This window comes from Rossellomorea sp. NS-SX7, assembly GCF_052828565.1.
Window position 1 is genome coordinate 285,687 of sequence record NZ_CM128249.1, and the last position, 57,671, is coordinate 343,357.

53 protein-coding genes, 1 riboswitch and 2 other annotated features (2 of these 56 cut by a window edge) are annotated in these 57,671 nt (G+C 45.8%); of the genes, 32 read left to right on the plus strand and 21 right to left on the minus strand.

The features are described from left to right. The 7 genes from ACUXV2_RS01340 to ACUXV2_RS01370 form a co-directional block, all read right to left on the minus strand. Nucleotides 1-418, minus strand: partial view of a copper amine oxidase gene (locus tag ACUXV2_RS01340; protein WP_446245276.1) — the beginning only. Its footprint begins 923 nt before the window's first position; the window shows 418 of its 1,341 coding nt (coding positions 1-418); its start codon is at nt 416-418; the stop codon falls past the left edge of the window. A gap of 297 nt (nt 419-715) precedes the next feature. Next, nucleotides 716-1,327: a cupin domain-containing protein gene (locus ACUXV2_RS01345; protein ID WP_446245277.1), complete on the minus strand. Its 612-nt coding sequence runs from the start codon at nt 1,325-1,327 to the stop codon at nt 716-718. 115 nt (nt 1,328-1,442) lie between these two features. Continuing rightward, on the minus strand, nt 1,443-2,153 hold the full coding sequence (locus ACUXV2_RS01350; RefSeq protein WP_446245278.1) for an anti-sigma factor: 711 nt from the start codon (nt 2,151-2,153) through the stop codon (nt 1,443-1,445). Beyond that, nucleotides 2,150-2,716, minus strand: a complete 567-nt coding sequence (locus ACUXV2_RS01355; protein WP_446245279.1) for an RNA polymerase sigma factor — start codon at nt 2,714-2,716, stop codon at nt 2,150-2,152. The genes ACUXV2_RS01350 and ACUXV2_RS01355 overlap by 4 nt, the downstream gene beginning before the upstream one ends. Before the next feature lie 726 nt (nt 2,717-3,442). After that, nucleotides 3,443-4,447 carry a rod-share determining protein MreBH gene (gene mreBH / locus ACUXV2_RS01360; RefSeq protein ID WP_446245280.1) on the minus strand — a complete coding sequence of 335 codons (1,005 nt, stop codon included), beginning with the start codon at nt 4,445-4,447 and terminating at the stop codon, nt 3,443-3,445. Nucleotides 4,448-4,840: 393 nt separating this feature from the next. Then, the gene (locus tag ACUXV2_RS01365; protein ID WP_446245281.1) at nt 4,841-6,499 is read right to left on the minus strand and encodes a methyl-accepting chemotaxis protein; all 1,659 of its coding nucleotides are present in this window, start codon (nt 6,497-6,499) and stop codon (nt 4,841-4,843) included. A gap of 24 nt (nt 6,500-6,523) precedes the next feature. After that, entirely contained in the window at nt 6,524-7,501 is a 978-nt protein-coding gene (locus ACUXV2_RS01370; protein WP_446245282.1) for a BMP family lipoprotein, read from the minus strand. A gap of 392 nt (nt 7,502-7,893) precedes the next feature. Between ACUXV2_RS01370 and ACUXV2_RS01375 the strand changes: the two genes are divergently transcribed. The 5 genes from ACUXV2_RS01375 to ACUXV2_RS01395 all read left to right on the plus strand — a co-directional run bounded on the left by ACUXV2_RS01375 (nt 7,894) and on the right by ACUXV2_RS01395 (nt 14,624). Further along, on the plus strand, nt 7,894-9,096 hold the full coding sequence (locus ACUXV2_RS01375) for a M20 metallopeptidase family protein (protein WP_446245283.1): 1,203 nt from the start codon (nt 7,894-7,896) through the stop codon (nt 9,094-9,096). Next, nucleotides 9,093-10,403, plus strand: coding sequence for an amidohydrolase (locus tag ACUXV2_RS01380; protein WP_446245284.1), 1,311 nt, complete (start codon nt 9,093-9,095; stop codon nt 10,401-10,403). Before ACUXV2_RS01375 ends, ACUXV2_RS01380 begins: the two co-directional genes overlap by 4 nt. Then, nucleotides 10,400-11,626, plus strand: coding sequence for a M20 family metallo-hydrolase (locus tag ACUXV2_RS01385; RefSeq protein ID WP_446245285.1), 1,227 nt, complete (start codon nt 10,400-10,402; stop codon nt 11,624-11,626). Before ACUXV2_RS01380 ends, ACUXV2_RS01385 begins: the two co-directional genes overlap by 4 nt. Next, nucleotides 11,627-12,937 (plus strand): hypothetical protein, encoded by a 1,311-nt coding sequence (locus ACUXV2_RS01390; protein WP_446245286.1) that lies wholly within the window; start codon nt 11,627-11,629, stop codon nt 12,935-12,937. Nucleotides 12,938-13,094: 157 nt separating this feature from the next. After that, nucleotides 13,095-14,624 (plus strand): AbgT family transporter, encoded by a 1,530-nt coding sequence (locus ACUXV2_RS01395; RefSeq protein ID WP_446245287.1) that lies wholly within the window; start codon nt 13,095-13,097, stop codon nt 14,622-14,624. Between the two features lie 155 nt (nt 14,625-14,779). Here ACUXV2_RS01395 and ACUXV2_RS01400 read toward each other — a convergent pair whose 3' ends face one another. The 3 genes from ACUXV2_RS01400 to ACUXV2_RS01410 all read right to left on the minus strand — a co-directional run bounded on the left by ACUXV2_RS01400 (nt 14,780) and on the right by ACUXV2_RS01410 (nt 17,142). Then, entirely contained in the window at nt 14,780-15,283 is a 504-nt protein-coding gene (locus ACUXV2_RS01400; RefSeq protein ID WP_446245288.1) for an acyl-CoA thioesterase, read from the minus strand. A gap of 99 nt (nt 15,284-15,382) precedes the next feature. Further along, nucleotides 15,383-16,576, minus strand: coding sequence for a NupC/NupG family nucleoside CNT transporter (locus tag ACUXV2_RS01405; RefSeq protein WP_446245289.1), 1,194 nt, complete (start codon nt 16,574-16,576; stop codon nt 15,383-15,385). A gap of 130 nt (nt 16,577-16,706) precedes the next feature. Further along, a riboswitch (purine riboswitch) is annotated at nt 16,707-16,808 on the minus strand. Between the two features lie 205 nt (nt 16,809-17,013). Then, on the minus strand, nt 17,014-17,142 hold the full coding sequence (locus tag ACUXV2_RS01410; RefSeq protein ID WP_071619527.1) for a YflJ family protein: 129 nt from the start codon (nt 17,140-17,142) through the stop codon (nt 17,014-17,016). 378 nt (nt 17,143-17,520) lie between these two features. Here ACUXV2_RS01410 and ACUXV2_RS01415 point away from each other — a divergent pair, with 378 nt between their 5' ends. Continuing rightward, nucleotides 17,521-18,657, plus strand: coding sequence for a hypothetical protein (locus ACUXV2_RS01415; protein WP_446245290.1), 1,137 nt, complete (start codon nt 17,521-17,523; stop codon nt 18,655-18,657). A 33-nt stretch (nt 18,658-18,690) separates the two neighbouring features. Continuing rightward, nucleotides 18,691-20,301 (plus strand): hypothetical protein, encoded by a 1,611-nt coding sequence (locus ACUXV2_RS01420; protein ID WP_446245291.1) that lies wholly within the window; start codon nt 18,691-18,693, stop codon nt 20,299-20,301. Nucleotides 20,302-20,355: 54 nt separating this feature from the next. On the opposite strand, the gene ACUXV2_RS01425 is transcribed toward ACUXV2_RS01420, so the two are convergent. Then, nucleotides 20,356-21,645: an MDR family MFS transporter gene (locus ACUXV2_RS01425; protein WP_446245292.1), complete on the minus strand. Its 1,290-nt coding sequence runs from the start codon at nt 21,643-21,645 to the stop codon at nt 20,356-20,358. A 174-nt stretch (nt 21,646-21,819) separates the two neighbouring features. Here ACUXV2_RS01425 and ACUXV2_RS01430 point away from each other — a divergent pair, with 174 nt between their 5' ends. Beyond that, complete coding sequence (locus ACUXV2_RS01430; RefSeq protein WP_446245293.1) at nt 21,820-22,425, plus strand: DUF6944 family repetitive protein; 606 nt, start codon at nt 21,820-21,822, stop codon at nt 22,423-22,425. A gap of 434 nt (nt 22,426-22,859) precedes the next feature. Here ACUXV2_RS01430 and ACUXV2_RS01435 read toward each other — a convergent pair whose 3' ends face one another. Next, on the minus strand, nt 22,860-24,092 hold the full coding sequence (locus ACUXV2_RS01435) for an aminopeptidase (RefSeq protein WP_446245294.1): 1,233 nt from the start codon (nt 24,090-24,092) through the stop codon (nt 22,860-22,862). Between the two features lie 340 nt (nt 24,093-24,432). On the opposite strand from ACUXV2_RS01435, the gene ACUXV2_RS01440 reads away from it, so the two are divergent. After that, nucleotides 24,433-24,825 (plus strand): hypothetical protein, encoded by a 393-nt coding sequence (locus ACUXV2_RS01440; protein ID WP_446245295.1) that lies wholly within the window; start codon nt 24,433-24,435, stop codon nt 24,823-24,825. Between the two features lie 103 nt (nt 24,826-24,928). On the opposite strand, the gene ACUXV2_RS01445 is transcribed toward ACUXV2_RS01440, so the two are convergent. Further along, nucleotides 24,929-25,381: an RrF2 family transcriptional regulator gene (locus ACUXV2_RS01445; RefSeq protein ID WP_446245296.1), complete on the minus strand. Its 453-nt coding sequence runs from the start codon at nt 25,379-25,381 to the stop codon at nt 24,929-24,931. A gap of 176 nt (nt 25,382-25,557) precedes the next feature. On the opposite strand from ACUXV2_RS01445, the gene hmpA reads away from it, so the two are divergent. After that, nucleotides 25,558-26,787 carry an NO-inducible flavohemoprotein gene (gene hmpA / locus ACUXV2_RS01450; protein WP_446245297.1) on the plus strand — a complete coding sequence of 410 codons (1,230 nt, stop codon included), beginning with the start codon at nt 25,558-25,560 and terminating at the stop codon, nt 26,785-26,787. A 47-nt stretch (nt 26,788-26,834) separates the two neighbouring features. On the opposite strand, the gene ACUXV2_RS01455 is transcribed toward hmpA, so the two are convergent. Then, nucleotides 26,835-27,002 carry a hypothetical protein gene (locus tag ACUXV2_RS01455; protein ID WP_175986925.1) on the minus strand — a complete coding sequence of 56 codons (168 nt, stop codon included), beginning with the start codon at nt 27,000-27,002 and terminating at the stop codon, nt 26,835-26,837. Nucleotides 27,003-27,251: 249 nt separating this feature from the next. Here ACUXV2_RS01455 and ACUXV2_RS01460 point away from each other — a divergent pair, with 249 nt between their 5' ends. Beyond that, a complete protein-coding gene (locus ACUXV2_RS01460) occupies nt 27,252-27,626 on the plus strand; it encodes a DnaJ family domain-containing protein (RefSeq protein WP_446245298.1) in 375 nt (124 codons plus the stop codon). A 51-nt stretch (nt 27,627-27,677) separates the two neighbouring features. Here ACUXV2_RS01460 and ACUXV2_RS01465 read toward each other — a convergent pair whose 3' ends face one another. The 5 genes from ACUXV2_RS01465 to ACUXV2_RS01485 form a co-directional block, all read right to left on the minus strand. Continuing rightward, nucleotides 27,678-28,286 carry a hypothetical protein gene (locus tag ACUXV2_RS01465; protein ID WP_446245299.1) on the minus strand — a complete coding sequence of 203 codons (609 nt, stop codon included), beginning with the start codon at nt 28,284-28,286 and terminating at the stop codon, nt 27,678-27,680. Then, nucleotides 28,273-29,307: a hypothetical protein gene (locus ACUXV2_RS01470; protein ID WP_446245300.1), complete on the minus strand. Its 1,035-nt coding sequence runs from the start codon at nt 29,305-29,307 to the stop codon at nt 28,273-28,275. Before ACUXV2_RS01470 ends, ACUXV2_RS01465 begins: the two co-directional genes overlap by 14 nt. Continuing rightward, complete coding sequence (locus ACUXV2_RS01475) at nt 29,304-30,203, minus strand: ABC transporter permease subunit (RefSeq protein WP_446245301.1); 900 nt, start codon at nt 30,201-30,203, stop codon at nt 29,304-29,306. The genes ACUXV2_RS01470 and ACUXV2_RS01475 overlap by 4 nt, the downstream gene beginning before the upstream one ends. Before the next feature lie 198 nt (nt 30,204-30,401). Next, nucleotides 30,402-30,593, minus strand: a complete 192-nt coding sequence (locus ACUXV2_RS01480; protein WP_446245302.1) for a histidine kinase — start codon at nt 30,591-30,593, stop codon at nt 30,402-30,404. A 135-nt stretch (nt 30,594-30,728) separates the two neighbouring features. After that, nucleotides 30,729-32,210, minus strand: coding sequence for a methyl-accepting chemotaxis protein (locus tag ACUXV2_RS01485; RefSeq protein WP_446245303.1), 1,482 nt, complete (start codon nt 32,208-32,210; stop codon nt 30,729-30,731). 223 nt (nt 32,211-32,433) lie between these two features. On the opposite strand from ACUXV2_RS01485, the gene motA reads away from it, so the two are divergent. The 10 genes from motA to ACUXV2_RS01535 all read left to right on the plus strand — a co-directional run bounded on the left by motA (nt 32,434) and on the right by ACUXV2_RS01535 (nt 45,075). Beyond that, a complete protein-coding gene (gene motA, locus ACUXV2_RS01490) occupies nt 32,434-33,225 on the plus strand; it encodes a flagellar motor stator protein MotA (RefSeq protein ID WP_446245304.1) in 792 nt (263 codons plus the stop codon). After that, entirely contained in the window at nt 33,212-33,997 is a 786-nt protein-coding gene (gene motB, locus ACUXV2_RS01495) for a flagellar motor protein MotB (protein WP_446245305.1), read from the plus strand. Before motA ends, motB begins: the two co-directional genes overlap by 14 nt. A 286-nt stretch (nt 33,998-34,283) precedes the next feature. Continuing rightward, on the plus strand, nt 34,284-35,684 hold the full coding sequence (locus ACUXV2_RS01500; protein ID WP_446245306.1) for an alanine/glycine:cation symporter family protein: 1,401 nt from the start codon (nt 34,284-34,286) through the stop codon (nt 35,682-35,684). 112 nt (nt 35,685-35,796) lie between these two features. Then, nucleotides 35,797-36,891 (plus strand): carbohydrate kinase, encoded by a 1,095-nt coding sequence (locus tag ACUXV2_RS01505; protein ID WP_446245307.1) that lies wholly within the window; start codon nt 35,797-35,799, stop codon nt 36,889-36,891. Nucleotides 36,892-36,943: 52 nt separating this feature from the next. Further along, on the plus strand, nt 36,944-37,870 hold the full coding sequence (locus ACUXV2_RS01510; RefSeq protein ID WP_446246977.1) for a pseudouridine-5'-phosphate glycosidase: 927 nt from the start codon (nt 36,944-36,946) through the stop codon (nt 37,868-37,870). Between the two features lie 162 nt (nt 37,871-38,032). Beyond that, nucleotides 38,033-40,477 (plus strand): PAS domain S-box protein, encoded by a 2,445-nt coding sequence (locus tag ACUXV2_RS01515; protein WP_446245308.1) that lies wholly within the window; start codon nt 38,033-38,035, stop codon nt 40,475-40,477. 281 nt (nt 40,478-40,758) lie between these two features. Continuing rightward, on the plus strand, nt 40,759-42,075 hold the full coding sequence (locus ACUXV2_RS01520; protein WP_446245309.1) for an FAD-dependent oxidoreductase: 1,317 nt from the start codon (nt 40,759-40,761) through the stop codon (nt 42,073-42,075). Further along, nucleotides 42,072-43,061, plus strand: coding sequence for a class I SAM-dependent methyltransferase (locus tag ACUXV2_RS01525; protein WP_446245310.1), 990 nt, complete (start codon nt 42,072-42,074; stop codon nt 43,059-43,061). The genes ACUXV2_RS01520 and ACUXV2_RS01525 overlap by 4 nt, the downstream gene beginning before the upstream one ends. 103 nt (nt 43,062-43,164) lie before the next feature. Beyond that, the gene (locus ACUXV2_RS01530; protein ID WP_446245311.1) at nt 43,165-44,478 is read left to right on the plus strand and encodes a lysine N(6)-hydroxylase/L-ornithine N(5)-oxygenase family protein; all 1,314 of its coding nucleotides are present in this window, start codon (nt 43,165-43,167) and stop codon (nt 44,476-44,478) included. 81 nt (nt 44,479-44,559) lie between these two features. Beyond that, the gene (locus tag ACUXV2_RS01535; protein ID WP_446245312.1) at nt 44,560-45,075 is read left to right on the plus strand and encodes a type 1 glutamine amidotransferase domain-containing protein; all 516 of its coding nucleotides are present in this window, start codon (nt 44,560-44,562) and stop codon (nt 45,073-45,075) included. A gap of 142 nt (nt 45,076-45,217) precedes the next feature. Here the strand turns inward: ACUXV2_RS01535 and ACUXV2_RS01540 are convergent, their stop codons facing one another. Beyond that, on the minus strand, nt 45,218-45,439 hold the full coding sequence (locus tag ACUXV2_RS01540) for a DUF1128 domain-containing protein (RefSeq protein WP_446245313.1): 222 nt from the start codon (nt 45,437-45,439) through the stop codon (nt 45,218-45,220). Between the two features lie 175 nt (nt 45,440-45,614). On the opposite strand from ACUXV2_RS01540, the gene ACUXV2_RS01545 reads away from it, so the two are divergent. The 5 genes from ACUXV2_RS01545 to ACUXV2_RS01565 all read left to right on the plus strand — a co-directional run bounded on the left by ACUXV2_RS01545 (nt 45,615) and on the right by ACUXV2_RS01565 (nt 49,959). Next, nucleotides 45,615-46,082, plus strand: a complete 468-nt coding sequence (locus ACUXV2_RS01545) for a low molecular weight protein-tyrosine-phosphatase (RefSeq protein WP_446245314.1) — start codon at nt 45,615-45,617, stop codon at nt 46,080-46,082. A 12-nt stretch (nt 46,083-46,094) separates the two neighbouring features. Beyond that, nucleotides 46,095-46,511 (plus strand): YtxH domain-containing protein, encoded by a 417-nt coding sequence (locus ACUXV2_RS01550; protein ID WP_446245315.1) that lies wholly within the window; start codon nt 46,095-46,097, stop codon nt 46,509-46,511. Between the two features lie 39 nt (nt 46,512-46,550). Further along, nucleotides 46,551-47,393 (plus strand): YihY/virulence factor BrkB family protein, encoded by an 843-nt coding sequence (locus ACUXV2_RS01555; RefSeq protein WP_446245316.1) that lies wholly within the window; start codon nt 46,551-46,553, stop codon nt 47,391-47,393. A 102-nt stretch (nt 47,394-47,495) separates the two neighbouring features. Next, nucleotides 47,496-49,256, plus strand: coding sequence for a LytS/YhcK type 5TM receptor domain-containing protein (locus ACUXV2_RS01560; protein ID WP_446245317.1), 1,761 nt, complete (start codon nt 47,496-47,498; stop codon nt 49,254-49,256). After that, the gene (locus ACUXV2_RS01565) at nt 49,237-49,959 is read left to right on the plus strand and encodes a LytR/AlgR family response regulator transcription factor (RefSeq protein ID WP_446245318.1); all 723 of its coding nucleotides are present in this window, start codon (nt 49,237-49,239) and stop codon (nt 49,957-49,959) included. Before ACUXV2_RS01560 ends, ACUXV2_RS01565 begins: the two co-directional genes overlap by 20 nt. Before the next feature lie 149 nt (nt 49,960-50,108). On the opposite strand, the gene ACUXV2_RS01570 is transcribed toward ACUXV2_RS01565, so the two are convergent. Next, a complete protein-coding gene (locus ACUXV2_RS01570; RefSeq protein WP_446245319.1) occupies nt 50,109-51,005 on the minus strand; it encodes a glycerophosphodiester phosphodiesterase in 897 nt (298 codons plus the stop codon). Between the two features lie 302 nt (nt 51,006-51,307). On the opposite strand from ACUXV2_RS01570, the gene ACUXV2_RS01575 reads away from it, so the two are divergent. The 6 genes from ACUXV2_RS01575 to proS all read left to right on the plus strand — a co-directional run. Further along, nucleotides 51,308-52,756, plus strand: coding sequence for a carbon starvation CstA family protein (locus ACUXV2_RS01575; protein ID WP_446245320.1), 1,449 nt, complete (start codon nt 51,308-51,310; stop codon nt 52,754-52,756). A 924-nt stretch (nt 52,757-53,680) separates the two neighbouring features. After that, nucleotides 53,681-53,854, plus strand: a complete 174-nt coding sequence (locus ACUXV2_RS01580) for a hypothetical protein (RefSeq protein ID WP_172248312.1) — start codon at nt 53,681-53,683, stop codon at nt 53,852-53,854. Between the two features lie 447 nt (nt 53,855-54,301). After that, nucleotides 54,302-54,844 carry a sigma-70 family RNA polymerase sigma factor gene (locus tag ACUXV2_RS01585; protein WP_446245321.1) on the plus strand — a complete coding sequence of 181 codons (543 nt, stop codon included), beginning with the start codon at nt 54,302-54,304 and terminating at the stop codon, nt 54,842-54,844. Beyond that, nucleotides 54,837-55,463 carry a hypothetical protein gene (locus ACUXV2_RS01590; protein ID WP_446245322.1) on the plus strand — a complete coding sequence of 209 codons (627 nt, stop codon included), beginning with the start codon at nt 54,837-54,839 and terminating at the stop codon, nt 55,461-55,463. Before ACUXV2_RS01585 ends, ACUXV2_RS01590 begins: the two co-directional genes overlap by 8 nt. A 48-nt stretch (nt 55,464-55,511) precedes the next feature. Next, nucleotides 55,512-55,760, plus strand: a binding site (T-box leader). Between the two features lie 115 nt (nt 55,761-55,875). Then, nucleotides 55,876-57,096 (plus strand): MFS transporter, encoded by a 1,221-nt coding sequence (locus ACUXV2_RS01595; RefSeq protein WP_446245323.1) that lies wholly within the window; start codon nt 55,876-55,878, stop codon nt 57,094-57,096. A 49-nt stretch (nt 57,097-57,145) separates the two neighbouring features. Then, nucleotides 57,146-57,338, plus strand: a binding site (T-box leader). 74 nt (nt 57,339-57,412) lie between these two features. Continuing rightward, nucleotides 57,413-57,671: the beginning of a proline--tRNA ligase gene (proS, locus tag ACUXV2_RS01600; RefSeq protein ID WP_446245324.1), read on the plus strand. It continues 1,172 nt past the right edge of the window; 259 of the gene's 1,431 nt are visible here — the first part of the coding sequence; its start codon is at nt 57,413-57,415; its stop codon lies beyond the right edge, outside the window.

A 57,671-nucleotide genomic window follows, 5' to 3' on the forward strand; every position in this document is an offset into this window, starting at 1 on the left:
CTCGGTAGCCGTCAAGATTTTTAAGTGCTTCATCTTTTGCTGCCTGGTCGTTTGCACCAGTAGCTTTTACATAGTCAACGAAAAATCCGATATGGTTCGTCCACATTTCATTGAACTGATTTCCTGCTTCTTCACCGTATACGGAAGTGATGGCCGCTGTTAAGTCCTCGGTGTTCGCATTCAACGCATTTGCTGCCGCATCGAAGTCTTCAGAACCTTCTGCGCCTCTTCTCATCGCTTCGACTGCCAAGTATGCATGCTCACTTAAGTAATGTTGAAGTGTCGTCCGTAAATCAGATGCCGGTGTCACGGCCATCGGGGAGTGATCTTCACCGTTATGGGCAAAAGCTGTTCCTGCCGCCGGGATCATCAGTGTCATGCTCAATGGGATCGCTAAATAACTTTTTTTGAATTTCATAGGGTAATCTCTCCTTTTGTTTTTAAATTTTCATAGAGCTAACGACAGAAGTTGACAGTTGGATCACTTTTTTCTGAAAAAGTTTTAATCATTGTTTAAAAGGATGAAAGTAGGGGTGTTTTATAAGGGAGGAAGAAGAATCTGTATACTTATGTACCTTCTTTGAACAATTTTGTATAAATATTGTATAACTTATGTCGTATGTATGTTTAATTCCCTAGGGAAAAATACTTAAACAACGCACAGCACATTCAATAAAAAAAGATGCAATTGAATGCATCTTGAAGGGTTCGGATATCAGTAAAATGGGAAGGGGCGGTACTGATAAGGAATGTATTGCTCATGGGGCTGGTGAAATAGATGATGTGGATTAACTGTGAACCTGCAGTCTGCCGGAGGGCCGATATAGGTAGCCGGTTTCACATTTGAAATGACGTTGTTCCACTGATTTTCATTCATGCAGTATGTTTTCGCCATGATATTCGATGGAGTGAAGGTTAAAATATCTGAACCTAATATGACTTCAGGGTTAGGAGCATCGAAAATAGCGAGGAGATGGGTGTTGTCTACGTCGGCTACCTCATAATGCCACCAGCCTTGCGGGATGTTTACGACTTCACCGGGAGTCGCCGGGTAGTCGGTGACCTCTCTGGTGAATGGATTCAGAATGGACACAGTGACCTTTCCGGATATGCAGTATACAAGTTCAGCTGCATTTTGATGATAGTGAGGTTCGACGATATTTCCCCTGCTCAGGAATATATCGAGCAGGGACGTATTCTCGAGTGTATTCAATTGTTTTTTACCTAATATATTGATTAAGTTATACCGGTCCTTGGTAAACAAGTTATACCTATTCACGTTCGCAGAAAATTGGGCAGACGGGGATGAATAGTCGACGTCAGTCATATTTTTCACCTCTTAAAATTTTTTCCCAGTCATTGTATTCATAAGCAGGTGATGGGTAATGCACGGGATGATAAAAAAAACTCAGGCGGCTGCCTGAGTTTTTTTGTATCTGGATTTAGATTTCGGAAGCAAGTACGATATCCCCCTGCGGAAGCTGACTGTCCGCGTCAGGTTCCAGGGTGATGGCCACCGTATCCCAATCTTCCTTGGCGAATTCCTCGTTCAATTTGAAGACGACAGAGCCTTTCCCATCCTGCCCGGTAACAAATGTACCAGCGCGCTGCGGCTTTTCATCTTTGATGAGCCATACCTGGTAAACCTCTTCCTGTGAAAGGTCCTGAAGCTGTGAAGCCTGAACGACGAGGCTCGATTGTTCACCCTGCTTGATGATGCTGGCCGTTCCTTTAGCATTGCCTTTCACGGCGGCAAGTTCAACATACTGTGTTACCTGATCGATCGTCGCCTGTTCGACGATTTCTTCTTCCTGCTGAATTTGCGTGAACATATAGGCATTTCCAAGTAAGGAAAGGGCCAGTACAGCTGCGACAGAAGGGAAGATCCAGCGCTTACGCGGCTTTTCTTTTCTGAAAGGAGTGACGGAATCTTGATGATTCCCCTCAATTTGAGCAAATACACGTTCTTCCAATCCTTGGGGAGGGTCGATGGGCTCGGAAGCATAAGGTAAATATTCATTCAACTGCCTGAGCTCGCTTAATGCTTCCCGGCAGTCTGAACAGCTTTCCAAATGCTTCTCAAACGCTTCTTTGTCAGACTCGTTCAAATGTTGATTGTAATAATCTAGTAAGTGATCGCATTGATGAGTCATTCCATTTTCCCTCCTTTCCCTTTAAGGCAGCTGTGCAGATGCTTCAGCGCTAGCCGTATTCTTCCTTTCACGGTTCCAAGCGGTGTATCGGTGTTTTTTGAAATCGACTGCTGCGTCAATCCTTTGAAATAAAATAAATGGACGATCCGCTGCTGATCTTCCTTCAGGGTGCGGATGCAGTCCTGAATCGCTTTTCCTTTTTCCTTCCATTCCACGATATCAGCAGGCGTTTCATAACTTACCTGGAGTGAATCTTTTTCAATATATTCGACTGACTCATGCTTCTTGCGTTTGCGTAGGGCGTCCAGGCAAGTATTCCGGGTCATCGTCAATAACCAGGAAGAAAACTTCCCTTTTGAGCTGTCGTAAGGGGCATGCGTCTTCCAAAGCTTCATGAAGACTTCCTGTATGACTTCCTCCGCAATCTCCTGATCACCGGCCATTTTGTACGTGAACGAATAAATAAGTTTCTCATATTTTCGGTAAAGCTGCCGCAAAGCAGTCGAATCTTGATCATCGACCACTTTCCGATATAAATCAATATCCTTGATTTCTTGTGGCATAAAACGCTCCTTCAATATGACATAAGTAAATTAAGGATACTAAACTACCTTCATTAACTCAATTAACTTACTTCTAAATAGCTAACGAAAAAAAGTGGGAATTGGATCATTTTTAGGTTTAATTTGTTTGGGGGAGGGTACAGATGGGGCTTGTTATTAGGTGAATAGGTGGAATTATGCAGCGGGGACGGTTGTTCTTTGATAGTGGAGAAGAGTGGGATGTTTCTTTGTTATGCGAGGTTTGTCGGATAATCGGTAGTTCACCCTTAAAAATGAAAAATCGCCGTTAAATTGAAAATCCCACCCTTATATTAAAAATTCCGTCCATAAATGCTCACCTATACCCAGCTTGTTATGCAGGTCGGGTGGCATCGAGGAGGTGTTTGGATCATCAACTAAGGATTGAGTTTAGTTATCGACGAGAATTAAAGGTTATCAACAATTATTTGAAGATATCAACAAAAATATCAATATATCAACATTTTTTCCGGTTTATCAACGAAAATATATGATTTATCTACAATTCTTCATAAAACGACAAATTTCGCGAAATCATGCATTGAAACTGTACTTAAAACCGTGCTCAAAGCCGAGCTCAAAATCTTGCACCTGGGCAAAATTACGCCCCAACCCAACCTAATCCCCGCCAAGCCCGTCCCACACCACTACAAAACAAAAAAGCGAACCCCCACATGACCGGGGGTCCGCTTTTGACCGTATATAGGATTATCTTACTTTTTGCAGCTTATGGATGACTGTGAGTGAGCGTCCTGTACCGATTGCCACTGATTCCAATGGGTTTGGTGCTAGGTGGACAGGTACGACGATTTCATGGCTCAGCCAGTCCTGCAATCCGTTAAGGAGAGAACCTCCGCCTGTCAGGATCACACCGCGGTCCACGATGTCCCCGCTTAGCTCAGGAGGACAGTTTTCCAGTGTCGCACGGATTGTCTCAAGGATGTGAAGAAGGGATTCCTTCAATGCACTCTGGATTTCGTAGGAAGTGAGTGAGATCGTTTTCGGAAGCCCGGTCACAAGGTCACGTCCGCGGATTTCCATTGTGCGTTCTTCGTGATCGATCAGCGCATGTCCGACTTCGATCTTGATGTTCTCTGCAGTTCTTTCACCGATCAGCAGGTTGTATCGTTTGCGTACGTGCTGGATGATGTCTTCGTCCATTTGGTCTCCACCGATGCGGATGGTGTTGCAAGATACCACACCGCCGTATGAAATAATGGCTACTTCCGTTGTTCCGCCGCCGATGTCGACGATTACGTTGGCAACCGGCTCATCAACCGGCAGGTCTGCTCCGATTGCTGCAGCAACTGGCTCTTCGATAAGAGTGACTGATTTTGCACCGCTTCCACGGACAGCATCCTGAATAGCTCTGCGTTCCACGCTTGTTGCTCCGGATGGAGTACATACGACAACATTTGGCTTACGGATGGAGAATCCAAGCTTTTTACTGGCTTTTCTCATTACTTGTTTAAGCATTTCAGTAGTGACATCAAAATCTGCGATGACGCCGTCTTTCAATGGACGCACCGCGACAATTTTACCAGGAGTTTTCCCGATCATGCTTTTGGCTTCTACGCCGACTGCTAATACTTGTTTATTTTCTGTGTCGATTGCGACTACAGAAGGTTCGTTTAAGATGATTCCTTTATTTTTACTATATACTAGAATATTTGCGGTTCCTAAATCGATCCCGATTTCAGAGTTTGATAACATCAAAATTCCTCCAACTATAAGAATTCTACACAGTATAACCTTCTATATAGTATAGGAGATTTTTGACGGTTTTGAAGGTGGAGATATTTACCACCGACATAATGTTACAAAGTGTGACATAGATATTTTTCACCAAAAGGTTTTTACAGAGCGGTTCTTAATACCCTGATGTGTATGCGGATGCGCTCGTTTCATTTACCCTCGTTAAATAAATTTAAACGTCCTGTAACAATATGGAGGGTGCAATTACGACTAGTAGAAAGGTGACAGTAAGTTGTTTAGGGGAAAAGATTGAAAGGAAGCATGAACAGAGAGAGTATAATAGTTTGAGAATTTACTGGGAATATAATGAAAAAAGCAAGAGATCGGACCCAGTCGCGATCTCTTGCTTTTTTATAGCGTGAATTTCTCTAATTCTTCTTTCATTTGAACCGTCATTGCATTCAATTCTGATACTTGTTCAGACATCTGCTCGAAGTACCTCAGCTGTTCTTCCGTTGAAGAATAGATTTCTTCGGTTCCGGCTGCGGTTTCTTCTGTAATCGCTGAAATGTTCTCCACAGCAGCAATGACACTGTTCGTGCGTTCATTTGAAGCCGTCATGCCATGTTCCAGTTCTGATAATTTTTCGGAAATCGCAGAGACATTGCCTGCAATTTCTTCAAAGGCACTTTCGGTTACGGACATAGACTCCATTTGCCGGCTGGAAAGGGTGCTGCCTTTTTGAGAAGCTTCCATGATCGAATGAATGCCTTCTTTGATGCTTCCGACCATGCTTCCGATTCTTTCCGTTGCTACAGATGAGTCTTCGGCAAGTTTGCGTACTTCCTGGGCAACCACTGCGAAACCTTTTCCTGCATCACCTGCTCGCGCTGCTTCGATCGCTGCGTTCAGAGCCAGGAGGTTGGTTTGTTCGGCAATTTCTCTTACTGCCTGGGCAGCCTGTTCGATTTCACCTGTGTACTGTGCGAAGGACTGGACGGATTGTTCAATCGAGGCTGATGAATCCGTTATCGATTCCGCAAACTCTTTTTGTTTGATCAGCGACGTCCTTCCATGCTCTACCGATTGGAGAGCGACCTTACTGTTGGCGAAGGATTCCTGGCTGCCGTGCACATTGCTTGCGAATTCCTCGCCCATCACTGCCATCAAGGAAGCAGTGGATTGCACATCTTCTGAAATGGCCTGACTTCCTTTTGCCAGTTCTTCGGTAGAAACGGCGACCTGGCTGCTGCTTTCAGACAGGTGTGCCATTTGATCCTGGACATCCCTGGTGAATTGTTCAACATTCATACCAATTTCATTGACGGACTGAACCGTTGTCCGTAAATTCCCGACCATGTGTTTAAAGGCATTTTGGAGCTTATCCACTTCAAATTTGCTGTTCTTTTGGTTGTTTCCTTCAAAAGAAATCGTGAGGTCCCCACCGGCAATTCTTTCTGCATTATGAACCATCGTATTCAACGGTTTTACGATGCGGTTAGATAGGATGGTAGAGGCACCGACTGACAGGATGAAGGCCGTCAGAAAGCCGATGACAGTCGCCCACACGATGAAAGTGATTTGCTGCTCATTCTCTTTTAATAGCTGTTGATACCAGTCAGATGTCTGCTTGTTTAACAGATGCATATCATTCAGGACACCGGAAATCCTAAGCGATTGACGTTTAATTTCCGCCTTGTTGTTCGCATTCAACGCTTTCCCGGAAACGGACTTCAGCTCTGAAAACTTTGATTCGATCAATGCTAACGTTTCTTCCTGCTCTTTTACGGAAATGATTTTCCCTAGTTCATCGATTTGTGAAGAAGTATCAGTCAACAATGTCTCAGCCATCTGCTTATTTTCAGCAGAGGTATTGACGGAATAATTGGCGAGTGCCTGTTTCGTGACGATGAGGTCACTGCGAAGCTTTTCCGTTTCTACAAGGATTTTGACATCTTCATTTGCTGAACTTTGAAGAGAAATCAATTGAGAAACGACATATCCAATAATGATGGTCGATAGAATCAAGGGGATGAACCCCAGAAACATTAATCGTTTTTTTAATGCCATGTAAAATAAACTCCTTACGTGTGATTAGTTCATCTTAATCGTGACTTCTCCCGAGATGATCTTGTCTGTTGCTTCTTTGATCATGTCCTTTTCATCATCCGTCAATTCTGTTACCCGTACCGGGGCCAGGCCGACTCCATCTTCCTTTAACCCTAGCTCGAATGATGATTCGGAAATATTTCCTTCAGACACCAATTCCTTTGTCAGGTCGAAAACGGCATTATCGATCTTTTTCATCATCGAAGTCACTACCGATTCTTCTGCAATGAAATATTGATCTGAGTCGACTCCGCCTGAATAAATGCCTGCCTTCTGGGCAGCCTGTATCGCGCCCACCCCGGTGAATCCGGCAGCTGGGTAAATGAAGTCTGCGCCCGCCTTGATCTGCTTTTCAGCGATGCTGCTTCCAAGGGCTGCATCACCAAAGTTATTCGCATTGTCTTTCAGGATCTTGATGGAAGGATTCACATACTTCGCACCTTGTTCAAAGCCTTTTTCAAAACGATGAATGACAGGGACATCAGCACCGCCGATGAATCCGAGCGTATTTGTCTTCGACTTCATCGCTGCCACCATCCCGACAAGGAAGCTGCCTTCGTGCTCCTTAAAGGTGATGGATGTGATATTATCCAGCTCTGAAAATCCATCAATCATCAAGAAATCCTGATCCGGATGTTCTTTTGCGACTTTCTCCAGTGCTTCTTGAATGGAGAAGCCAAGCCCGATCACCAGGTCATGGTCCTGAGCCACGAGTTCCTGAAGGGCTTCTTCAAAATTCCCATCGGGTGCTTCCCTGTAATCGAACAGGATCCCAAGCTCATCCCGAGCCCGCTCAAGCCCGCGAAAAGCTGAATCATTAAAGGAACCATCTCCAAGACCCGTGTCAGAGAGGAGAATCCCGATTGTATGTAAGTTTTCATCCTTGTTTTGATCAGCTGAAGATGACGAGCAACCGGCTGCCGCCAGCATCATCACCAGCAAGATCATCATGAATTTTTTCAAAGCAAAACCTCCATATAAATTTAAAAATAAAGACGTTGTACTTGTCCGTACCTTTGTAATATCGGAGGGGGATGGAGAATTGTAATAGGGTTTGGAAATGTGGGAGTATTTAGAATATTGAAGGAGAAGTGTTAGGTGGCGTTTATACTGAGCATTAACAGTTGGTGGATAATGAACTTTCGTCAAGATATGGGCAATCATCAATGAGCGCTCATAATGTAAACAGCCTTCTATCAAGTATGAAATCAGGATCATTTACTTTCTGTGAAAAATTTCTTCCCATTTGGTAGGATTTTTACCTTTTTCATCGAATATATTTAATAACGGTACTTTTAAGGAATATTTCCTTAAATAAAACAGAACGACAACATAAGGATAAAGGAGATTTTTTAATGAAGTTGAAAAAGCTGGTTCAGCAAGTAATGGAAGAGGTCATCACATTGCGTCGTCATTTGCATCAGAATCCGGAGGTGAGCGGTGAGGAAATTGAGACTTCCAGACGGATTCAGCAACAGCTTGAAGCTGCAGAGATTCCTTTTAAGACGGGTTTTGCGAAGACAGGAGTTCTTGGCATCATTCAAGGCGGTAAACCAGGAGGGACGGTTGCCCTGCGTGCCGATATCGATGCCCTGCCGATTCAGGAGGAAAATGATCATGGGTTCAAATCAATTGTTCCCGGGAAAATGCATGCGTGCGGCCATGATGCTCATACAAGTATGCTTGTTGGTGTCGGGAAGGTGCTGCAGCAGATGAAGTCCGAAATAGAGGGGACGGTGCTGCTTGTTTTTCAACCAGCCGAGGAGGATGCGCCGGTCGGGGGATCTCAGCAGATGATGGATGACGGGGTGTTTGAAGAGTTCAAGCCGGATGCCATCTTTGGACAGCATGTATGGCCGGATTTGCCGGCTGGACAGGTAGGCGTCCTTCCAAATGAAGTGATGGGGGCATCGGACCGCTTCGCAATCAGAGTGAAAGGATCGGGTGGCCACGCAAGCATGCCTCACCAGGCGAACGATGCCATAATCGTGGCCAACCATCTCATTTCTCAGCTGCAGACCATTGTCAGTCGGAATACCGACCCCCTCGATTCAGCCGTCCTCACAATCGGGAAAATTGAAGGGGGATACCGCTATAACGTGATTGCGGATCAGGTCCTAATGGAAGGGACGGTCCGTACGTTCAAATCTGCAGTCAAGGAAATGGTGAAAGAACGTATTGCCCATATCATTTCAGGTGTAGAAAAAAGCTTCGGGGCCAGCATCGAGCTAGAGTACCTGGACGGATACCCGGCAACTGTCAATACTCCAGAATGGGCGGCACAAGTAAAATCGTCAGCACAGAAGGTGTTGGGAAGGGAAGCCACTCCTGCAGTATCGCCATCCCTTGGCGGGGAGGACTTCTCCCGATTCCTGCTCCAGTACCCGGGGGCATTTTACTGGCTCGGCACGTCAGTTGAAAGTACGGAAAAGCAGTATCCGCTGCATGATCCCCGTTTCAAATTAAATGAAGAAGCGCTTTCGAAAGGCGTTGAGCTGATGACTCAGCTGGCACTGGATACGTTGGACAAACTCAGTCAAAAGGAGGAAGCCTGTTGATTGATTCCTTTGTAAAAGATATCGAACCAAGCTTAATGAAGTGGAGAAGGGACTTTCACCGGAAACCAGAATTGGGATTCACGGAATATCTGACCACTTATCTCATTGGAAAAGAGCTTCTGAATCTTGGATTCACCATTTATATCGGCCAAGATGCTCTCGTTAGCAGTGAAAGGATGGGGGTTCCGGATCAAGAGATTCTTTTACAGCAGCAAGAACGGGCGAAAGCGGAAGGGGTGGAAGAAAGCTGGCTGGAAAAAATGCAGGGCGGTCACACTGGATTGGCAGCGAGGTTCGATACAGGCAAGCCAGGACCGCATATGGCCTTCCGTTTTGATATTGATGCCCTTCCAATCAAGGAAACAAGCCAAGGTACACATCTGCCAAACCAAAAAGGTTTTCGATCACACTATGAGCATGTGATGCATGCGTGCGGCCACGACGGTCATACCGCCATCGGCCTTGGGGTGGCAGCGTTTCTATCTGCCTGTCAAGAGAATCTGTGCGGTATATTCACCCTTTTATTCCAGCCGGGTGAGGAAGGCGGACGCGGTGCGATGGCGATGGTTGATAAAGGCTGGCTTGATGATGTTGATTATTTTGCAAGCGGTCATATCGGAATACGCCATTCAAATGTAGGGGTGGTATCAGCTACGACGAATTCCTTTTTGGCATCGACCAAATTGAATGTGACGTACCGGGGGAAAGCAGCTCATGCTGGACTGGAACCGGAAAAAGGGAAGAATGCATTGTTGGCAGCTGCGGCTGCTACGCTGCATCTGTATAGCATTCCCCGCCATTCGGGAGGCAAAACGAGAATCAATGTAGGAAAACTCCACGGTGGTTCCGGACGGAATATTGTTGCGGATGAGGCGAAGCTCGAAATTGAAACCAGGGGGGAGACGACGGCGATCAATCACTATATGGTGGAGGAGGCCATGCGGATCCTTCATGCATCTGGTGAACTGTATGGTGTTGAAACAGAAATCGAAACGGTTGGGAATACGGTCGAAGCGGATTGTGATCAGGAATGGATCCAATGGCTGAGTGAAGTTGCCGGTCAAAGCTCGTATATAACCGAAGTAAACGAAGCGATGCCGTTGAATGCATCGGAGGACGTCACCTTTATGATTAATCGTGTCCGGGAACATGGAGGGAAAGCGACGTATATGGTGTTTGGGACTCCGATTATAGAAGGACATCATCACGCTGCCTTTGATTATGATGAGGACGTAATGAGTGTGGGTGTGGCGGCGTTTGCCCAAATCATTTGTAAGTTTACACAACAAAAGGAGGTAACAGGATGAAACCGTGGCTGGAATCGACATTAAGGGAATTAAACCTCACGGGTACAATGGATCGACCCGATGGCTTTACGAGATTGGGATATTCCGAGGAAGAAGTAGAGGCAATTGAGGCATTCAAAAAAGCGGCAGAGAATCTCGGGTTGACTGCCTATCAGGATCAAGCCGGAAATGCGTTCGCCCGCTGGGAAGGGAAGGTGGACACGGTCGTTATGACAGGTTCTCATCTCGATACAGTGGAGAACGGAGGAGGATATGACGGAGTGGCCGGCGTTCTATGCGGACTTGGCGCTGTAAAGCAGTTGAAAGAAGGTGGATATCAGCCGCATCACACCATTGAAGTGTCATGCTTTGCATCGGAGGAATCAGCGAGATTCGGAGTATCGACGATTGGGAGTAAAAGCGTAGCAGGAATACTGGATTATTCCATCGAAGATGTCACGGACAGGCATGGCGTTTCTATCAAAGAAGCAGTAGAGGGAGTCGGCTTGGAATGGAATTCACTTCACCAGGCTGAACGAGAAGATATCAAGAGTTTCATAGAGCTTCATATCGAGCAGGGAACACAAATCGAGGATAACGGGGCGGACGTCGGCATCGTACGTGGAGTTGCCTGCCCGATCAGGTTAAAGGTGCACGTGGAGGGGATGGCCGGGCATACAGGCACGACACCTATGGGGAAACGCCAGGACGCTCTGGTCGCCGCCTCTCCTCTTATTTCGTTCGTGTCAAATGAAGCGTTAGCGTTATCAAACGCTTCGTCAAAGCCGATTGTAGCGACCGTCAGTACGTTGGAAGTCAAGCCAAATGTGATGAACGTCATCCCGGGCACCGTAGAGGTCGGAATTGATATCCGTTCCGTCGATGATGAATTGAAGCGAAGAATGGCCGCGATGATCAAAGAAAAATGTGCCCTGATTGAACGTGAATTTAATGGTAAAATACAAGTAGACACTTTAGTTGATAATACGTCGATCCTTTTGGATGAAGAGCTGACGTCCAGGGTAGAGCAAGCCGGGAAATCCCTGGGGTATAAAACATTTAAGATGGATAGCGGAGCGGGGCATGATGTGATGAATATGGCGGTGAAATGTCCATCGGCACTGCTTTTCATTCCTTGTGAAAAGGGGATCAGCCATCATCCGAGGGAGCACAGTTCATTGGAGGATTTATCGATTGGAGTAAACATTCTCGCACAAATGCTGAGGCAAGAAGCAGGTGAATAAATGATGAAAATAAAAATCGGCGTCATCGGTCCGGACGATTCAATCAAACGGATCAACCATATGGCCACCTATTTCGACCATATAGAATATCATAACTTTCCTTACACCCATGTAAAGGAAATTGATGATATTCTAACGGAGCATCGTTACTTCGTAGATCAATGGTTTTTCTCCGGACAGTCCCCTTACCATTATGCACTGGAAAAAGGGTTGATCACACAGAACGAGGGAAGTTATCCTCCATTGCATGGATCCAGCTTCTTTGGTGCCCTTCTGGAGGCGCAGTTAAAAGAACAGACGCTGTTAAAGAAAATCAGCATTGATACGATTTCAAAGAGTGAAATTGAAAATGCCGTCCAATTCCACGCCTTTGAGGGCCTCTCGATATCCAGCTATCCCTATGAAGGGTATCGTCAGGCAGACGAACTTGTCGATTATCACCGTGAGTTGTATGAAAGAGGAGAGATCGAAGCAGCAATCACGTGTATCCAATCCGTTCAGAACCGTTTAAATGAAGAGGGCATCCCTTGTTACCGGGTCGTCCCGACGAATCTGTCCATCCGGATGATCCTTCAATATCTTTCTGAACGGGCGCAATCAAGTAAATACCGTAAATCCCAGATTGCCATTGTCGGAATCGAAGTCAATTATTCTTCACAATCACTGGATGAATCTCATTATTCATTTAAGATGAAGCATCAGGAGCTGGATCTGAAGCGTAACCTCCTGGATATTGCCCAGCAGGTAAACGGCTCTATGGTGCAGCTTGGGGATGGGTTGTTTTTCGTGTATACGACTCGTGGTGAGCTTGACCTTCATGAAAAAGAATCGATATTCTCGACGCTTGCCCACGATATCAAGCTGCATGCCGATCTCGATATCCGTGTCGGTCTTGGCTTTGGTGTGACGGTCCTGGAAGCAGAGCATCATGTGCGCCTTGCTTTCAGACATGCGAGGAAGCACGAATCTCCTATTGTCGTCAGTGTGGATGAGGATCAATCGGTTACGGAAGTACTTCCCACGAATGAAACCATCACGTACTCCCTTCATAACGGTGGAGAAGAATGGCAGGAGAAATTCAAGGATGCTTCCGTCAGTTCGGCGATGGTCTCGAAAATCCTAAGCTTGTCCCGCCATTATGGTAAGGAAGAAATGACTTCCCAGGATTTGTCCCGCTGGTTAAAAAGCACCGAGCGCAACGGGCGGAGAATCCTCACCGAATTGGAACGAATTGGCATCGTAAGGATCAGCGGTGAAGAACAAAGGAGCAGCAGGGGACGGCCGCGGAAAATGTATAGGTTTCAAATATGAGTCACTTTTCCAAGGAAGAGTGGCTTTTTTATTGGAAAATAAATTTTTTTAATTTTCTTTTAAATAAGGAAGGGATTTCAGGGTTTGTATCGAAATCTATATTAACGGAAGTAAAAAGGAATTATTCCTTAAAACAAATTTCTAAAGGAGTGACCTCATGACAAACCCTAATCTAGAACCTACGCCGCCTCAGAAGGAAAAGGTGTATCTTCGCCTGTTGAGCGGCATTGAGAAAGTTGGGAACAAGCTTCCTGACCCGTTCATGTTGTTTGTATATTTATCTGTGTTCATTGTGTTTTTTTCCTGGATGGTATCCAGTCTGGGTGTTACAGTCGAACACCCGAAGAATGGAGAGATATTACCGATCAAAAGTCTCGTCTCAGGAGAGGGACTTCAATATATCCTGACATCGATGCTGGATAACTTTACTGGCTTTGCACCACTTGGGCTCGTTTTGGCGATGATGCTGGGAATCGGTCTTGCCGAAAAAGTGGGATTACTTGAAACAGCCATTAAAAAGACGGTCTTGAACGCCCCAAAAGGCTTGATCACCTATGCTGTTATCATGGTCGGAATCATGGGGAACCTTGCCTCGGATGCCGCATTCGTTATCATCCCGCCGCTTGCCGCCATGATTTTTTACACTGTAGGGAGACATCCCCTTGCCGGTCTTGCAGCAGGCTTTTCCGGAGTGGGAGCAGGATTTACAGCGAACTTCATTATCACGGGAACAGACGCACTTCTTGCCGGTATATCGACCGAAGCGGCAAAAGCGTTTGACGTAACGGTTACACCGGTCGACAATTGGTATTTCATGATTGCATCGGTTGTCCTGTTGACCGTAACGGGAGCTTTTGTTACCGAAAAAATTGTAGAGCCGCGATTGGGCACCTATAAAGGAAAAGTCGATAAGACATTAGAAGAAGAGAGTCCTCTTGAAGGAAAAGGGTTGAGAAATGCAAGCCTTGCCGGATTGGCTTTCATCATTCTGTTGGTCGTGGCGATTGCCTGGCCAGGTTCTCCTTTACGTAATGAGGATGGAGGACTCATTCCTTCTACCTTCTTATCGGGAATCATCCCGATTACGCTTATTTTCTTCATCGTGATCGGTGTGACATATGGGGTGACCGTGGGGAAAATAACATCGTCACGCGATGTTCCGAAATTCATGACCGAAGCGATGGGCGATATGGCCGGTTACATCGTATTGATCTTTGCAGCAGCTCAGTTCATTTCCTATTTTGAATGGACGAACCTGGGTACCTGGGTAGCCGTCAGCGGTGCAGGCTTCCTTGAATCAATCAACATGACCGGCCTTGCCGGAGTCATCGGATTCGTGTTTCTAACCGCCATGCTGAACCTGTTAATATTCAGCGGATCTGCCCAATGGGCGTTGGAAGCACCTATCTTCATTCCGATGTTTGCGTATTTGGATTACCACCCTGCCTTTATCCAGGCGGCATATCGTATTGCCGATTCATCCACAAACATCATCACTCCGATGAATCCATACATCATCGTCATCCTTGCCTTTATGCGGGAATATGACAAGAAAGCAGGACTTGGAACGCTCATTTCCCTGATGCTTCCGTACACAATCGCGTTTTTATCTGTATGGATCGTGCTATTGCTTACATTTGCATTATTGGGGATACCGTTTGGTCCTGGTGTAGGGGTCTATTTGTAAAAGTGCAGGTGGTTAGTCGAGTTGTGTCAGGAACCATAACGGGCAGCCTTACCTTTGCGTATTGCAATCAACTTATCCATTGGAAATAGTGATATGAACCTACACTATAGCGATAAAAAAAGAGATGCCTGTCTAAGGCATCTCTTTCAATTTTATTAATAGGCATTCCTGAAAAACTCAGCCAGCTCCTGACTGTGCTTTTTACGGGCTTTCCGGTGTTCTGCCCGGTTCTTCGCCGTTTCGTTCAGCCATTTTTCTTCTTCTGTTTCCGGTACCACTTCCGGAATCACCACTGGTTTGCCGTCCTCGATTGCCACAAATGTTAAAAAGGAGATCGCTGCGACGGTCGTTTCTCCTGTCAGCAGTACCTCTGACGTGACTTTGACGCCGACTTCCATGGAGCTGCGTCCGGTATAGGTGACGATCGCTTCAAGTGTTACAGCGTCACCTACTTTGATCGGCTGCAGGAAGTCAACAGAATCAGTCGATGCTGTGACGACCGGCTTCCGTGCATGACGGGTGGCCGCGATGGACGCGACGTCGTCTATATAGGCCATCAGTTTTCCGCCGAATAATGTGCCGTGGTGGTTGGTGTCCGGCGGAAGCACATGGGTGGTTTTACTTGTCTTTGTTTCTTTCATGAATTTCTTTTCTCTCAATTCGTTCACCTTCCGTCCATGATAATAAACGTACACTACCTTTTACTATTCACCAAAGACGGAAATTAGAAACATAATCGTGAAATATTTCACCCTGTTTTATAAAAATATACTGACGACGATCGCTGTGATGAAGCTTGCCAGCGTACCAGCTGCAATGGCTTTAAGGCTCAGTTTTGAAACTGTTGGGCGCTGGGAAGGTTCAAGGGAACCCAAACCAACAATTAATTGCCCAATCGATGAAAGATTCGCAAAGTTACATAGCGCAACAGAAAGGATTGCGACTGTTTTTGGCGAAAGCTCATCAATCATCCCTGACAGCTGATCAAAAGCGACAAATTCATTGACGGACAGCTTTGTTCCGATGATGGATGCAGCCCGGAACGCTTCGTCTACAGGAACCCCAACCAGTAGAGCCAGAGGATAGAAGATGTAGCCGAAAATGGTCGATAGGTCTGTATGAACAAGACCGAGTACACCATTTACAAGCGCAAGCACCCCGATAAAGGCAATCAGTAACCCGCCGATATTGATCGCAAGCTGCACGCCGCTGATCGCTCCTTCGGAAATAGCTTCGAATACGTTGGTGTGACCGGTCTTACCTAATGAAATGTCACCATTCGTATTTGATTCTTCCGTTTCAGGCTCCATGATTTTCGCCATGATGAGCGAAACGAGCGGAACACTGAAGACAGATAGAAGCAGATACTTCATCTCGATTCCCATCAAGGAATAGCCGATTAAGATCGCACCGCTTGCAGAGGCTGTTCCCCCGACCATTACGGCGAACAGCTCTGAACGGGTCAGTTTGGCCAGATACGGCTTGACAAGAAGGGGAGCTTCGACCAATCCAAGAAATGAATTCCCGATTGCATTAAAGGATTCCACCTTCGTTGTGCCGAGGATTTTCCCCAATACGATCCCGATATACTTGACGAACAGCGGGATGATGCGTAAATAGTAGAGCGCAGAAATGACGGCAGAAATGAAAATGATGGCTCCAAGCACATTGATCGCAAAGACAAATGTGATGTTGCTTCCTTTTTCAAAGAATCCCCCGAATACGAACATGATTCCTTCGTTACTGTAGTCGATGACTTTTTGGACGCCGAGAGCCGTTTTTTTCAGCAGCGTCTGGCCGAATGGTACTTTTAAGACAAACAGGACAAGAAGGAATTCAAGAGCAATCCCGATTCCCACTGTCTTCCATTTAATTGCTGAGCGGTTGCTGCTCCAAAGCCAGCCAAGGAAGAGAACCCCGGCAAGTGATAATAAACCGAATACTAAATCCATCATGAAACCTCCAGTGAATGACGAACCCTTATAGATCAGATGTCAGACCTTTCGAAAATGAACAAAATAAAAACGTGCATACAGACAATCTCTCATTCTATAAAGAAAGTCTGCATGCACGGAAAAAAGCATGTAACCCGACTTTCCTTATAGTCCGGCAATTTACGGGCGCCGGGTAGAGACTTATGGTCCATATCACCATAGTTATATAAGGAATTCGTATGAAATTTTTAAAATATGTTGTTTACTCTAACACAGAGTCAGAGCCTGATACAATGGATTTTTAAAAGAATATAATGCCAAAAAAGTTGTCTATCTATTGGACTAATTCTGAAATTTTTTCGCGATAACCTGTATGAGTAAAATAAATCCTTCAATAAAAAAGACGGGTATTCACTTCAATTAAAAAAGAGTGAATACCCGTCCCTCGTCATCTATTATTTCGTACGTTCTAATAGGTTTGCCAGAACGTGCTTTTTATAAGATTCAACTTTGCGTTCCTCATAGCGGCGTACGCCTGCTTTTTTAAGTTCTTCCACGTACCAGCCTTTGCTTCCTCTATGCATCATAAAACATCCTTTCTGCTTAGTATTGATTGGAATCTCCGACTAACTCGGGTCGAGAGTTACATTAAGATTGCTTACGGTTGTACATTGTAACATCTGAGTTTTTTCGTTTAAAGGGGTGATCCAGAATTTTTCGGATTCAGGCTTTTCTGAAAATATTTTTGACGAAAAATATATTTTTTTGAAAAAAAGTGATCCAGATCTGATCTTCTTGCGTTAGCTTTATGAAAATTGATAAATATAGTGGAAAAAAGGTTCTTTTGAGGGATGGGAATGGTGAAAGGTGAATTGGGTGCCAGGCACAAATGAAGTGTTTTGTGCCAGGAACCTTCCCCCCTCAATCCAACATTCTTCTTTGAAAGGAGGTGACAAGACGCAGTGCAGAAACGACTTATTGGCGCTTTGCTTTTTCTGGGGGTGCTCGGCGTTCCTACATTTGCTTCGGCGGACAGCGGACTGTTATCGAATGTCACCGATGAAGTGGATACAGTCACGGATGAGGTCATTTCCACCGAGGACGAAGCCAGTCGAGAGGCACCTGCTCCTGACGAGGAGGAGGACAAGCCTGGAGAGGGAAATATCCTTTCTTCAACAATCGATTCGGTGACGGACACGGTTGATCAAACGACCGGAACTGTTTCGAAGACCGTGGATACAACGGTTTCCGAAGCAGGTGATGCGGTGAACCGAACCGTGGACACGGCTGTTGAACCGGTTTCCCGATTGACAGGGGATTCAGCGGCTCCTGTAACGGATATGGTGAAAGAAACGACGAAATCCGTTACGAATACCGTTGAACACACAACCAAAACGGTAACCGGTACAGTCGAAGATACTGCTGAGACAGTGACAGAAACGGTGGATGATACGACGAAACCTGTAACGGAATCATTATCCGATGATGAACCACTGGTAGAAGTCGATGTCGAGGATCCCGAAGTGAAAGTTGACACCGGCATCATCGAGGCCGATGTTTCAGATGAACCGACCGTCAATGTAGAAACTGGAGATCCAGACGAGATTCAGGATTCACCAAATACTACAGAAATTCCTGAAAGTCAGGAAAGGGAAAAGGATGCTCCTGATAAAGAAAATGAAGGAACGTCTGAACTGAGCACAGAAACCAGAATGAACAAAGCCAAACAAATAGAGGAATCCATCACAGCTGCAACAACTGAGACAGCTTCACCTGAAGAAAAGCCAGTGAACACTGGGGCTGTTGATGGACAGGCAGAAGAATCAAAAAATGATTTTCCGCCAATCCCATATAAACAGATGGAACCAGTACTTACCAATTCGACAATCAAAACGGCAAATGGTCATTCAACAAGTACAAACGGAATGGGACAGACTGCCGCTGCAGGAAGTCTGCAGGTTGTCCGTGAACAGGAGGCCGACAATGTCAGTCTTGAACGGGCAGGTTTCAATGGCAACGAGAATCTATATTATGATCAGTGGTTAAATGCACCACCGTCGCAGCCACCTCAACCTTCTCTTCTTTTCAAAAGTATATAAACCTAAAAACTTTTAAAAGGAGAGAATATTAAAATGAGAAAAAGCGTATTTAGAACATTAGCATTTACTGGTGGTTTAGCAGCAGCATTAACATTCGGAGGTCAAACAAGTTTTGCGGCAGACAACGATTCTTTACTGGATCGTGACAGCGGACTGGTGGAAGACATCAATATCCTTGATTCTGAAGATGGTCTATTGGAAGGGTTAAACCTTGGAGGATCGGACGATGAGTCGAATTCTGATGTCAACGCAGACGCGGACGCAGATGTCATGAGCGAAACAAAAGTCGATGAAGAAAATGACACGGTTTCTACTAAAAATGGTTCGGAAGCCGAATCCGGTGTAAACGCAGCAGTTGAAGGAGAAGACGAATCAGCGGAAGTGGATGCAGATACAGAAGCTGGCGTCATGAACGAAACAGTGGTGGATGAAGAAAATGATACTTCTATGACTTCAACAGAAGCGGGAGCATCTCAAGACGTGAACGCAGCGGTTGAAGGAGAAGACGAATCAGCGGAAGTGAATGCAGATACGGAAGCTGGCGTGAAAAACGAAACAGTAGTGGATGAAGAAAATGATACTACTATGACTTCAACAGAAGCAGGAGCGTCACAAGACGTGAACGCAGCAGTTGAAGGAGAAGACGAATCAGCGGAAGTGAATGCAGATACAGAAGCTGGCGTGAAAAACGAAACAGTAGTGGACGAAGAAAATGACACTACTTGGACTTCAACAGAAGCAGGAGCGTCACAAGACGTGAACGCAGCGGTTGAAGGAGAAGACGAATCAGCGGAAGTGAATGCAGATACGGAAGCTGGCGTGAAAAACGAAACAGTAGTGGACGAAGAAAATGACACTACTTGGACTTCAACAGAAGCAGGAGCGTCACAAGACGTGAACGCAGCGGTTGAAGGAGAAGATGAATCAGCGGATGTTGGAGCAATGACGGATGCTGGAATCATGAATGAAACGATGGTCAATGAAGAAGACGAATCTGTTTCATCAAAAACTGCCGGTAACCTTACTTCAGGACTAAATGCTTCAGCTGCCAATGAAGACAGTGAAGTGATGGCTGATGCAATGACTGATAATACTGGATGGGTTATGTTCGAAAACAATGAAGAAAATAATTCTTCAAGTGCAGCAATCGGTACTGAATCCATGAATGGTTTCACTCTTGGAGCGATGGACCGTGAGGACGGAGAATCTTCCAAAGTAGACGCTATGAACGATACTTCCCTTATGACAATGGTAGAAAACAGTGAAGATTCTTCTAAATTTGCTGCAGAAGCAGGCAACGATCTTATGCTTGGTGCAATGACTGAAGATGAAGATGGAGAATCTGCTGCCATGGTCATGAACAACGTTGATGCGGCACTATGGGCTGAATCGATGGAAGATGGGGAAGAAGAGGTTAGAAATGCCGGTCTTTCAGCTGGTACTGACACTGCTTTGAACTTCCTTTCTTCTGATGAAGATCGCGAATCTTCCCTTCTTTCCAATCTTGGTGTAAATGCTGATGCAAACTACACAGAGTGGGAAAACGAAGAGGATGAAGGTCGTGAATTCAACCTTGGTCTTTCAACCGATCTTGGTCTAAATGCTATGCAGTCTTCTGAGGGTGGTTTTGACTTGGGGCTGTAAGGAATACAGAAAGGAATGATCCATTGCGGATCATTCCTTTTTATTTGACTCTCACTATTGAACTGCCTTTTTAAGCTCAAGCTCTTCTTTTTCGAACCTCTCAAACATGATGTAGAATAAACCGGCACTAACAAGCGCAAGCAATGACAAGATGATAAACGTCCAGTCATATCCTACATACAATGAGAGTGTGATCGACAGCGGTGCGATCGTTCTTGCAATCGTAAAACGAAGGCTGGCCGCTGCAAAGTACTGTCCTCTCATGTGTTCAGGAGCAAGCTTTGACACGAAGCTCTGCTGGATTCCTGCCGTCATGAGCTCTGCGAATGTAAACACCGCCATCGCCGCGATAAAGATCCAAACGGAGCTCGACTGCCCGAACATTAAGATAGATACGGCATAGATCACGGATGACAGGATGAACACATTCCGCTCACGGAACTTGGTGATCCAGCGGGTGATGACGACTGTCAGAAGCGCAACAAGAAATCCGTTTTCCGAGAGGATCAACCCGAAGATCTGTTCACTGACAAGTGTCAATGACCAGTCACCGACACTAAATAGCGTAGCCTGATCCATTACATCTTTAATATACACAGGAATCAGCAAGTCGAGCTGCATGAATGTCTGTCCGACAAGAATTCCTGCAAGAATGAATAATAAGAACGTCTTGTCCTTGAAAATAACACCGTAATCCTTAAACTGTTCAGACAATACACGATGCCAGGCTTTCTTTTTACCTTCCGTCACAAGAAGCTTGCTTCGATCGGCAGGTGCGGTTTCCCGCGTCATTTTATATAAAAGAAAGGCGAGTCCCATGCAAATGACTGCCGCAGCAACCAGAAGCTGGAATCTGTAATGTACATAGAAAATTCCGCCTAAAATCGGTCCAACGACCACTGCTATGTTGATGGATGTGTAGAACACGGCGAATACGTGGCTTCTGTCTTTCTCATCTACTACATCGGCGACCATTGCCTGACTTGCAGGCCAGTAAAATGAACCGAATACCCCCACCAAACTGAAACAAATGAATCCTATAAGTGCAGAATCAAGCCATGGCGAGCTTGCCAGGCCGAAGATTAAAAAAGCAAACCCCTGTCCGAAGGCGGAAATGACCATCATGGTCTTCCGTCCGAACCGATCCGCGCAATATCCGCCCATCAGGTTGGCGGCTACCGCAAACACTTGAGAAAGAACCAATAATAAACCTGCTGTCTGTTTCCCGAACGCTTCTGTAAAATAAATCGTCAAAAACGGAAAGAACATCCAGAATGTGATGTTGATCGCTGCTTCCCCAAATAGACGGACCTTCAGGTTTCGGTCCCAATCACGTATCTTCATCTATTTCTCCCCCCTTTTGAAACCATAGATGAACTAGAATATCATAGCCTGATAATTCGAAATAGACAAGATGGACTTACTGGAATTTACAAATGATTTAAAAACGGCCTCTAAGACGCGGATCACAAAGGTTTTGAATAGAGTAATGTATCAGCAGGGAAAGGATGATGGGAGGTGAAAGGTGAGATTATCGTTCTGACCGGCGCATGGATTCAGGTGCTGGGTACAGTGATTGCAGCAATCGGGGAAACGATCCTGGTAAAAGAAGAGCATATCGGGTTTCGGCTGGTTTCAATCGGCAATGGTTTCGAAGCTGTGGGGAATTCACTGCAGGCCGCCGGGGGAGAAAAAGCATCGCGTGGATCCGACGGGGAGCGACTCAGGATAACCGGAGCCTGGGTTCAAGCAGCAGGGAATGTAACAAATGTCCGGGCAGCAGAGCTTCAATTTTCAGGGGAAGAAGTCAAAGGGTTAAAACTGGACGTGATTGGTGATAGTGTCCAGTCGATTGGAGCTGAGTTGGAAGCGTATGGAGCGAGTCTAGGAGATGCCAGGTTCAAAAAGCTTCTAACAACAGGAAATACCATTCAGTCGCTCGGTGCAGCACTTGAAGCAATCGGAGAAACCTTTATTTTGAAAGGAGAAAGGGAGATTGGCCTGCAAATCACGGCATTTGGCAGTTACGCACAGGCGGCAGGAGCGACAATTGCGGCGGTGGCGTTGACGAAGGAGTATAGTGATGATGATGGTGAGTGTGAAAAAAAGAAATTGACTGAATAACTTTCGTGGGAATATAAAATGGAGATTATTGAAAATCACCGGTGTTAAAAGATTATGGATGGAAAGTGGAAGATTATTAGATGAAACTAAAAGATTATTTATTGAAACTAAAAGAATAGGGAGCAAAACTCAAAGATTATTGACTAAAACTCGAAGATTAATCAATTAAATTCAAAGATTTTCCTGAGAACAGCATGGTTTAGGACTATAATTTAAAGTTTCTTCGTATGAATTCCATACTTTATGAATTACACTCTAAAAGGGTAAGCGAAATCCAGCGATCAAGGCATTGTTTTTAAAATAAGCAATCATTCGTCCATTTTTTAGCCAAGCACCAACCTACAAAATTGTTCAACACATAAAGCAGCCCATTACACATACATGAAAAATCCCAAAAGGCATCGCACCTTTTGGGATTTCTTTTTTACATGAAATTAAAACGCCCAGCCGCCGTCACGGAATACAGGCTCAGTGGAACCGTCTTCTTTGATTCCATCAATGTTCATTTTGTCTGAACCAATCATGAAATCAACGTGGGTGATACTGTTGTTCAGGCCATTCTGATCAAGCTCTTCCTGGCTCATTTTCTTACCACCTTCGATACAGAATGCATACGCATTACCGATGGCAAGGTGGTTTGAAGCATTCTCGTCAAACAATGTGTTGTAGAAAAGGACGTTAGATTGAGAGATTGGCGATTTATGAGGAACAAGGGCGATTTCTCCAAGGTAGTGAGAACCTTCGTCCGTTTCGACAAGACGCTTCAGGATTTCTTCGCCTTCTTCCGCCTTCACATCAACGATGCGTCCGTTTTCGAATGTAAGTGTGAAGTTATCGATCACGTTACCGCCGTAGCTTAATGGTTTCGTGCTTGATACCGTCCCGTTTACACCTGTTTTCAGAGGAACAGTGAAGACTTCTTCAGTCGGCATGTTCGCCATGAACTCTACACCTTGCTCATTGACACTGCCTGCCCCTACCCACAGGTGGCCTTTAGGAAGCTCGATTGTAAGGTCGGTGCCAGGTGCAGTATAGTGCAGTTTTTGATAGTTCTTTTCGTTCAGGTATTCTACCTTTTCGTGAAGTGCTGCATCATGGTCCTTCCAAGCTTGAACAGGATCAGCCTGATCTGCACGGACAGCTTTGAAGATCGCATCCCATAATAAGTCCACTTGCTCGTCTTCAGAAGCATCCGGGAATACTTTCGCAGCCCAGTCCTTAGAAGGAGCTGCGAGTACACACCAGCTTACCTTGTCGGATTGGATGAACTGACGGTATTTGGACATCGCTTTACCTGCAACCTTCTGGAAGTTGGAGATGCGCTCAGGGTCGACTCCTTTAAGAAGGTCAGGACTTGAAGATACGATGCTCATGAACGCAGCGCCGCCTTCGGCAAGCTCTTCTACTTCACGTGCTTTCCATTGCGGGAACTCCTGGAATGCTTCATCCGGTGCAAGGTCGTATTTTGTACGGTTCACCACATCGTCGTTCCAGTTCAGGTACACATGCTTCGCGCCTACTTCATAGGCTTTTTTAACCACTAAACGAACAAATTCAGCTGCATCGATGGATGTGTTGATCACCAATGTCTGGCCTTTTTGTACGTTTACACCGACTTGAACGGCAAGACTTGCGTACTTTTCAAGGTTTTGTTGAAAGTTAGACATAATATGTATTCTCCTTTTTTCAGAATGTTCTATTACAATTCAATTGTATCAGTGCCATCAGGGTTTGCAAGTGTTTTCAACCGACATTAATAGACGATGTCCGCTCAAGGGCTGCAGGGGATTATGAACGTTCTTTAACAATCCTTTGAAAGCGTCGACAAGAAAGGGACGGCTGGCTATAATGAACGTGGTTCCATTTACACCGCTCTTTTCGAAGCCATTGATGGCTTACAGGCACAAATATACCGGAACTTAAGATGACCGTGGACAGCTTAATGTTGTGTCTGAAAAGGGTAGACGATCAATAACTATTTTTTTAAAATGAATGGGGGAAACCTGGTTGGCTTGGAATGTACTATTATTGAGAATGTCCGCTGTTTATGCATTTATCGGGGCCTTTATGGGATCTCATATGGCGGGAGCAGGGTCTTACGCATTTAAACCCATCCATGCTCATATCCTGGTAGTCGGATGGCTGAGTCTGTTTGCTTTTTCATCCTATTACCGCTCCTATGAAGTGCCGAAGACGTCCAAACTTGCTGCCTTTCATGTTTGGACCGCCATCATCGGGACGTTCGGCCTGACGTCGGGTATGTGGTTTTACAATCTTAACCCGATCAATCTTCCGGGTACATTTACGATGGTCTTTTATATAGTGGGCGGAAGTACGCTGCTATTGAGCTTCTTTTTGTTTGTATTGATGACGTTTAAGTATAGTAAGAGTAAAGGTTAAGGGGAAAGCCTGTTTTTCCGGTTTCGGGGAGACGGGTTTTTTGTTTGAAGGAGGGCATGGCGGTGCCCGGCACAAGAGTGCCCGGCACGTATCTGATAGGGGGTTAATCTGCTTCCGGACGCTGCTGTTCCTGAAAAAGGATGCGGTACTCCATAGGATTTGTGACGAGGTCGGCGAGCGTATAGCCGTCAAGCACGGCAAGGTAAGCGTTCAGCGCTTTCGCCAGGACGTGTTTAAGACCGCAGACCGGTGTGATGACGCAGCTGTTATGTTTGCTGAAGCATTCGACCAGTTCAAAGTCTTCCTCCGTTTTTCGTACGAGTTTACCGATGTTGATATCAGCCGGGTCTTGGGCAAGCTTTATGCCGCCGTATCTGCCGCGGATGGTTTCAATGATCCCCATTTTTCCTAATTCATACGTAACCTTCATCAGGTGGTTTTTTGATATCTGGTAAGAATCTGCAATTTCTTTTATGGTAGAGAGTTCGGTCTTTGGCTTAGATGCCAGATAGATCAGGACTCTCAGTGAATAGTCAGTGTATAGTGTCAGTTTCATATGGATTCACCTTTTCCTTCCCATGATTTCATTATACTGATCAGGAACGTATGTGTCTAAATAATGTATGTAATTGTGTCTAATCTGTTAAAGGTGTATTTGAAATATTGCTTTAAAAGGGTGTTGGGTGTAAGTTAAAGATGTATTTAAAATATATCTTTAGAGGTGAATGTATAATGCTATCTCAAAAAACCATTGATATCGTGAAATCCACCGCACCCGTTTTAGAAGTGAAAGGGACAGAAATTACTTCTGTATTTTATAAAAATATGTTCTCAAACCACCCTGAATTATTGAACATTTTCAACCATGCCAACCAAAAGAAGGGAAGACAGCAAACGGCGTTAGCGAATACGGTCTATGCTGCTGCGCAAAACATCGATCGATTAGAAGTGTTACTGCCGGCTGTAAAGCAGATTGCTCACAAGCATAGAAGTTTAGGGATCAAGCCTGAACAATATCCGATTGTGGGGGAACACTTACTCGGTGCGATCAAAGAAGTCCTTGGCGATGCAGCAACGGATGAAATCATCGAGGCTTGGGCGGATGCTTACGGCGTGATCGCCGGGGTCTTCATCGATGTAGAAGAACAGATGTATGTGGAAGCGGAGCAAAAAGAAGCTGGATTCCGGGACTTCAAACCATTCGTTGTCGCGAAAAAAGTGAAAGAAAGCGATGTGATCACATCCTTCTATCTGAAACCGCAGGATGGAGGAAAGGTTCCGGCATATTATCCAGGTCAATACATTTCAGTTCGAGTGACGATACCAGGTCAAAAAAATACACATATCCGTCAATACAGCTTATCTGGTGCCAATAAAGAAGAGTTCTTCCGCATTTCAGTAAAGAAAGAAGCGGAATTTGACCCGAATGGGATTGTATCCACATTCCTGCATGATGGAGTCCAGGAAGGAAGCGTCATCGAAGTGAGCGCTCCTGCGGGTGATTTCTACTTGAATCAAGGAAACACGGAAGGCAGAGTTGCATTCATTTCTGGAGGCGTGGGGATCACACCAATGATGAGTATGCTTGAAACGATTGCTGAGACGACTCCGAATCGTCCAACAGCATTCATTCATGCAAGTAAAAATGAAGGCGTCCAGGCATTCAGAAATGAGATCGACGGGTTGATGGAAGTGCTTGAAAACGGAGAAGCATGCTACATTTTAGAAAACCCTGATAATGTTTCTCTTTGCCACTTCTCAGGCTATGTGAACAAAGAAATTCTCTCAACATATGTTGGCCGCGATACAGAATGTTACGTCTGCGGACCTGCACCATTCATGAAGGCTGTAATCATGACGTTGAAAGAAATCGGTCTTCCTGAAGATAAAATCAAATTTGAATTCTTTGGTCCTTCCATGAATTTATCTACTGTGGATGAGAAAGAAAAAGTAAGGTCTTAATGACGAAAAAACAAGCATCAGGAATGTTTCCTGGTGCTTGTTCATATTTAAAATCGATGCTCGTCGTGATCGACTCTGTTTTTAAACGCCTCCTGAGTGACAATCAGTTCTTCGTCGCCAGGCGGTTTTTCTGTATGTCGTTCGGAAGTGCTGTTTTGAGGGAAATTACCCGGATGTCCTTTTTTCTTCGCTTCAAACGATTTTCCGCGTGCCATATGAAACACTCCTTTCATTGGGTCATAACCGTAGTTTTTCCTTGGGGAATGAAATTATGTAGGAGTGAAATGTTGGTAAAGAGTGGGGGTGGTATCCGACTGAACGCTCAATCAACAGTTGTTGCTTTATCGTCAAACTTTATCCCGGGCAAAAAACGGTTTTCGTATACACTAGTAGTAACAAGTGGCCAGCCACACGTCTTTGGATTTTCAGCCAGACCCACTGAATTCTTAACAGGAGGGGTTTACATGGATTTTTCGATGATTATTTCTGAACAAAGGATCAAAAAGGCTCAGGAGGATGGGGAGTTTGACAATCTTCCCGGCTATGGGAAACCGCAGAATTTCGACGAAGACTTATCGATCCCGCCGGCTCTCCGGATGGCGCACAAGATCATGAAGAATGCCGGCTATTCCACAGAGGAAATGGAAATCAAGAAAGAAATGATGAGGATCGAGGATCTCATCCGCGTTTGTGAAGATGATACGGAAAAAGAAGAGCTGCAGAAGAGCCTTAATGAAAAAATGGTGAGATACAATTCGATGCTGTCGAAGAGAAGGGTGAAGACGAACAGCTCGATGTTTAAGAATTATGAGCAGAAAATCGAAAAAAAGCTGCTGTAACAGGAAAAATCCCGTTCTATCATAGAGCGGGATTTTTGGTAGATAGAGCTGTTATTTGATTGGTTTTGGCTTGGTTTGGAACATTGTATCTTCCAAGCCCCAAGCGATATCGTTTCCGTACGGGTCGTTTATGCTGACGATTGGAGCGACACGGGTGATCACTGGCACCATCTCTCCTTCATAGTTTATTTTAATCATTCCCATCACAAGGGCCATATTCTCTCCGTTAACTCCATAAATTTCCTGTATTTTTAAAGGTTGGAGCATAGGGTTGAACATGACTTCCAATAAATAGCGTTTTGATGGATCCTTCCTTGGAAGAGTGATGGAATAGTTTCCTTCCTTGTCAACTGTTCCAGTGCCTTCAGCAGTGATTTCTGTGCTCGCTTCCGCCTGCCAGTGGATAATGGTGCCGTATTTGCTAGAAAGATCTCCGTATTCCTTGATACTCGCATAAATCACGGAATTTTTCGGGAGGTTGCTCGTTCCTTCTATAACCAATTCCTCTGATTTCAGGTTTACCTTCCCGTCCAGTTTCACGACTTTTCCTGCATTCTGATTGGCTATCAACTCAGGCTCGGCAGCCCACTCGATTCTGCAGCCTGATAAGAAAAGGCCACTCAAAATCATGAGTGTAACAGCCACCCTAAATCGTCTCATTATGCTTCCCCCTTTCACGACTGGTAAGGGTAAACAAGTGATCGACAGTTGCAGATGGCGGCTCCTGCCTAACCATTTTTTCCTTCGTTTTTGTCAACGGCTTCCCTTCCAAAAACACTTCCTTTAAAACAGAATTGATTTCATTCACACAGAATATCGATATCGCAAAGAAAGCCAGCGGAGATAGAAGCAGCCATGGATAGAGATGGATCTGATAAATATTGATGCTCATGGTTGCTGCCCAATCATTGATGAATGAGAAATATTCGGGACGATGTTCCATGATGCCGAATTCAGCAATTCTCAGCCCCCCCAGGCAGATGTGCAGGATCCCCAGTTGAATAAGTAGATAGAGGGTCTGTGCCAATTGCTCTGAAAACATCACGATGGCATGGCGGCTGAATTGGGAGCGTAGGTGTCTCTTGATAATAAAGAACCTGCCGGCACCAATCTGCCTTGAAACCGTGATGAAATCATTTTTAAGGAACTCTCTCATTTCTTCCCCGATATACATTCCAAGCGACGGTATGACAATGATTGAGATCACGATGACTTGGATAAAGAGAAATTTCATGGAGTAAAGGGATCCTGCCTCAAATGCGCGCTGCAAAGGAGTCAGAAGAACAAAGGCGATGATGGCAAGCGGGATGAAATTAAAAGTGTCACCGAGACCTTTAAAGATCTGACGAATCCAATTGGGAAGAAACGTATAAACCAAACCAAAAAGGAAGCCGCCTGACATGCGGAGTAGTGCAATCGCTATCGCCGAGAGAAGTGTGTACTTTGCGCCTGCTATCAGCACGAAGAAGACGTTCCTCCCTAACTTATCACTCCCCATCGGCTCCATCTCAGATGGCGTGTAAGGAGGGGACGCGACCAATCTGCCGGTCTCTTCGTCCTTGAGGTAAGACGGACCTTCTTCAAATAGATGCGGATGTGTGGAAGGGAGGATAAAACTCCCGGCAATCAGAATCAGAAGGAATCCGATCGGTATCCATAATCGTAAATGGCGGATGATCATAAAGATTGCACCTCCTCATGGGGCAGCCATTTTTTCAACAGAAGCGCGCCCAGGCTGAACACAATGAAAAATGGAATATAAATCATCAGCATTCCAATGAAGAAAGCACTCGGGTTACGTTGTGAAACGTCCAGGAGGACATTCATGAAACCGTTGATATTAAACAGGATTTCGATAATCAACAGATTCGACAGCATCAGAAGGAATATGGGCTTGATATGAAAATAGAAATGGAGCCAGACATTCCGGAACAGATGCACCCAGATCGTATACGCTTTAGAGAAACCTTTGGAAAAAGAGTATTCCACATAAGGCTTTTCTTCTTCTTCCCTGAGCTGAAAAAGGAAATTCTTGGTCAGAAAAGCGATCGGCATGATCGCTAAGCAAATGATAGGAAGTAAATACACTTTTTCCTCGCCTAATGTGTAAATATCAAACAATAGGATATGTGTCTTTTTGAAAAACCAGATGATAAACAGCTGAATGAAGACGATGATCAGAACATCGGGCAATGAATCAAATAGATCCATGATCTTTACACACAGCTTGAACAGTTTCTTTGGAAGAAACATGAACAGATAACTGAGAAGTGTAGAAATCGCCGCAGCACCTAAGAAAGCAAGAAATAATAGAAGGAAAGAGTAGCCGAAAAGCTGAAAGAATAGTGGGTAGATCGGATATTTCTTTGGGTCAGGGTCTGCTCCCACTTCAATGATGATGGAAGAAGGGTTCATCAGCTGCCTGACTGTCTCGGATAAGGTGTGGACATACTTCCCCATCATGATCACCAACTCAGTGTCATAAGAGAGGAGGACCCCCGCACCGCTGAATAGAAACAAGCCCGCACATGTCAGTAAAAACTGGGCGGGCATCGTAATGTACCTAATTGGTTTCATCTTGTACCCCCTGAATTTTTATCTCTATGAGTAAAGTATAAATTTATATGTCAAAAATTACAAAATATTTATAAAATTATTACAATATAAATAAATGTTTCCTTATAGACTTATCCATTTGGACAAATAATTCAGGCTACATAGAGGAAATATAAAAAACCCCCTGCTTATGATAAGCGGGGGGTTCGTTGAATCTCTTTATTTCTCTACCTGCTCTCCATCCGGTTTGAACAGAAAGTAAGAGATGATGCCCGATAATAAAGTGCCGCCGAGTACAATCAGGGTCCGGGTGTCTTCAGGAACCTCTGTATAGGCTTTAGCCAGATAAGAGTTCCCCACCAGGAACACGACGAGCATGATCGGAATCGTGATGATGAGTCTTCTTTTCAAAACGCCACATCCTTTAGTTCTTCTTCCTTAAGTTTATCATATCCTGACTGGTGAAATATCTACAATCCGATGACAAGTATCTCTCCACACAAAAAAGGACAGCCCTTTCAAAAGTTAAGGACTGTCCCAGAGAGATTATTGTTTGATACTGTGTTCAATCCGTTCGGTGCTTTCAGCAGTATCCTGGATGTAACGGGCAATGGTTTCATTGTCCTGATTCAATGTTTCGATTGTCGCGCTGATTTCTTCAAGGCCGGCACTGGATTGTTCTATCACGGCAGCAAGCTCTTTAGTGGAAAGTTCGACCTCGCCGGTTTGTCCCTTAACAGAAGTGGCGGTTGATGATAAACGCTGGAATTCCTTTGATATGCTATCAAGTTTTTCACGAAGTGTCGCGAAGTATTCGGTTACTTCGCCGGTAGCCGACACGTTTTCATTAAGCTTGGTTGAACTCATGGACATGATTTCAAGGGCTGTTGAGTTGACTTCGTTAACGGAAGTTAGATTATCGTTGATCCGGGTTGCCGTGTTCCTTGTGATTTCGGCAAGCTTGCGGATCTCATCGGCAACGATCGAGAAGCCTCTTCCAGCTTCGCCGGCCCGAGCTGCTTCAATCGATGCGTTCAAAGCGAGCAGGTTTGTTTGATCGGTGATGTCCTGGATGCTCCCGATGAATGAGTTTGTTTCTTCGATCTTCTTGGTCAGTTCCTTGAAGGTGCTGCTCAGCCCTTCGATGATGTTTTTGAGCTCAGTCATGTTGTCATGAAGGTACGTGACGCGTTCGTTTCCAGAGAGAGCGAGACGGTTGGCATCATCTGAATGAAGGGCCAGGTCGTTGGAAAGGTGAGTGACTTCCTCCATTTTTGTCATGGTCATGGCTGCAACAGAAGCAATATTGTTGATTTGATCACTTTGCGTCTGGCTGCCCGCAGAAATTTCAGTAACAGCGGTTCTCATTTCGTTATGCGATACGAGATGGATTTGAATCTGATCGTTAATCTGTTTGATACTCGTTGAGATCGTCGTCAACTCTTTTGCAAAGAGGGCACGCTGATCATCTTTTTTTCTGCTTTCCTCTTCCGTTCTGTGCAGAAACTCCTGGATCTGGATGGATTGCTTTTTGTTTAGATGGATGACGACACCAAGCACGATCCCTGTTAGCAGATAAGTCAGCATGGCGGGCATGAACAGCTCGTTGAACAGAATGTCATCGGCAGGTGCAAAGACTTTGTTCAGCACAAGGATGATCAGTCCCGACACATAGCCGATAGCGAATATGACGGTGCGGAAATGGATGGCTGACAAGACAGCCATAAGCGTCAAGATCACCATGTTCTTAGCGTTCGCCCCATCTGTCAGCAGCCAGATGAGCATAATGACATAAATGGTCGGAATGCTGAAATAGACATACAGTTGAGGCTTTTTCATCATCACTTGCAGAACGATAAAATAGACAACTAAAAGAATCAGCTGTGAAGCAAATACCGAGGTGGGAATGATGCCAGATTGGTTCAGGATGGAGTAAGCCAGACCCGACAGCAGGCTTACCGAATACGTGATCAGTAGTAATAGGTTCTTCCGTTTCGTATCGGAAATCTTCATTTCTTCAGGTGTCACAATGTTTCTCTCCTTTAATATGTAAAATATACCCCTCTTTCCTATATGTATCGGTCTGAAAATTGCAACTTTTATACTATATCTAGAATTATTTTTACGATTGAAAGCCCGTCCCTCGCTGCATTATAGCAGCGAGGGACGGGCTTTTTAAAAAAGTTAAAGGAATGGATGTTTTGTCCGATAGTAAAAGTAGACTACTACAAAGAGTAAGGTGGACAAAACGATGGATAAAACGTCAGTAATTGGAGTCATTTTAGGGTTGGTTGCCGTTGGAGTGGGGATGTTTTTCAAAGGCGTGAGCCCGGTAGCCCTCGTTAACCCTGCAGCCATTTTAATCATCCTGCTTGGAACGGCGGCAGCCGTCACCATTGCATTTCCGACACATGAAATAAAAAAAGTCCCGAAATTATTCGGCATGCTTTTTAAAGAGCAAACGGTACAGGACCCTAAAGAAGTCATCCGGTACTTCTCAGAGATTGCAGATATCGCACGTAAAGAAGGACTGCTTGCATTGGAATCAAAATCCCAGGAAGTAGAGGATCAGTTCCTGAAGAATGGTCTTTCCCTTGCAGTCGATGGACAAAGTGCGGATTACATACGTGACGTTCTTCATGAAGAAATCGATGCGATGGAAGAGCGGCACAGTGCTGGAGCGTCGATCTTTTCGCAGGCGGGGACCTATGCCCCGACACTAGGGGTGCTTGGTGCCGTTATCGGTTTGATTGCAGCACTTGGCAATATGGAGAACACCGAGGAGATGGGCCATGCGATTGCAGGGGCCTTCATTGCAACGCTGCTCGGGATATTCACCGGTTACGTATTGTGGCATCCTTTTGCCAACAAGCTGAAGCGCAAGTCGAAGCGGGAAGTGCAGTTGAAAATGATGATGGTAGAAGGCATTCTTTCCATTATAGAAGGAGAGAGCCCTAGGGTCATCGAGCAGAAGCTTGCCTCTTATTTACCGGCAAGTGAGCGGCTGCTGCTGATGGAGGGGGAAGCAAATGAGACGGCGTAAAAAGAACCACGATGATGAACATATGGACGAATCCTGGCTCATCCCCTATGCGGATTTGCTGACTCTTTTATTGGCGCTGTTCATTGTGCTTTATGCCTCGAGCTCGGTGGATGCCCAGAAATTCAAGGAGCTGTCGAGAGCTTTTAATGAAGTGTTTACAGGAGGCACCGGGATCATGGAACATCAAAGCCCCGTTGAGCCTCCGCAGAAAAATGAGGAAGAAGTGAAGTCCAGCGCGGCAGCGGATACAGAAGAAAAAGCGGACCTCAATAAAGAAGAAATCGAGCGCCAGGCGTTTCTGAAGGATCAGGAAGAATTGAAAGAAATCCAGAAGAAAGTCAATGAATACATTAAGACGAATAATTTAGAGCTTCAGTTTGTGACGAAGCTGACGGATGAAGGACTGCTGCTGACAATCCGGGACAATGTGCTTTTTGCTTCGGGGTCCGCGGATGTAAACAGCAATGACTTGAATGTGGCTAGGGAACTTTCTGAGTTACTGGAGATGAACCCGCCTAGGAACATCATCATCTCGGGACATACCGATAACGTCCCGATCCGGAACGCTGAGTTTGATTCAAACTGGGAGTTAAGCGTGATGCGTGCCGTGAACTTCATGAAACTCATTCTTGAGAATAAGGATTTGAACCCGCAATGGTTCAGTGCGAAGGGATTCGGAGAATTTGAACCTGTCGGGGATAATGCCACTGCTGACGGCCGTTCATTGAACCGCCGGGTGGAAGTCCTGATTTTACCGCGGGTAACGGAGTAAAAGTGAATATGGTATGGCTTTTGGCCCGGAACTGCTTGGAAGAGTGGTTTCGGGTCTTTTTGTTTTGATGAAGGAAGGGGGGAGAGGGACAAACAAATTCTATGTTTCACGCACCCAATTTCAGGGAAAAGAGTCAAAAGACTGGGAGGTTCAGTGTATGAATTTCCGGGAAAAATTCGGGTTGAATCGCCCTGTTACATAAGTCTTTCTTTGTACATACATATATTTTTACTCAAAGGAACCGGCATGCAGGCATTGGATTTATTTTATTTGAGGAGGGGTTCGATTGGAGAATTTTTTTGACATCATAGGGAAAATATCGGCCTGGTTATGGGGGCCGCCTTTAATCATCGTCCTGGCAGGGACGGGGTTGTATATGACGTTTTTGCTGAAGTTCATTCAGTTCCGTTATCCACTGTACATATTCAAGCAGACGGTCGGCAGTGTATTCAGTAAGAAGAAGCCTAAAGGGGAAGGGACTGTCACGCCGCTTCAGGCATTAACGTCGGCTCTGTCCTCGACGATCGGGGCCGCCAATATCGTCGGTGTCCCGGCAGCGATCATGTTCGGGGGACCGGGTGCGGTGTTCTGGATGTGGTTCATCGCCTTGATCGGAATGGCACTTAAATTTTCTGAGAGTGTGCTGGCGGTCAGATATCGTGAGAAGAATGAAAAAGGTGAATTTGTCGGCGGGCCGATGTATTACATGCGAAATGGGCTGAATATGAAATGGCTTGGTGTCTGGTTTGCCTTTGCCCTTATGATCGAGTTGATCCCGAGTGTCATGGTCCAGGGGAACTCGGTTGCGGCAACGGTGGAGGAATCATTTCATGTAAGCGGGCTGGTTACAGGATTGATCATGGCCTTTATCGTGGTACTCATTGTATTCGGCGGAATCAAGCGGATCGGGAAGGTGACGGAGATATTTGTCCCTTTCATGGCTCTGATTTATGTCGGAGCAGCGCTGGTGATCATGTTTATGAACATCGGTGCGATTCCGGAGTTCTTCAGCCTGATTATAGGCAACGCATTCCAGCCGATGTCCGCGATGGGCGGATTTGCCGGGGCAGCGATTGCCGAAACGATCCGCTGGGGCTTTGCACGCGGATTGTATTCGAATGAAGCGGGACTGGGGACAGCACCGATTGCCCACGCTGCCGCAAAGACAGATCACCCGGTAAGGCAGGGTTTATGGGCGATCGTCGGAATCGTGATCGATACGCTGATTGTTTGTACTGCAACGGCGTTTGTCGTCCTGTCTTCAGGTGTGTGGACGGCTGAGGATGCTCTGGATGATCCTTCAGCCCTGACCACAGAAGCATTCACTCAATACTTCGGGTCCTTCGGAGGCATTCTCGTAACGGTTTCCTTGATCTTCTTTGTGCTATCGACGATCATTGTCATCGTCTATTATGGGGCAAAGCAAGCTGAATTCTTATTTGGATGGAAAGCCGCTCAAGGCATTAAAGTTGTGTATGTCGCGGCGATTGTCCTTGGTTCGGTTGGTGCAGCCAAAACGATCTGGCAGTTCCTTGATTTGGCCCTTGCCGCCATTCTGATCCCAAATATTATTGCCGTCCTGCTTTTAAGTAAAGAAGTGAAGCGGTTGACGAACGAGTTCTTCACCTCTGATCAATATTATCTAAAGGATGTTGGTAAGGTGAAGAAAGACAAAAGAATAAGCTGATCGAAAAAAATAGCCTGACCGGGTCAAACGTCAGGCTATTTTTCTTGTCTGAAATAAAACAAAAGTTTAGAATATTAACAAAAGTTATATTTTTACAGGGGAGTGGGAGCCAGTGAATGAGAAGGAAAAGCTCTTGTTGACATTGGTTGAAGAAAACCCGTTTATGAGTCAGCAGGAGCTGTCTGAGAAAAGCGGGTTTTCGCGGTCGGCTGTTGCCGGGTACATATCGAATCTTACGAAGGAAGGCAGGATTCTCGGACGTGCTTATGTGCTTCCGGGGAAAAATGGTGTCACCTGCATAGGCGGTGCGAATATCGACCGCAAGCTTCAGCTTCACGATGAATTGATTCCTGAGACCTCCAATCCTGCTCAATCCAGTCAAGCAAGTGGCGGAGTCGCCCGCAACATCGCAGAGAATCTGGGGCGTCTTGGCCTTCAGTCCTGTCTTTTGACAGTGGTCGGGGATGACACCGAAGGCAGCTGGCTGCTGAATCAGACGAAGAACCATGTCGATGTTTCCTCTTCCATCAGTCTATTTAAAGAAACGACCGGCACATATTCGGTCATCTTGAACAAACAGGGGGAGATGATGTTTGCGCTTGCCGACATGGACCTTTATGAGAGCGTTGACATCGGATTCATCGAAAAGAAGTGGGGGGTGATTGCCTCTTCTGAAATGGTGATACTGGATACCAACTTTCCGGCAGAGGTTATCCACTATATTATCCGGAGGTGCCAGGCAGAAGAAATCCCTTTGACGATTGTACCGGTGTCTGCGCCGAAAATAAAGAAGCTGCCGTCATCTTTGGAAGGGGTCACCTGGTTCGTTTGTAACAAAGGAGAAGCAGAAGCGTACCTGGGTATGACGATTGAATCGGAGGGAGATTATTTTAAGGCGGCAAAAATGCTCACTCAAAAAGGGGCGGAACGAGTGGTCATTACAAGAGGGGATCAGGGGCTGGTTTATTATACTGTATACAAAGAAGCCAGTGCCATCCTTCCTCCTCAAGTGAAGGTCGTCGACGTCACCGGGGCGGGGGATTCACTTGTCGCAGGGATCATCTATGGATATATCAAAGGGTCTGATACCGACGGGGCATGCAGGATCGGTGTCACCTGTTCATCATTGACGCTGCAATCCGCCCATACAGTGAGCCCTTCCCTTACAAAAGGGAAGCTTCAGAAGCATTACAATCTGTATAATTAAGCGCTTTGGGCAGACAGCCCATCATTAAAGGAAGCGGGGGAGAACAATGAATATCAAACCATATATTGAATACTCAGAAGAAGTCATACAGGGAAAAAAGAGCGGAAAAGCAATTGTGGCGTTGGAATCGACGATCATTTCACACGGCATGCCCTACCCTCAAAATGTACAGACGGCACGCGAAGTCGAAGATATTATCCGTGCCGGGGGAGCAGTGCCTGCTACGATTGCGATATTGAATGGGAAAATAAAAATCGGGCTGTCCCATGAAGAATTGGAATACCTGGGACAGGCATCAGGTGTGATAAAAGCAAGCCGCCGTGACATTCCTTACATCCTGTCTGCAGGGAAAGACGGTGCGACAACAGTGGCGGCAACGATGATCCTTGCAGAGCTCTCGGATATTGCCGTGTTCGTGACGGGCGGCATCGGCGGGGTCCACCGCGGTGCAGAGGAGACGATGGATATTTCGGCAGATCTTGAAGAACTTGCTCGGACGAATGTCGCAGTTGTCTGTGGAGGAGCAAAATCGATCCTCGACATCGGCCTCACACTTGAATACCTTGAAACCAAGGGTGTGCCCGTACTGGGATATAAAACCGAGTCCCTGCCTGCTTTTTACACAAGAAAAAGTCCTTACCATGTAAACTATCAAATGGATTCATGTGAAGAGATCGCTTCCCTTTTAAGGACAAAGTGGGAGTTGGGTCTCCGTGGTGGCGTTGTTGTAGCGAACCCTATACCAGAAAAAGATGCACTTGTAGAAAATGAGATGAACAGCATCATAGAATCGGCACTGCAGGAGGCGGAGGAAAGAAACATCACCGGCAAGGAAGCCACTCCGTTCCTATTAGGGAAAGTGAAAGAACTGACCGGGGGGAAAAGCCTTGTCGCCAACATCGCGCTGGTGAAGAACAATGCGCGCGTGGGTGCGGAACTCGCAGTGAAATATGAATCTATGAAAACAACAACTGTTTAAAAGTAAACCCGGGCTGTTATGGTCCGGGTTTACTTTTTGGGATTTAAGCCCATACTGCCCGATCTTGGCGAAGATTCCCAAATTAGTATGAAGACAAGCATTTATATGATCAAAAAGGTAGGGTAAAATGGTAGTAAATCATGTTACGAGAAGGAAGGTACTATGGCTGATATTAGACCCGTGAATGCGATAAGTATTCATTCAATCCCTGTCCCCGCTGCGTTATGGAGCACTGATAGACGTACGATGTTAGAAGCGAATCCGGAATGGGAAGAACTGTCCCGAATGGACTGCTTCAATATTAAAAGATTGTTAGAAACAGAGGGGAGTCACTTTGTTCATAACGACTGTCCTTATACGCTTATGCGCAGAACGGTGGAGTCCGGCATCGATTTATTGATGGTCGTTCCCGGCGGCGAAGAAAAGAAAGTGATGAACGAAGAAGACAAACGGAACTCCCTGTCGGAAATCTATCAAACGCTGATACGTAATACGCCTACATGCGTTTGTGTCATTGATAAAAATGGTGTCCTGACCGAAATGAATGAGTCATTCAAAAGGCTCTTCAAGCTTACCGACGATGCCATAGGGGAATCGCTCTGCCTGCAGCCTGCCTTCAAAAACCCCGGTTTTGTGAATCTTGTGCTGCAGGGGATCAAAGGGAAAAATACTCAGAGTGAGGAAATCACATTCACGATGGATGGCAATCAGCTATGCACCTGTCACATCACGATTTCACCGGCAGACTACAATCAGCAGGGCACTGTCGATCATGTTGGCATCATCCTTCACGATATCACCGATAAAAAGAAATATGAAAACGAGCTGATTTCTTTAAAGGTGGAGCTGGAGAATACGTTGAGGCTTCAAAAAACAATTACCTATAAGGTCAAGAAGCAAGATGATGATTTTGTGATTGAAATGGCAGCTGGGGAACTACTTAATAAGCTCGATATATCCCCTTCAAAAGTGATCGGCAAAACGATTCAGGAAGTATTCGATTCGTATCATCTTGGCAAAATCCTGCCGAAATTAAATAGAATCTGGGAAACCGGAGAGGAACTGACGTACGAAGACAAATACAAAGAATTGGAATATATCGCCTCGATCGTGCCCGTCTTGAAAAATGGCAGCGTCACAAAAATCATTTGTTCCATCGCTGATATTTCGATGATCAAAGACATTCAGAGGAAATTGGTGGAGACGCAGCAAAAGTATCAATCGGTTGTGCAATACAGTCCGGATAATATTTACATGGTCGATACGGAAGGAATCATCCAGGAAGTGAACCCGGCAGCAGAGGAGAGATGGACGTTCGACTCCTCAGATATGATCGGCAGACATTACAGTGAATTCATCACTGACGATAAGAAAAAAGAGGCGTCCAATAACTTTAAAGCGGCCCTTCAGGGGGAAGCCACGAGATACATGTCGACGTTCGTGAGCAGGGATGGAAGCAGAAGCCACATCAGTGTGACGAATATTCCGATCCGTGTAAGCGGTAACGTCATCGGGATCTATGGAATCGGTCAGGATATCACGGCCAGAATCAAAATGGAAGAGGAATTAAAAGAGGCGAAAGAGCTTCTTGAAGCCTATTTTGAACACGCAGGTGATGGAATCGCCCTCCTTGATCCTGCCGGGAATATCCTAAAGGTCAATCAGCATTTTGAATCGATGTTCGGCTGGAAGGAAACCGATATTGTCGGAAAAGAGATCACCATCCTGCATCGGGAAGAACAGGTGTCTCAATTCAAACAGAATTTAAAGACGGTTAAAGCAGGGAAGCGAATCAAAGACTTTGAAACCGTTCGTTACCGAAGAGACGGGTCACCGATTGAAATTGTGTTTAACCTCAACCCAATATTGAACGATGACGGCGAATTGATTGGGATCTCTGCCATCATCCGGGATTTATCAGAAAAGAAACGAAACGAAGATCTGTTGAAAAAATCGGAACAGCTTGCGATGATCGGCCAGCTGGCGGCGGGGGTAGCGCATGAAATCCGCAACCCGTTGACGACCATCAAAGGATTCCTGCAGCTGATGAAGGAAAGTGCAGAAGATGATTTCCATTTAAAAGTCATACAAGGGGAACTTGACCGCATCGAAATCATCACGAACGAATTCCTTGCACTGGCAAAACCCCGTGCCGTCCAATTTTCGTTAACGTCCCTGACCGGTCTCCTGACCAGCTCAGTCGAGTTCATCAAGATGGAATGTCTTAAGCAGGGAGTGGATGTAAGCTTCTCTGTTGAAGAAGCCGAAATACATTGTGACTCTCATCAAATTAAACAGGTGGTGCTCAATGTCATGAAAAACGCTCTTGAGGCACTGCCGAATGGAGGTCTTCTCAGCGTTCAGCTTGAAAGGGAAACCGATTACGCAAAGATATCCATCCAGGACAACGGAGCAGGAATACCTCCTGAGCGAATGAAACATCTTGGAGAACCTTTTTACAGTACGAAGGAAAAAGGAACAGGTTTGGGATTGATGATCTGCCAAAAAATCATCAAGGAACATAACGGTTCGATCTCCATCCAAAGCAACGTGGACGAAGGGACGACCGTCAATATCCTGCTTCCGATTGCAGGGAAAGAAGAATAAGATTGCCGAAGCTTCAAAACGGGATATTACCACCTGTTTTGAAGCTTTTTTTGTGGCGATTATCTTATTGAAACGACACATTTCCCAGTGAAAATGACGATTGATGCCGGGGGAACAGTGACAAATAACGCGTTTTGCTGCCTTGAACCGTTTATTTTCCGGGAAATAGATGATTCTACATATTTAGCAGATTTGTCTAAATAGGCGGCTTCCCACTCAGCACATCGGCAAGTTTCAACATTCGCCATTCAGGATAAATGTAAGGGAAGAGGTGAAACGATATGCGGACAAGCGTGTTTATCAGCGGGGGAGGAATCGGAGGTTTGACACTTGGCTTGAAGTTGGCACAATGCGGGATCGATGTGACCGTGGCAGAAAGGCTGCCGGGGCCGAGCCCCATCTATAAAGGGGAACTGCTTCAGCCTAAAAGCCTGGAAATACTCGATTCTCTTGGGGTGATCGACTCCATTTTTGAAAATGGACATAAGATTTCAGATCTGGAGCTGACTGAACTGAAGAACGGAAAGACTGAACCGGAGCATTCATTGATGAGCTACTCGATCCTGCCCAGTCAATACCCATTTTCATTAATGATCCACCACGAAACCCTCAAAGGCATTCTATTGAATAAGGCGAGTGGGTATCCTTCTTTTCACTATCATTCTCAAACCGTCTGCAAAGAAATACAGGGGCACAGAGTGACCCTCGAGAACCGGAAGGAGAAAGAGTCGTTTGAGATTGAGTGTGACTTCATCATCGGGGCGGAAGGCAGGAGCTCCGTCACCCGGGATTATATGGACGTAACGGTAAAAGAAAAGAATTATAATCATCATTTCCTGACGGTCACGTTCCCGAGGCCCCAGGAGATGGTGAAAGGGAAAATCATCTCAACTTATCAATCTTTCCTTGGATTGTTTCCACTGCCGGAGAATGAGGTGCGCTCAGTATACCTGATTCCTGCCGGAGAATATAAATCTCTCAGAAAAAAACCGATTTCGGAGTTTCATAAACTTTATATAAAAATGTGTCCCGATCTTGATGGATACGTCAATCAAATAAAGGACTGGAAACAGATCCAGCTGATGGTGCCCCTCAAATATCACAGCGGCACCTATGTGAAGGATCACCTCGCGATCATCGGAGACGCCGCTCATACCGTCCATCCGATGGCTGGAGAGGGGATGAACATGGCGATTCAGGATGGTGATGTCCTTGGTGAATTGCTATGCGATATGTACAAGGAAGCGAAACTCACGTCCTCCAATCTTGAATGGTATCCGAAGGTGCGTAGAAAACGGGTATCGCATCAAATGCATCTGAGTCACTTATCGGCACTTGCTTACTCGTATCCGTACAGACCAATCGGCTGGCTCCGCAAGAAGAGTCTCCAGAGGATGGAAAGGGACAACGTGTCCCATTACAAACAAATGCTGAACATATCGGGACTCGGGCTATGGAGGGAAACCCTCCATGACCGGATGATCCAAGGCGGTGTCCTCCCGATTCGATCAGGCAGGATCAGCGGAGAAGAGAAGGGCAACACAACATTCACAGAAACCCAAGACTATCCTTGGAAAGAAACGGAGGCATTACGATGATTGCAGAAATGGCGAAGGTTTGGCGGGCAAGGACCTGGATGAAAAAGAATGTCCCGTTTTTATACAGCTGGCACGCCTATGTGGGGTACGAACTGGAGTTGTTCGAGAGCTTCAAGAAGCCCGCTTCGATACAGGAAGTGGCACTGGCAAAGAATATTGAAATGGATTTACTCGAGCAATGGGTGGAAGTCGGGATCACGCTGAAGCACCTGAAACGTGCTACAAAGGACCGTGTGAGAGTCAAGAATGGATGGAAGCTCCCTTCTTCTAAAAGCGAAACGTTCTCCTCAGGGGTATTGCTGAAGGAAATGATGGAACTCCATATCCCGGCGCTGTTATCTTATCCGAGCCTGCTGAGAAACCAGACGAGACAACATTTTAACTCTGACCTCCATGGCTCGACTGTTGCGAAGACTTCGATTCTTTTGGAACGTTTTGCATTTCCCAAACTACAAAAGGTGATGAAGAAATATAAGGTGAATTCCGTCCTTGACCTCGGGTGCGGGGAAGGCGGCTATATCAGAAGACTTGCCGACCGCTATCCTAAGAAAAAGATGATCGGAATCGAAATCCATGAAGGCGTGGCAAGGGAAGCCGAGGAACAACTTAAATCGTATAACAACGTTGACATTCAATGCTGTGATTTACATGAATATGAGCCTGATCATGTTTTTGATCTGATCATGGCCAACAACCTATTTCATTATATAGACCCGTCGGAACGGCTGCAGTTTTTTGAAAAAGCCTCGGACTGGCTGGAGAAAAAAGGACTGTTCTTCGTCCTGACCCCGATGCAGAAATCAAAGCACGGCAAGCAGTTCTCCAGCGCCTTCAACAGCTTCTTCATGACCTTTCAAAATTTACACCCGATCCCGTCCCAGAAAGAGATGGAGACACTGGCCAAAAAGACCGGATTCAAGGTGGTATCCGTCGAACCGATTGTCAAGGAAGGCGGATGGTATGCCCTGTGCTTCAGGAAAAAATAAGGATGGACCAGGTCTGGCTTGTTGAAGGCAGGCCTTTTTAAAATAGTTTTGTCTTACTTAGGTAAAAATAGGGGAAGATGTCCCGGGAATGGAGGTAGTTCGTTTGGAAAAAAAGGAGATGTTTGACTGTATCGGTATTGGAATCGGCCCGTATAATTTGGGCCTGGCTGCGTTGATGGATGAAAAGACGAAGTTGAAAGTGAAGTTTTTTGACAAGACACCTGAGTTTCAGTGGCATCCCGGCATGCTGATCGATTTGACCGATCTGCAGGTGCCGTTCATCGCCGACCTGGTCACGTTCGCGAATCCTCAGAGCAAATACAGCTATTTGAATTATTTACATACACATAACCGGCTGTATAAGTTTTTCTTCTTTCATAAATTTGAAATGCCGAGGCAGGAATACAATGATTATGCCCGCTGGGTGGTGAAGCAGCTTCCACAGTGTCAATTTCACAGTGAAGTCATTGGGGTGAGGGATACAGGCGATCACTTTGAAGTCGAGGTAGATAACCGTCTGACGGATGAGCGCGAAGTGTATCATGCAAAGCATGTGGTGATGGGGACGGGGAGCAAGCCTCTTATTCTGGACGGGATGGACGGCCTTCCCACGGAAGACGTCCACCATACGAGCCGCTATCTGTTTCATAAAGATACGACGATGGAAAGTTCATCGATCACGATCATCGGCTCCGGCCAGAGTGCAGCGGAAGTGTTTTATGATCTGTTAAAAGAACAGAGGGACCACCCGTATAAGCTGACGTGGTTGACGAGATCGGAAGGGATCCTCCAACTGGAATCCTCTAAGCTCGGCCAGGAGTTCTTCGCTCCGGATTATGTCAATTATTTTCACGGGCTGTCATTCGAACAGAGACTGAAGGCATTGAAGACACTCGATCAGCTCAGGAACGGGATCGATATGGATACGCTGAACAATATCTACAACATCCTGTACAATCATTCTGTCAGCGAGAACGCCCCCGACATCGTGATCCAGCCTTTGACCGAAGTGAGTAAGATCCGGCAGGAAGAGAACCAATATGTACTGAGCTGCCATCAATGGCAGGAAGATAAGGAGTTTTCGTATCTGTCCGGTAAGGTCATCCTGGCAACGGGGTATGTGCCGAATATCCCGTCGTGGTTCGATGAGGCTTTCGGGGACAAAATCGTGTGGGAGGACGATAAGAGATTCAAGGTATCAAGGGAGTATAAGCTAGTGTTCCGTGATCAGGAAGAGCGCGGGCATCACTTTTATACATTGACGAATCTTGAGCATTCTCACGGTGCAGGGGCGACGAATCTGGGATTGGCCGTGGACCGCAATATCGCGATCATCAATGACATCGCCGGGGAGGAAGTGTACAAGGTCCAGCGAAATACAATATTCTCCCAGTTTTCAATGGATGAACCTTCCTGACTGCGTTTTATTTCATGATAAAAGGGTACATGTACTATGTGAGAAAATCATAAAACCAACAATTAGGAGTGTATTCACTTTATGGCTAAAGTTGCATGCTTACTGACAGATATGTTTGAAGATGTAGAGTTTACGGATCCTGAGAAAACATTGAAAGAAGCAGGTCACGAAGTCATTACGATTGAAAAGGAAAAAGGTAAATCCGTGAAAGGAAAGCAGGGAGACGCGGCGGTATCGATTGATGAAAGCATTGACAATGTCAAACCTGAAGACTTTGACGCACTCTTGCTGCCTGGAGGATTCTCCCCGGACCAGCTGCGCGCGGATGATCGTTTCGTGAAGTTCACGAAACACTTCATGGACGAAAAGAAACCGGTGTTTGCCATCTGCCACGGACCTCAGCTGTTGATCACAGCGAAGGCGCTTGAGGGAAGAAACGCGACAGGCTTCAAATCGATCAAGGTGGATATGGAATATGCCGGCGTTGCTTATGAAGATAAGGAAGTTGTCGTTTGCGGAAATCAGCTGGTGACAAGCAGGACACCTGATGACCTGCCGGCGTTTAACCGTGAGTCGTTAAAACTGCTTTCAAAATAACGCTTTTGATATAGGGAAAGGGACATTCCACTGCGGTGAGTGGAATGTCCCTTTTTGCTGTGTTTGGGCTGAAACAGGATGATATAAAAGGCCCGTCCCTCGCTGCGCTAATACGTTAGCGAGGGACGGGCCTTCAAATAAGTTATTTACGCAGTGCACCGAGTTCTTCGATGATGGCTGTCATTTCACTTGGGCTGAAGCGGTCTTTCTTTTCGACCATCAGGTAGAGGTCGTGGAGGTCTTCGTACATTTCCTCATTGAAGTGTTCAGGCTTGATGGCGCCAGCGTTTACGACATTCAGCTTTTCCTTGATGGCTGTGATCATGAATTCGATATTCTCTGTTGAGTTTTGTGTTAAGTCCATAATGTTCGTCCTTTCTTTCGTACATATTATTAGTATTCATCTTTCCATGATTCACATGCCCTGTCAATATGGCAATCGATGAGAATGACGAAAGAAGGATTTTTTCAAAAGAATGTTTTACACTATAAAGGAATGGGGAATTAGTAGTTAAGCAAAAGAGTTAGGAGATACTAAGATGATCAACGTGTTATTTGTTTGTTTGGGAAATATATGCCGGTCTCCAATGGCGGAGGCGGTTTTTAAAGTGAAGGTGGCCGAAGAAGGACTGGAGGAAAAAATCCACATAGACTCAGCTGGAACCGGCGGCTGGCATATAGGAAAACCTCCGCATGAAGGAACTTTAAGCATCCTTAGAGAAAATAATATTAAGGGGGATGACCTTTCTGCCCGCCAATTCAGCCCGGATGATAAACGATTCGATTACATCGTGGCGATGGACGACTCGAATGCGGCGAACATCAAGGAAGTGCTTCCGGAAGAGTTTCACGGCAGCGTGTTCAGGCTGCTCGACCTTGTGGAGGACAGCACAGAGAAAGACGTGCCGGATCCGTATTTCACCGGGAACTTTCAGGAAGTGTATCGGTTAGTTGAATCTGGCTGCAGCCAATTATTAATAAAAATAAAAAAAGAACATAACATGTAGGAGGGCAATGAGATGGGAAATAGTAAATTTTTTAAAGGGGTCATCCTTGGTGCCGTTGCGGGAGGGCTTCTGTCACTTTTGGACAAAACGACCCGCCAGGAAGTTGGCACTACGCTGAAAAACAGCGGAACTACGATTACGAGGTATTCGAAGAATCCCCAAATGCTGGCGGACACGTCTAAGGATGTCTATGAGAAACTGAGAACGACTGCCGATCAAGTCAGCAAGGATATTCAATTCATTTCAGAAAAAGTGAATGAAATCAAAGGGATGACTCCTCAAGTGAAAGAGATGATCGAGGAGACGAAAGAGACGTTTGAAGATTCCTCAGAGGCATACAAAGAGACGTTTTCCGACCATCCATCGAATGAATTGAATTCCGGTGAAGAAGACAGCCAGCCTGTTGCTTCATCATTTAAAGGATACTAAGACTGGGGACAATCAAGGATTACTGAATGAGGTGAGAGGATGTCTGTGGGAACGACCCGCAAAGGCTGGAAAAAAGATTCGAAAAATCTATTCAAACAAATAAGCGCCAATGATATAACCGGGCTGGCTGCACAGATTGCCTATTACTTTTTATTATCATTATTTCCGCTGTTGATTTTTGTCTTCACACTGCTGCCCTATCTGCCTGTGGAGCAGGGGGACATATTGGGTGTGATCAGGGATTTTGCACCTGGTGAAACGATGGCGATGATTGAAGAAAACCTGGGTGAAGTCATGTCCAATCGAAATACCGGGCTGCTCTCGATTTCCATTATCGCGACAATCTGGTCGGCATCGAACGGTATGAATGCAATCGTGAAAAGTTTGAACCGCGCGTATGATGTGGAAGAAACGAGATCGTTCATCGTGACCCGCCTGATGTCGATCCTACTGACACTCGGTATGATCATCGTATTTGTGGTGGCGCTCTTGCTGCCTGTCTTCGGAAAGCAAATCGGACTTTTCTTATTTTCTCAATTCGGTTTTTCAGAGCAATTCCTGACGCTTTGGAACGGTATCCGCTGGGCGATTTCGCCGCTCATCCTGTTCATAGTATTTGTCGGGTTGTATTACTTTGCCCCAAGTAAGAAGATCAAGTGCTTGAGTGCCATTCCAGGTGCGATTTTCGCTACGTTAGGCTGGGTGCTCGTTTCGCTGGCGTTCTCCTTTTATGTCAGCAGCTTCGGTAATTATTCAGCGACTTACGGAAGTATCGGAGGGATCATCGTATTGATGATCTGGTTCTACCTGACGGGGATCATCATCATGGTCGGCGGTGAAATCAATGCGCTGGCCACGGAGAAAGACAATACACCGTGCTGATAAACCATATCATTTAGGGAAAGATTCTATTAAACAACCGTTTGATGGGTCTTTCTTTTTTTGTGTGCAAACGTATAATGAGAAAAAAAGGGGGTGCACCTTATGCTGATAGCCGCCATGATCGAACGGCTCGGAATCATCGTGACGATTGCTTTTATTATGACAAGGCTCGGCTTTTTCCGTAAGCTGATCGAACAGCGGAGCAACGTGAAGAAATCCCAGACCTTGCTGATCATTTTACTGTTTGGTTTTTTTGGAATCATCGGCTCCTATACCGGGCTGGTTGTAAATGCAGATGTCGACGAGTATGCCAAGTGGCATTTGACGCTGCAGGAGAATGAAGCGATTGCCAACTCCAGGGTGATCGGAATTGTGGCAGCAGGCTTATTGGGCGGCCCGTGGATCGGACTCGGTGCCGGTTTGGTAGCGGGTGTCCACCGTTATTTTCTTGGGGGATTCACGGCTTTCGCCTGCGGCGTTTCCACCATCATCGCCGGGCTTCTAGCGGGTTATGTCGGAAAGCGTGAGAAGAAGAACCGGCTGGTGTCTCCTCAGAAAGCGTTCCTTGTTGGATTCTTGGCTGAAGCCATGCAGATGGCCATCATCCTTCTTTTTGCAAAACCTTACCCTGCGGCTTATGAACTTGTGTCCGATATCGGCTGGCCGATGATCATCGCAAATGGGGTAGGTACTGGAATCTTCCTGCTGATCATTAAAAGTGTGTTTTACGAGGAGGAGCGAATGGGGGCGGTGCAGTCCCAGAAAGCGCTCCGGCTTGCAGATCGAACGGTTAAATACATGCGTAAAGGACTGAATGCCTCCTCGGCCAATGCCACTTGCCAGATCCTGATGAAGGAAGTTGACGCGATTGCCGTGTCAATCACCAACAGGACACATATCCTTGCGCACGTAGGCGTCGCGTCAGACCATCACCAAAAAGATAAACCGATTCAAACTGAAGCAACAAAACGGGTGATCGAAACAGGCGAATTATTGAAGGTGGGAAAAAAGGAGATCCATTGTGACCGTGATGACTGCCAACTTGGCGCCGCCGTCATGGCCCCCCTTTTAAAAGGGGACGAGATTGTCGGCACATTGAAATTCTATTTCCAATCTGAGAAAGTCATCTCAACGATCATGATGGAGCTGACAAAAGGGATCGCGACGCTATTGAGCAACCAGCTGGAGCTGGCGGAAATCGATACACACAAAGAACTGGCGAAGGAATCCGAGGTCAAAGCGCTGCAGGCGCAGATCAGCCCCCACTTCCTGTTCAACGCGATCAATGTCATCGTTTCACTGACTCGCATCAACCCTGATAAAGCGCGTACGCTGCTGATTTCATTATCCCAGTTCATCAGGCAGAACCTGAGCGGCAGCACAAAATCAACTTCTACCCTGAAAGAGGAGTGCCAGCACGTAAAGGCGTATCTCGCAATTGAAGAAGCGAGGTTCTATGACCGTCTGCAGGTAGTGTACGAACTGGATGAAGAGGCACTGCAGGCAGTCGTTCCATCAATCACGCTGCAGCCTTTGGTCGAAAATGCGATTAAGCACGGAATGAAGAATCAGGAGGAAGGCTTTATTTTAAACATATCGATCACAACTGATGAAGGGCTTGTGAAGGTGAGAGTGGAGGATAACGGGGATGGGATTGAAGAATCTCGCCTTAAAACACTTCTAGTGGAGCCGGTGGAGTCCTCGACAGGAACCGGACTCGCCCTGTACAACGTGAACAAACGGTTGGAAATGATGGTCGGTGAAGATTCCGGACTGGTCATTCATTCAGAAAAAGGAAAAGGGACGATCGTACAGTTCTCGATTAAAGGAGGGAATCAAGCGCATGAAAGTCGCAATCATTGATGACGAACCGTATAGCCGTGAAGAAATGAAGCATCTCTTAAGTACATATGAGTGGGTTCAAATCGTAGGGGAAGCAAATTCAGCTGAAAAAGCGATGGAGCTGCTGTTGACCAGCGATCCGCAAGTCTTATTTCTTGATATCGAAATGCCCGGCATGAGCGGCGTCGATCTGGCAGAGGCATTGCAGAAGATGAAACAAAAACCCAAAATCGTATTTGCCACCGCCTACCCGGACTATGCGCTCAAGGCATTCCGCGTTGAAGCGGTCGACTATCTGCTGAAGCCTTTCGATGAAGAGCAGCTGGCGCGGACGATGGAAAGATTAAAAAAGATGGTAGCGGAAGATCCTGCAGAAGAGAAAGAAGCAAAAATCAAAGGGAAGCTCGCCGTACAGGACGAAGACAAAATCATCTTCATCGAACCGGACGATATCCTTTACATCTTCCGGGAAGAACGGGAAACGTATATTTGCACCGAAAAGAAGAAATATACGTGCAGGCTCCCGATCAAAGAACTCGAAGCAAAGCTTGTTACCTATCCGTTCTTCCGGGTCCACAAAAGCTACTTGGTCCAGCTGCCTTTTGTAGAAGAACTCATTCCGTGGGGGAACGGGGTCTATCAGCTGAAGGTTCACGGGGCGAAAGAGAAGATCCCGGTAAGCAGGAATTATGTGAAGGAGCTGCGGGAGAGGCTGGAGCTTTAACTGTAGCTCAGTTGTCTTGAAGTGTACCAGGTACAATCCGTGCAGTTTGTACCTGGTACATTTTTTGTGCTGATTAGCCAGTTCCATCATCTAACGGATCGATCTATTGAAAAAAGATGCGAAGCACGGTAACTTCGCATCTTTTAAGCTTAATTCAGCTTCATTTCCTTCAGCACTTCTTCCAATACATCCGGATAATTCGTGAACATTCCCGTTACGCCCCATTCAAGCAATTGTTTCATATCTTCCTTTTCATTGACTGTGTACGGGTGGATGAGGAGGTCATGCTCCCTTACTTTTTGAACATATGCTTCATCGATTTTTTTATAGCTCATGCCGAGGCCAACTGCGTATTCTGAGTAGTGAGCGAGTTCTTCGTCCGTAATAGTGGCCTGTGTTTTGTAATCAAGCAGTTGTACCAGTGGAATTTGATCATTCAAGTTATGGACTTTTTGCAAGCTCTCTTCACTAAATGATTGGATGATGACACGGCTTGATGGTCCATTTTGTCTTGTCAGGTTGTATTCTTCAAGGATCTCAAGTAATTTCTCTTCCATTCCCGGATAGACTTCAGGTGATTTTGTTTCGATATAGTAGTTCTTGTTTTTGCCGAAGTGTTCGATTACTTCCTGCAGGGTTTGTACTTGCAGCCCCGCGAATTCTTCTTTAGCTTTTTCAGGATAGGCTTCGTTAAACCATGAACCAGCATCGAGAGCCTTGATATCTTCAAGGGTGTAATCTTTCACGAGGCCTGTGCCGTTTGTGGTGCGGTCCAAAGTTTCGTCATGCAAGGCGATGAGTTCGCCGTCTTTTGTCATCTGAAGATCCAGTTCTATGTAGTCTCCGCCCATTTGGTCGCCGAGCTCATAGGAGGCAAGCGTATGCTCAGGTGCATGTCCCGAAGCACCGCGATGTGAGATGTTCAGGATCTGGTTGTCGTTCATCTGGGGCTCGTTGCCAGATTGAGCGGATGCAGGGGTGACGGCGCCTGCCCCGATGCCGATTACGGCTGCTGATAAACAGATGTTCCTCATGAATTTGTTCATTGTCATTCTCCTCTCAAATAACGTTCTATTTAAGAGTAAGAAAGAAAATTGAAGAGAGGATGAAGCTGTTGAAAAGCCTGCGTCAATTTTCCATTAAAGGATTGTTACATATAGGCAGATGGGGCTGGGAGAAAAGGAACAAGCGGAGGTGCGGCAATTAGCAGAAAAGTCATTGCACGTTAATCGGCATTGAACACATGTCAGTCGGTTTTTTTGACATGTTAAACATGAATGTGACGATACTGTGACGTTGTTTGATATGATGTAAGCGTATTCATATTGAACGAAAGGGGATCAACATCATGGTCACATTTCTTGTTGCAATTGCATTATTAATCGTTGGTTACTTCACATATGGAAAGTTCATTGAAAAGATTTTCGGCGTGAAAGAGGCGCGTACGACACCTGCTTATGCGAAAGCGGACGGCGTCGATTATGTGCCGATGAACACCAAAAAGAATTCGATGATCCAGCTGTTGAACATCGCTGGTGTCGGACCGATCTTCGGACCGATCATGGGGGCTCTTTACGGACCGGTCGCGTTTTTATGGATCGTCCTCGGGGCGATTTTTGCCGGAGCGGTTCATGATTATTTGACAGGTATGATTTCTATCCGTAACGGTGGGGCACATCTGCCTGCCCTTGCCGGGAAGTTTTTAGGAAAAACGATGAAACACGTGGTAAACGGATTTTCGATTTTACTTCTGGTGCTTGTTGGTACGGTATTCGTAACAGCACCTGCAGCGTTGATTGCCAATCTGACTCCAGCATGGATTTCATTAGGCGTGATCATCGCAGCGATTTTCGTTTACTATATCGTGGCGACACTGCTTCCAATCGATAAAATCATCGGTCGCGTGTATCCGCTGTTCGGTGCTCTACTGTTGATCAGTGCAGTGGGAGTCGGAGCAGGACTTGTCATCACGGGAGCGGATATTCCAGAAATGACGCTTACGAATATGCACCCTGATTCAGTTGCGATCTTCCCATTGCTATTCTTGACGATTTCGTGCGGTGCACTTTCAGGGTTCCATGCGACACAGTCACCGATCATCTCTAGAACGACTCAAAATGAGAAAAACGGACGCAAGATTTTCTACGGTATGATGATTCTAGAAGCCATCATCGCCATGATCTGGGCAGCTGCAGCAATGAGCTTATTCGAGCCTGGCGAGCTAAGCGCGATCCTTGCTGAGGGCGGGCCGGCTGCAATCGTCAGCGAAGTGTCCATGCTGATGCTTGGTTCCATCGGTGGAACACTAGCGATCCTTGGTGTCATCGTACTTCCGATCACATCAGGCGATACATCGTTCAGAAGTGCGCGTATGATCATCGCTGATTACATCAACGTGAAGCAAGTGAAAATCTCAAGCCGATTATGGATTGCGGTTCCATTATTCGTCATTTCAATGGTGTTGACTCAAATCGACTTCAACTTATTATGGAGATATTTCTCCTGGGCCAACCAATCTACTGCCATGATCGCCCTTTGGGTGGGCGCGATGTACCTTGCGCTTCAGAAAAAACCTCACTGGGTGGCCAGTGTGCCGGCGGTATTCATGACGATGGTCACGTTCACCTACATCCTGAACGCTCCGATCGGATTCGGATTATCGATGGGAGTTTCCTATGCAGGGGCGACGATCGGAACGGTTGCTGTTGTTTTGGCCTTCATCTTTGGCTTAAGAAAACGACTGAATGCAGGCGGTTTGATCCAAGTCGATGAGGACGTTCCTCAATCTGCAGCGTAAGCGTGTTCCGATAAGGTGCGGGCTTGTATCAAAAATATCACAGACATATCTTAAAGAGTTTTCCGGTAATTACCGGGAAGCTCTTTTCTTTTTCTGTGCAAAATAAGAATGGTTCATAAACCAAGTGTTTTCTTGATATGCGGGTCGTTTTGTCCTCTAGATAAAACGACCGGTGTGAAGGCAGCGGGACGGAGGGACAGGAACCGTGTCCCAATGATGAACCCGCTAGCCGGACTTGTTTTTCAATAATAAAAAACAGGAGTGATTCAGCATGACAAAGAAAACGAAAAAAGATGGCGGAACAAAGCAGAACCAAAACCATAAGCCTAAGCAGAAGACATCTGGTTCTGCGAACGGGCAGAATGGGTATCACTAGGTTTTAAGTGAAGGACCAATCTCTTTGGGGATTGGTCTTTTTTGGTGTCGTGTAGGCGGTAGAAGTGAAATGTTGGGATGAGATAGGTGAGAAAAGAGTGCGTTTGCTTAAGTGCCGGGGACCTGAAAAAGTGGCGTTTAGGTTAAGTGCTGGGAGTGGCTGAGAAAGTGACATTTACGTTGTTTGCCGGGAAGTGGATAAGAAGTGCACGTTTACGTTAAGTGCAGATTCTGGGAAGTACATAAAGATTTTTCGACAAGTTGCTTGAATATGGGGGAAAGTGGTTTGTAAAACTGAAAAGTAGCATGTAAATTTCGAAAGTGGTTTGTATTTAGGAAAAGTGGAATGTATTTTCAAAAAGTGGAATGAATGAAGCGCAAAGTGGATCGAATAGATGGCCGTGACTGAATTTTACCTGACAAAGGACACGACGAGTTGCATGATGAGCTGTTTTTTCTAATAATGGATTCAAAAACAAGCTGTTTTCTCCCAAATGATGTATTATAATGAATAAATAATAAAGTTTTGCCTCAAAAGGAGGTCTCATGATGACTGAAAAGAAGAAGATCAGCCTGCAGGAAGCGATGAAGCAGCAGCTGGCAAAGAAGAAAGAAGCACAGGCAGGCGGCAAGCAAGCAAATAACGGCTTGGCAGCGAATCAGCGCATGCAGAGTCAGCAAACGAAGAAGCCGAGTAATACCCGCCGTAAGATGGGAAGTTAATAGGACCGAAGAAGAGCGCTTAGATGTTGTAGGAGCTCTTTTTTTGTTGTTTTTTTAGTTTAAAACAGCACTTGGTGAATAGTATGGAGAGCGGCATTAGTGCGAGTGGGTCTGAATGCTGCCCGCTTTCCCGCTGAGTGGACGGTTTAAGTCAGCTGATTGTATTTATGCTGACTTTTTTTGATTTATGCGCAAAAATATTAGTATATGCTGACAAATTTAAATATATGCTGACTTTTTTCATTTTATGCTGAAAAATTTTGATATATGCTGATTTTAACATAATATGGAAACCGCAAAATTCCTCAATTCCAGATTGTCAAACCCTTTTTCAAACAAACCACCTCTTCAAAAGAATTTCCTTTACAATTAAAATAAACATAAAATTTTCCAAACCATCGTACATAGTGTGTCGTCTAAGGTGCAGAGAATTGAGGTGGGAACGTGTTGAGGACGGAACGGCTGCAAGAAGAATCAGGTAAGGATGAACTGCTTGAAAGGGCCATGGATGAATATGGGCAGGCGGTTTTGTATATGGCATATTCGTATGTGAAGGACCATGGACTTGCGGAGGATATTGCACAGGAAGTGTTCGTGAAATTTTATGCGAAGATGGATTCCTTCAGGGGTGAGTCGAGTTTGAAGACGTGGCTGATGCGGATCACGATCAATCTGTGTAAGGATCATTTGAAGCGCTGGGATACACGGAAGATTCTTTTTACAAATAGGGTGAGTGAAATCATTCATGAGCGCGGGAACCCCGAATCGAAGGCGATCCACGGGGAGAAGCGGAGTGAACTTCATTCGAAGCTGCTCAAGCTGCCGGTCAAGTATCGTGAGGTCTTATTTTTACATTATTATCAAGAGTTAAAAGTGAAGGAAATGGCGGAGGTCCTGGAGCTGAACCCGAGTACGGTCAAGACGAGGCTGAAGACAGGCAGGGAGCGGCTCTATCGAATGTATGGAGAAGGGAGGAGGTATGATGGATAGGGAGCTGGAGCGGAAGATAAAGAAGATGACCGATGATGGGTTGAAGGGTCTGGAGTTCAGCGCAGAGTTGAAGGACATGGTCAGGGAAAAAGTGAAGAGGGAAAAGCCTTACCGCAGACGCTGGTATGCACCGGTGATCAGTTTTCTGATTGTGCTCCTGCTCGTGTTCATATTTGCAGTGGTGAAGGGAGAGAAGCTTGGATTCATCGGGAATGAGTGGCTGAGTGGTTTCTTTGCGAACAGTTCAAATTTTGATATCGAGATCATCGCTTCCCACGGGCCGACGATCAGCACATTCAATGAAACGATCACGCGGGAGGATAAAGTGAAGCCAATCTCGTTTACAAAAGAAGAGCGTGATGATATTTATGCGAAGATTAAAAGCATCGGTTTTGAGGATGGGCTGAACCTGCCGGATGGTGAGAACTGCAATTACCAGCCTTACGGAGGATATGAGCTGAAACTCCGAATGAATGATGATATTTACGAGTATCGTTATTCCGGCTGTTACACAACGAACGACAGCAGGGCGCTGGATGAGCTATGGGAAATGATGCTGGATATGATTAAGAAGAGGCCGGGTTATGAGGAGTTGGTGGAGCCTTATCTGATGATATGAAAATTTAGTTTACATCCCGTCAAAGAGATGATAGAATAGAAAAAATTTACAATAGCGATGACGAGAAGAGTAGCCTGCAGAATTCTTTGAAAGAGAGCCCCGGGAGCTGAAAAGGGGCAGGAAGGCTGTCGGTGAACCAAGACTCTGAGCTGCACACCGGAACGGGTCCAATGGGATGGTGTGACAGGAGCTCCTGTTATAGAGCTAGGGTATATGCAAAAAGCCGTACCCGAAAAGGTTGATATGGCGACATATCGACGAACTGGGGTGGCACCGCGATCAAATCTCGCCCCCAAGACTTAAACGTCTTGGGGGTGGGGTTTTTTTATTGGTCAAATTGATGGCTCGTCCCGCTACGCTTTAACGCGTAGAGGGACGGGCGCTGATAATAATATCGCGGGGAGGAAGATTGATGATGAGGTTAAAGGATCCGTTTTTGCTGTTGATGGGCATAGGATTGTCGAATGTCGGAGCATGGATATTCTTGATTGCACTTAATTTGATTGTGTTGGATGAGACGGGTTCTGCGCTCGCTGTCGGGATTCTTTATGTGCTGAAGCCGCTGGCTGCGCTGGTTACGAATACGTGGGCGGGAAGTCTGATCGACCGGTTGAATAAACGGGGATTGATGGTGTTTCTGGATATACTCAGGGCGGTGCTTGTGGCAGTGCTGCCGTTCATTTCATCAATCCCGCTGATGTATGCTGTTGTGTTTGTCATCAATATGGGGAGTGCGGTTTTTTATCCGGCCTCGATGACATATATGACGAAATTGATTCCGAGGGAAAAGAGGCAGCGGTTCAATGCGCTCCGGAGCTTGATCGGGTCTGGTGCTTTCATCGTCGGACCAGCCATTGCCGGAGTGTTATTCATCATCGGTACACCGGAGATGGCGCTTTATTTGAACGCTGCCGCATTGTTTCTTTCGGGATTGATTACCCTCCTGCTTCCGAATTTGGAGGGAGATTCGCTTGCCAATTCGGAAAAGTTCTCTTTTGAATTGATCAAGGCAGACTGGAGGGTGGTCAAGGATTTTAGCCGCCGTTTCATTTATGTGATGGTGGTGTACCTATTGTTCAGCTGCATGATCGTCATGACCGCTGCGGTCGATTCATTGGAGGCCGCTTTTTCAAAAGAAGTGCTGGGGCTTTCAAACAGCACGTATGGATACTTGGTAAGCATTGCGGGGGCGGGCTTCCTTGTCGGGGCGCTCGTGAATATTGCGATTGCAGACAAGGTTCGGGATATCCACTTGATCGCATTCGGCTCAGTGATGGTTTCAGCCGGGTATATTGTGTATTCATTTTCAGGAGGTTTCGTCGCTGCCGCAGTGGGCTTTTCGCTACTGTCCTTCTCGTTGGCATTTGCAGAGACAGGGTTTGATACGTTCATTCAGGAGCGGATACCGGTTGAGGTGATGGGTCGCGTGAGCAGTATGTATGGCTGGCTGGAAGGAGTACTTGTCATTGCCGCAACCGTATCCATCGGTGCAGGGGCAGAGCTTTTATCCATCCGGGGAGTGGTGATCGCAGGCGCTGTCGTGATGCTGATAGTGACTGTTTTCCTCTGTATCTATACGTTAAACAGATTAAGGGTTAAGCCGCTTGAAAAGAAGACGCTCGTATCACGGTGAAAATTAAATTGACACTACATGGAAATCTCTATATAATCATCTAAAATAATCAAAAACATTGATGAGGATCAGTAAAGTGAACCTGTCTTTTCAGAGAGGGGGCCAGAGTGGTGCGAGGCTCCTATGACACTCATTTGAACCTGCCTCAGAGTCTGAATATTCAGCGGTTGAATACCGTTATCATGTGAGAGTGTAAAGCTTTGCTTTGAATCAGGGTGGTACCGCCAGCAATGGTCCCTGATGATAAGCGGGGCTTTTTTTATTTATCAAAAAGGTGTGGGGACACGCTTATATTTTAAAAAAGAGGGTGCTATGTATGGTAAAAGAATTTGTGAAAGACGTCACCGGGATGGATGAGGATTTCGCCCAGTGGTATACGGATGTAGTGAAGAAGGCGGAGCTGGTCGATTATTCGAGTGTGCGCGGATCTATGATCATCCGTCCTTACGGATATGCGATCTGGGAGAATATCAAGAATGCGCTTGATGCGAAAATCAAGGAAACGGGGCATGAGAATGTGTATATGCCGCTGTTCATTCCGGAGAGCCTCCTTCAGCGGGAGAAGGATCATATCG

Coding starts and splice junctions, on each gene's coding strand:
- ACUXV2_RS01455 (WP_175986925.1), bottom strand. CDS start 27,002: ATGGCACGCGGAAAATCGTTTGAAGCGAAGAAAAAAGGACATCCGGGT.
- ACUXV2_RS01445 (WP_446245296.1), bottom strand. CDS start 25,381: ATGAAACTGACACTATACACTGACTATTCACTGAGAGTCCTGATCTAT.
- ACUXV2_RS01520 (WP_446245309.1), top strand. CDS start 40,759: ATGCGGACAAGCGTGTTTATCAGCGGGGGAGGAATCGGAGGTTTGACA.
- ACUXV2_RS01535 (WP_446245312.1), top strand. CDS start 44,560: ATGGCTAAAGTTGCATGCTTACTGACAGATATGTTTGAAGATGTAGAG.
- ACUXV2_RS01390 (WP_446245286.1), top strand. CDS start 11,627: ATGATGAAAATAAAAATCGGCGTCATCGGTCCGGACGATTCAATCAAA.
- ACUXV2_RS01395 (WP_446245287.1), top strand. CDS start 13,095: ATGACAAACCCTAATCTAGAACCTACGCCGCCTCAGAAGGAAAAGGTG.
- ACUXV2_RS01405 (WP_446245289.1), bottom strand. CDS start 16,576: ATGGATTTAGTATTCGGTTTATTATCACTTGCCGGGGTTCTCTTCCTT.
- ACUXV2_RS01590 (WP_446245322.1), top strand. CDS start 54,837: ATGGATAGGGAGCTGGAGCGGAAGATAAAGAAGATGACCGATGATGGG.
- ACUXV2_RS01545 (WP_446245314.1), top strand. CDS start 45,615: ATGATCAACGTGTTATTTGTTTGTTTGGGAAATATATGCCGGTCTCCA.
- ACUXV2_RS01560 (WP_446245317.1), top strand. CDS start 47,496: ATGCTGATAGCCGCCATGATCGAACGGCTCGGAATCATCGTGACGATT.
- ACUXV2_RS01410 (WP_071619527.1), bottom strand. CDS start 17,142: ATGCATAGAGGAAGCAAAGGCTGGTACGTGGAAGAACTTAAAAAAGCA.
- ACUXV2_RS01420 (WP_446245291.1), top strand. CDS start 18,691: ATGAGAAAAAGCGTATTTAGAACATTAGCATTTACTGGTGGTTTAGCA.
- ACUXV2_RS01435 (WP_446245294.1), bottom strand. CDS start 24,092: ATGTCTAACTTTCAACAAAACCTTGAAAAGTACGCAAGTCTTGCCGTT.
- ACUXV2_RS01595 (WP_446245323.1), top strand. CDS start 55,876: ATGATGAGGTTAAAGGATCCGTTTTTGCTGTTGATGGGCATAGGATTG.
- ACUXV2_RS01565 (WP_446245318.1), top strand. CDS start 49,237: ATGAAAGTCGCAATCATTGATGACGAACCGTATAGCCGTGAAGAAATG.
- ACUXV2_RS01375 (WP_446245283.1), top strand. CDS start 7,894: ATGAAGTTGAAAAAGCTGGTTCAGCAAGTAATGGAAGAGGTCATCACA.
- ACUXV2_RS01350 (WP_446245278.1), bottom strand. CDS start 2,153: ATGACTCATCAATGCGATCACTTACTAGATTATTACAATCAACATTTG.
- ACUXV2_RS01345 (WP_446245277.1), bottom strand. CDS start 1,327: ATGACTGACGTCGACTATTCATCCCCGTCTGCCCAATTTTCTGCGAAC.
- ACUXV2_RS01355 (WP_446245279.1), bottom strand. CDS start 2,716: ATGCCACAAGAAATCAAGGATATTGATTTATATCGGAAAGTGGTCGAT.
- ACUXV2_RS01470 (WP_446245300.1), bottom strand. CDS start 29,307: ATGATCATCCGCCATTTACGATTATGGATACCGATCGGATTCCTTCTG.
- ACUXV2_RS01575 (WP_446245320.1), top strand. CDS start 51,308: ATGGTCACATTTCTTGTTGCAATTGCATTATTAATCGTTGGTTACTTC.
- motB (WP_446245305.1), top strand. CDS start 33,212: ATGAGACGGCGTAAAAAGAACCACGATGATGAACATATGGACGAATCC.
- ACUXV2_RS01385 (WP_446245285.1), top strand. CDS start 10,400: ATGAAACCGTGGCTGGAATCGACATTAAGGGAATTAAACCTCACGGGT.
- ACUXV2_RS01425 (WP_446245292.1), bottom strand. CDS start 21,645: ATGAAGATACGTGATTGGGACCGAAACCTGAAGGTCCGTCTATTTGGG.
- ACUXV2_RS01460 (WP_446245298.1), top strand. CDS start 27,252: ATGGATTTTTCGATGATTATTTCTGAACAAAGGATCAAAAAGGCTCAG.
- ACUXV2_RS01525 (WP_446245310.1), top strand. CDS start 42,072: ATGATTGCAGAAATGGCGAAGGTTTGGCGGGCAAGGACCTGGATGAAA.
- ACUXV2_RS01475 (WP_446245301.1), bottom strand. CDS start 30,203: ATGAAACCAATTAGGTACATTACGATGCCCGCCCAGTTTTTACTGACA.
- ACUXV2_RS01365 (WP_446245281.1), bottom strand. CDS start 6,499: ATGGCATTAAAAAAACGATTAATGTTTCTGGGGTTCATCCCCTTGATT.
- ACUXV2_RS01540 (WP_446245313.1), bottom strand. CDS start 45,439: ATGGACTTAACACAAAACTCAACAGAGAATATCGAATTCATGATCACA.
- hmpA (WP_446245297.1), top strand. CDS start 25,558: ATGCTATCTCAAAAAACCATTGATATCGTGAAATCCACCGCACCCGTT.
- motA (WP_446245304.1), top strand. CDS start 32,434: ATGGATAAAACGTCAGTAATTGGAGTCATTTTAGGGTTGGTTGCCGTT.
- ACUXV2_RS01580 (WP_172248312.1), top strand. CDS start 53,681: ATGACTGAAAAGAAGAAGATCAGCCTGCAGGAAGCGATGAAGCAGCAG.
- ACUXV2_RS01465 (WP_446245299.1), bottom strand. CDS start 28,286: ATGAGACGATTTAGGGTGGCTGTTACACTCATGATTTTGAGTGGCCTT.
- mreBH (WP_446245280.1), bottom strand. CDS start 4,447: ATGTTATCAAACTCTGAAATCGGGATCGATTTAGGAACCGCAAATATT.
- ACUXV2_RS01570 (WP_446245319.1), bottom strand. CDS start 51,005: ATGAACAAATTCATGAGGAACATCTGTTTATCAGCAGCCGTAATCGGC.
- ACUXV2_RS01515 (WP_446245308.1), top strand. CDS start 38,033: ATGGCTGATATTAGACCCGTGAATGCGATAAGTATTCATTCAATCCCT.
- ACUXV2_RS01550 (WP_446245315.1), top strand. CDS start 46,095: ATGGGAAATAGTAAATTTTTTAAAGGGGTCATCCTTGGTGCCGTTGCG.
- ACUXV2_RS01555 (WP_446245316.1), top strand. CDS start 46,551: ATGTCTGTGGGAACGACCCGCAAAGGCTGGAAAAAAGATTCGAAAAAT.